Origin of the sequence: Actinokineospora terrae (assembly GCF_900111175.1) — a bacterium.
GTDB classification, from domain to species: Bacteria; Actinomycetota; Actinomycetes; order Mycobacteriales; family Pseudonocardiaceae; genus Actinokineospora; species Actinokineospora terrae.
In genome coordinates this window covers 1-57,671 of sequence record NZ_FOGI01000014.1, presented here as the reverse complement: position 1 = coordinate 57,671, position 57,671 = coordinate 1, and the positions used below count along the sequence as shown (strand labels likewise).

The window sequence follows — 57,671 nt, the reverse complement described above, 5'->3', positions numbered from 1 at the left end:
GACCCACCCTCCAGCACCACCGACCACCCCACCCGGCGGCATCGCGTGATCGCACTTTCGCGACCCCCCGCTGCCAGGGCGACTCCCACGGAGCGCGACACCTCCGCGACCGGGAAACGCCCCTACGCGCCCGCCACGGTAATCGGTCCCAGCCCGGCCCTCACGACCGTTGGCCCCCACGCCCCCGCCACGGTCGTTGGTCCCAGCGCGCCCTTCCTGGGCGTTAGTCCCAGCGCGCCCCTCGCAGACGCTGGTCTCCACCCGGCCTTGACCGACGTTGGCCCTCACGCCCTCGCCACGGTCGTTGGTCCCAGCGCGCCCTTCCTGGGCGTTAGTCCCAGCGCGCCCCTCGCAGACGCTGGTCTCCACCCGCCCTTCACCGACGTTGGCCGCCACGCCCCCGCCACAGTCGCTTGTCCGAACGTCCCCCTCACCGACGTTGGCCCACCACGCGCTCCTCGGAGTCGCTGGTGCCAAGCCGGCTCGATGGGGTGGACTTGTTTTGTGTGGGGGGACGGCACCCGTAGCGTCGTTCGCGGCAGGGCCTGCTTTTCGGCCCCTGCTTTGTGGTTCTGCCCGGGTGTCGTAGGGGCCCCGCGCAAAACGAGTTCGCCGCATCGAGCACAGCTCGAAACTCGCGTCCGGGCCAATGCCGCAGGCGAGGCGTTCCCGTCGACGGCGCAGCCGAGCACGAGAGCCGCCGCCCCTCAGCTCAAGATCAAACCGGCCAACGCAGCCCCCGATATACAGCTTACCGAGCACCACCCGCAGAGCGGCCCGAGCAATCCACAGCCCAGCATCAAGCACCCAAGGCTCCCGCGACCGCAGCACAGCCCCGTCACCACGCACAGCCCCATCACCACGCACAGCCCAGCAACCACGCACAGTCCAGGAGGACAGCAGTGAGCCGCACCGCAGAGGAGATCGGGCGCACCGAGGTGGGGCCCCGGCCGCTCCCGCCGTTGGGTGAGCAGCGGGCGGCGACCAACCTGTCGGTCGTGGACACCGTGCTGGACAACGGGTTGCGGGTCATCGCCGTGCACCAGCCGACCGTGCCGATGGTCGAGGTGCGGCTGCGGGTCCCGTTCGCCGGTGCCGAGCCCGCGCACGCGGCGACCGCCGAGGTGCTGGCCGCCGCGATCCTCACCGGCACCGAGTCGCGCGACCGGGTCGCCGTGGACACCGAGTTGGCCCTGGTCGGCGGTGAGCTGTCCGCCGCGGTCGACCCCGAGCTGCTCTCCCTCGGCGGCAACGCGCTGGCCAGCGGGTTCGACACGCTGCTCGCCGTGCTGGCCGACGCGCTCACCGGCGCCACCTACGCCGACGACGAGGTCGCGGGCGAGAAGGCGCGGCTGATCGAGCGGATCTCGGTGGCCAGGTCCAGGCCGAACGTGATCGCCCGCCAGGCGCTGCAGCGGCACCGCTACGGCGACCACCCGTTCACCCGCGAGCTGCCCGAGGCCGCCGACGTCGCGAAGGTCGAGCCCGCCGACGTGCGCGCCCTGCACCAGGCCGCCGTGCTGCCGCGGGGTTCGGTGCTGGTGCTCGTCGGCGATGTCGAGCCGGAGCGCGCCGTCGCCGGTGCCGCGGCCGCCCTCGGTGGTTGGCAGTCGGACGCCGCCGCGTCGGTGCTGCCCGCGCTGCCGCCGATCACCCCGGGTGACCTGCTGGTGGTCGACCGCCCCGGCGCCGTCCAGTCGCAGATCCGGCTCTCCGCGCAGTCGATCACCCGCACCGACCCGCGCTACCCGGCGTTGCAGCTGGCCAACCTGACCTTCGGCGGCTTCTTCTCCTCCCGCCTGGTGGAGAACATCCGCGAGGACAAGGGCTACACCTACCACGCGCGCTCGTACCCGGAGTTCACCCCGGACGGCGCGACGCTGCTCATCGACACCGACACCGCGAGCGACGTCACCGCGGCCGCGCTGCTGGAGATCCGCTACGAGCTGGGCCGGTTCGCGCTGGTGGCGCCGGACGAGGCCGAGGTGGAGATCGTCCGCCAGTACGCCATCGGGTCGCTGCTCACCAGCACCTCGTCGCAGGGCGGCCTGGCCTCCCAGATCGCCGCGCTGGCTGTGCTCGGCCTGGGCGTCGAGTGGCTGATCGGCCACCCGGACCGCCTCAAGGCGGTCACCGCGGCCGAGGTCGCCGAGGCGGCGCAGGAGTTCTTCGCCCCCACCCGGTTCACCGGCATCATCGTCGGCGACGTCGAGAAGCTCGCCCCGCTCGCCCGCATCGGCGGCGTCCGCTTCCCGTGACCGCGACCCCGCGCTGTCCACACCGGACAGCGCGGGGCCAGTACCGCTCTTCCTCCCGCCCCACCGGGAGTGTGTTGACCAAGGGGAAACGCGTGACCAGCGAACCGTTCCGGCTAGCCGCCCTGCCCACGTTGTCGCGCGCGACAGCGGCCAGGGACGAGACCGCCCGCAAGGACCCGGAGCGGCTCGACCGGCTGTGGAAGGCGGGCCGGGTGCTGCTGGTCGACAAGCAGGGCCGCACCCCCGTCCGCGACGGCGGCACCGCGCTGGCGCCCCGCCCGGCCCTCGCGGTCGCCGACGAACGCCCCGCCGAGGCCATGCTGCTCGGTGAGCAGGGCGACGAGTCGTACTGGGTGCTGTCCTCGGACGAGCAGGTGCGCCCGATCCCGGCCCCGCCCGGCGCGTGGAGCCTGTGGGCGGGCGCCGAATCGGCGGACGGCGAGCAGTGGCACGACCTGCGCGGCGTCGGCTCCCTGCTCGACGACACCGCCGCTGGCCTGTTCACCACCGCGGTCGGCCTGGTCAACTGGCACGCGCGGGCCCGGTTCTGCGCCAAGTGCGGGTCGCCGGTCGACCGCACCGCCGCCGGGTGGGCCAGCAAGTGCACCGGTTGCGGCCGCGAGGAGTACCCGCGCACCGACCCGGCCGTGATCTGCCTGGTCCACGACGGCGGCGACCAGGTCCTGCTGGCCCGCCAGCCCATCTGGCCCGCGCACCGCTACTCGGTGCTCGCGGGTTTCGTGGAGACCGGCGAGTCCCTGGAGGCCTGCGTCGAGCGCGAGATCGCCGAGGAGGTGGGCGTCCAGGTCACCGACATCCGCTACCTGGGCAGCCAGCCCTGGCCGTTCCCCCGCTCCATCATGATCGGCTTCACCGCGACCGCCGACCCCGCCGCCCCACTGGTCCCCGCCGACGGCGAGATCGAGCACGCCCACTGGGTCCACCGCGCCAAGGTCGTCGAGGCACTGGCCAACGGGGGTCAGCTCCCGGACCTGATCCTGCCGGGGGAGACGTCCATCGCTCGGCAGATGGTCGCAGGCTGGGCGGCGCATTCCTGAGAGCGTGGCTAGAGCAGCCAGCTCAGCGGCATGATGATCAGGATGCCGACCACGGAGATCAGGGTCTCCATCACCGACCAGGTCTTGATCGTCTGACCGACGCTGAGGCCGAAGTACTCCTTCACCAGCCAGAACCCGGCGTCGTTGACGTGGGAGAAGAACAGCGAGCCCGCGCCGATGGCCAGGGCGAGCAGCGCTGCGTGCGTCGGCTCCATCCCGACCGCCAGCGGGGCGATGATGCCCGCCGCCGAGATGGTGGCCACCGTGGCCGAGCCGGTCGCCAGCCGGATCGCCACCGCGATCAGCCAGCCGAGCAGCAGCGGCGAGAAGTTCGCGTCCTGCGCCAGCCCGGTGATCACGTTGCCGACGCCCGCGTCCACCAGCGTCTGCTTGAACCCGCCACCGGCACCGACGATCAGCAGGATCCCGGCGATCGGCGGCAGCGACTCGCCGATCGAGGCCGCGAGCCTGTCGCGCCCGAACCCGCGCCCGAGCGTCACCATCCCGACCAGGACCGCCAGCAGCAGCGCCACCAGCGGGGCGCCGAGGAAGTCCAGCACGTGCCGGACGGTGTTCTCCTTGGCCAGCAGGATGTCCGCGAGCGCCTTGCCCAGCATCAGCACGACCGGCAGCAGCACCGTGGCGAGCGTGGCGGCGAAGCTCGGCCGGGTCGTCGGCCGCTGCGCCTCGTCCTCGACCACCGGCGCCTCGACCGGCACCCACCTGGCCGCGAACCGGGCGAACACCGGCCCCGCAATGATCACCGTCGGGATCGCCACCAGCACGCCGAGGCCGAGCGTCAGCCCCAGGTCGGCCTTGAGCGCGTCCACCGCCACCAGCGGACCGGGGTGCGGCGGCACCAGCCCGTGCAGCACCGACAGGCCCGCCAGCGCCGGGATCCCCAGCAGCATCAACGGCTTGCCGCTGCGCCGCGCGGCCAGCAGCACCACCGGGATCAGCATGACCAGGCCGATCTCGAAGAACATCGGCAGCCCGATCAGCGCCGCCACCAGCGCCATCGCCCACGGCAACTTCCGCCCGGACGCGCGCCCCAGGATGGTGTCGACGATCTGGTCGGCGCCGCCGGAGTCGGCCAGCAGCTTGCCCAGCATGGCGCCGAGCGCGATCAGCACGCCGACACCGGCCACAGTGGACCCGACGCCCTTGGTGAAGCTCTCGATCAGCGTGCCGACCGGCATCCCGGCGACCAGCCCGAGCGCGCCGGAGCCGAGCACCAGGGCCAGGAACGGGTGGAACTTGAGCTTGGTGATCAGCACGACGATCAGCGCGATGCCGAGCACGGTCGCGCCGATGAGCCGGGTGTCGTGGCCGGTCCAGGCCGCCGCCGTGATCAGGGGCTGGGTCATGGCTGTGCTCCTTCGAACTCGGCCAACCCGCGCGCGGCGGCCGCGGCGAGCTGGTCGGGGGGATCGGTGATGTCGAGTTCGAGGCCGGGCTCGCCCTCGGCCAGCGGTTCCAGGTCGGCCAGTTGGGAGTCCAGGAGCGACACCGGCATGAAGTGCCCGCTGCGGCCGCGCATCCGGTCCGCCAGCAGTTCTCGCGAACCGTTGAGGTGGACGAAGAACACGCGTTCGTCCCTACCGAGCAGGTCGCGGTAAGAGCGCTTGAGCGCGGAGCACGTGACGACCCCGCCGCCGTTGTGGGCGCGTTCACGGATCCAGTCCGCGATCGCGTCCAGCCACGGCCAGCGGTCCTCGTCGGTAAGAGGGGTTCCGGCGCTCATCTTGGCGATGTTCGCCGCGGGGTGGAACTCGTCCGCCTCGGCCAGCGGGACCTGGAGCTGTTCAGCCAGCAGCGTGGCGACGGTTGTCTTGCCCGACCCCGCCACGCCCATCACGACCACGACGCTGTGCACCGACCCAGTGAAGCTCAAAGGTAGTACTTATTCAAGAGTTCGACACGTATTGGTCATATGAGTGAGACACTGGCGGGGTGACCTCAGGACTGCCCGGGCGCCTGCTCGACGACATCGGACCCGCCATCGTGACCGGGAAGTACCCCCCGGGGGCCGTGCTGCGCACCGAGGAGCTGGAGCGCGCGTTCCAGGTCTCGCGCACCGTCGTCCGCGAGGCGTTGCGGGTGCTGGAGGCGATGCGGCTGGTCAGCAGCCGCCGCCGGGTCGGCATCACGGTGCTGCCGCGCGTCGACTGGAACCTCTACGACCCCCGCGTCATCCGCTGGCGGCTCGACGGCTCGGACCGGGCCGACCAGCTGCGGTCGCTGACCGAGCTGCGGTCCGCGACCGAGCCGGTGGCCGCCGCGCTGGCCGCTGCCCGGGCGACCCCCGAGCAGGCAGGTCGGCTCACCGAGCTCGCCGTCCAGCTGCGCTCGACCACGCACGACCTGGACGCGTTCCTCGTGCACGACATCGCCTTCCACCGGCTGCTCCTGGCGGCCTCGGGCAACGACATGTTCTGCCAGCTGGGGGACGTGGTCGACGCGGTCCTGACCGGTCGCACACAGCACCACCTGATGCCCCCTAGGCCCAAGACCGAGGCTGTGCGGCTACATGTCGAGGTGGCCGAGGCGGTCGCGGCGGGTGACTCGGCGCGCGCGGAGGGGGCCATGCGGGCGATCGTCACCGAGGTGATGGAGGACCTCAGGAAGTGAGCAGGTCCGCGACCAAGACCTCGGCGACGGCGTCCTCCGGGACGGCCCACCCGGCGCGCATCGCCTCGGGGAGTGTGGGGTCCCACGGGGCTGTCAGGGGGTCTGGGCTCAGGGCCTGGAGGTCGCGGCCGGAGTCGAGCGCGTCGCGGTAGTCGGCGGCGGACATGCGCCACGGGGTGCCGTTGGTGATGGCCAGGGCCTGCTGGGTGATCATCAGCCCGTGCGCGTCGAAGTCGCCGTGCACGTGGGCGCTTCCCAAGCGGGACAACAGGGTCCGCGCGACCGGGTTGAGGTGACCGGACAGGCAGACCAGCGGGACCCTGGCCCTGGCGGCGATCGCGTTGTCCACAACCACCGGACTTGTGCACACCCTGGCCGCGACCCCTGCCGGGATGGCGTCGCGGATGGTCAGATGGGTGGGCAAGCCCAGTTCGGTCCGCGCCTCACACCCGGGGAAAGCCCATGTCAGCACCGTCGTCGACACCGCGTCCAGCAGCACGCCGCTGCGCTCCCACAGCCGCCGCTCGTCCGACGTGGAGCGGGGCAGGGGCGTGCCGTGCGCCGTGGCCGCCGCCCGCAACACCAGCCCGGCCAGTCGAGTTCCGCGAACCAGACCGAGATCGGCCAACACCAGCCACGCCGCGGGCGCCGACGAACCCAGGTGCAACCGCGCGATGGCGGCCGCCGCCCTCGGCGCCACCTCGGCCAACTCGACCGGCGAGATCTTGGCGTACCGCCGGGCCTGATCCACCCACGCGGGCACCCACCCGCCACCGACCCCGGCCGCCGCGACCGCCGACCCCAGGATGTCGTCCGCCTCCGCGGGCGCCACCACACTGCCCGCCGACTCCCCGAACAGAGCGGAGAGCACCTCGTCCAACCCACAACCGAACAGCGCGCGCACCCGCACATCCAGGTCGGCGACCACCACGGTCATCCCGACCCCCGCGGTCACCTCGCGCCCCAACACCCCCGCCACCGCCACCGCCGCGGCGGCATCAGGGGCCTTGAACCCCAGCTTCACCTGCCCCCGAGCCACCGCGGTCCGCGCCTGCCGCCACAACACCGCGAACTCCGGCCGCCGGTACTCCTCGTTCACAACCGCTCCACTCCACGCACGCCCCGACCACCCCCACGGTGGCCGCTCACCCCACCACAGTGGATCACGCCTTGTCGGCCTGGCCACTGCGGCCGTTCGCGACCGAGTTGGCGACCACCGCGGTCATCCTGTCGTGCGCGGCTTCCACACACTCCGACGACCCGGCCACTTCCGCTGAACCGGCACCTGGCGCCTTGACCCCCAGCTTCACCTGCCGCGATGACACGGCGAACTCGGGGTCCGCGAACTCAGGCGGTGGTGCTGACTCCTACCGGGGTTCCGACTCCTGCGGTGGTGTGGACGCGGGCGAAGGTGTGGACGCGGGCGGTGGTGCGGACTCGGGCGGGTGCTCGGTCACGGCGACTCCGCGTCGGTCACGGGCCGGCCGCTCCTGGCGCGCCTCGGTTGATCGCCGTAGATCACCCGGTGCGCCCTGGGCTCCGGTGAGGACTTCGGCGGCTCGGTCGCCGCGCGGCGACCCGGGATGGCAGGTCGCCGCGGTGGTGGGCCTGCCTGGTGGTGGCGGCCTGAGTGGTGCGGGGATCGGGGTCACGGGTCGTCGCGGTCGAGGGTGGTGCCGTCCCAGGTGGTGTGGGTGCAGGCGACGCCGTGGCCGGACTTGGGGCGTAGGACGTCGTAGATGTGCATGCGGGGGATGCGGTCGGAGACGCCCCAGCCGCTCGGCCAGGTGATGACCCAGTCCATGTCCAGGTCGACCAGCAGTTCCAGCATCCGGGCGATGGTGGGGTCGTCGAGGCGCTCGAAGGCCTCGTCGAGCAGCACCAGCCGCAGCGGGGACATGGTGCTGGCCAGGCCCGCGGAGATGGCGCCGTAGAACGCGGCCGCGGCGGCGAACAGGGTCACGTACGAGATCAGCCGGGTCTCGCCGGAGGAGAGTTGGCGCAGGCGGCGCGAGCGCGGCTTGCCGTCCGGGCCGGTGTCGCGGACGCGGACGGTGAACGCGAACCACGACCGGTAGTCCAGCGCCCGCGCCAGGATCTCGGTGTAGCCGCCGGTGGCACTGTCGCGTTCGGACTCGATGCGCTCGGTGAACACCTGCTGCAGCCGGGCGTCCTGCTCCTCGGTGCGCTGCGCGAACGGCACCCGCAGCAGCCGCAGCGCCTCCAGGGTGGACTCGTCCAGCCACGCGGCGGGCTGCCAGTCGAGCCGCACGTGCACGCCCTGGCTGGACCGGGCGGTGTCGAGCACCTCGTTCATCCGCCGGGTCAGGTCCTCGGCGACCGCGATCTGCGCCGAGAGCCGCTCGGCCAGTTCCCGCACCAGGTGCAGCGCGAAGATCCCCTGGTACTGCTCGGTCAGGAACCCGCGCCGCTCGGCCAGCCGACCCGCCACCCGCCTGGCCGCGACGGCGACCGGGGCCGGGCCTTCCTCCGCCGACACCACCACGGTGAGGATCCCGGCGTGCCGCTCCGGGAGCACGTTGTGCGTCCCGGCCAGCGACGACTGGAGGTTCTGCAGCTTGCCCAGCACGTTCTCCTCGCTGGGCAGCCGCTTCGACTCGGCAACGGCGGTCGCCAGCAGGTCCCACGCGTCCGCGTCGTCGGCAGGCCGGTCGTCCTCGACCGCCGCGGGCCACACGCCGGGGGCGGCCAACGCCTCCGCAAACGCTTGCGCCGCTGCTGAGGCCGCTGACCGCTTGCCGTCGATCTCCGCGGCCCTGGTGTCGAGCAGCGTCTGCGTCTTCACCACCTGGTTGGACAGCTCACCCGCCGCCCGCCGCGATTCCGGCAGCTCCACCCGCGCCTCGCGGCGGGACCGCTCCAGCTCGCCCAGCTGCCGCGCGACCTCTTCGGCCGCACCGCCGACCGCCGCCGTCAGCTCCGCCAGGGCCGCCGCCTCGCGGTGGAACGCGACGCACTTGTCGTCGGCCACCCGCTCCGCGGTCTCCCGGTCGTCGACCGCCGCGTTGTGGTCGTGCAACGCCTCGACCAGGTCGCGCACCGTCCCGACGCAGCGCTTGGCCAGCGCGTCCCGCAGGCTCTCCGCCGACCCGCGGGCCTGGGTCGCCGCCCGGTGCGCGTGCCGCAGCGCCTCGGTGTCGGCGGTCAGCCCCGCCGCGCCCGCGTCCTGCGCCAGCCCGGTCTCCATCGCGCGGACCCGGCCCTCGGCGGCCACGTGCTCGGACCGCCGCCGCTCCGCCTTCGTCGCCGCGTCCGCCGCCTGCCGCCCGGCCTGCTCCGCGGTGACCCGCGCGCCGATCAGCTCCCGGTCGTCGGGGAACGCGTCGAGGTGCCGATCCCACACCTCCACCGTCCGCGACCGCTCCCGCAGCTCCGACTCCGCCACCGCGAGCTCGGAGTGCAACTCCTCCAGTGCCCCGGCCAACTCCCCGATGGCCCGCTGCCGCGCCGCCTCCCGAGCCCCAGCCCCCACGAACTCCGCGTCCGGCTTGCCACCGACCCCCCGCAGCACCCCGGCCCGCCACCGCCCGTCCGCCCACACCGCGAGCCCGTCGTACTCCTCACCGAACGACACCGAGTCCAACAACCGCGCCACCACCTCGGCGGGCACCGGCCCCCCAGGCTCCACCGCAGGCACCAACACCGCACCCAACGACGACGGCGCCACCCCGGCCACAGTCGCCAGGATCCCGGCCACCAGGCCCGACGCGTCGCTGATGCCGCCGTCCGGGCGGACCCAGGCGGTCAGGAGGCCGGAGCCCTGGAGGGCGGCTTCGAGGCCCGCGCGTTCGGTGTCGGTCAGGCCCGCGAAGTCGACCAGGCGGTAGAACGGGGCTCCGGGGCCTTGTTCCACCAATCCCGGTGGGGCTGCGTCGACGCCCTTGCGCAGTTCGATCAGGCGGGTTTCGGCTGACTTCACCCGGCCGATGAGGTCGTCCACGGACTGGCGGGCCGCCACGACCCGCTGGCGCAGGCCGGTCAGGTGTGGGGCGGCCCATTTGCGTGCGGCGTCCCTGGCCTGGCGGGTCGATTCGGGGCCGGTCAGGACCGCGTCGGCGGCGGGTGGGCGTGGGGGGCGTGCAGCGTGGTCGTCGGCGAAGGGGCCCGCGGTGGTCCACGTGGTGGTCTTCTCGCGCCAGACCTCGGCGGCCACGGTGAAGCGCTGGCGGGCCTCGTTGCGCCACCCGGCCGACTCGGTCGCCTCGATCTGGGCGTCGCGGGCCTTGGCCTGGAGCTTGTCCAGCTCCTGCCGGTCCGCGTCCAGCGACATCGCGCGGTCGTGCAGCGACATCGCCAGGGCGGCCCGCTGCGCCACGACGCTCGCCAGGTCGCCCGCGCGCCCGGCCGCCTCGGCCAGCACGGCGGACAGCTCGTCCGGCGCGACCGGCGGTGGCGTGCGGCGCTCGATGACCAGCGGCTCGGCCTCCGGGTCCGGCTTGGCCCGCACCTGGCCGGTCTCGGTCCCCGGCACCGGCTCCGGCGCGGGCGGCACAGCCGGGCACAGCGCGGGATCGAGCCCCGCGGCGGCCACGGCGTCCGAAGTGGACAGCGCGAGTTCGGCAGCGTCCTCGATGTCACCGCCAAGCCTGCGCAGCACGGTTAGCACTGTCTCCACCGCGCGGTCCGCGTGGTTGCGTTGCACCCCAGCGTTATCCAGGGCCGCGCCAGCCGCCTCACGCGTGCGCTCGACCAGCTTCTCCCGGTCCTGCAAGTCGCGCAGACCCTGGTACGCGGGCAACGACTTCAGCGAGTCGATGCTGTTCTCAAGTTCGAGATCGCGTTCCTCTAGTACGCGAACCCGCTCCTCAGCCTCTGCGTGCTTCTCAGCGTCAACTACCAGCCGCTGCTCTAGCTTCCGGATCTCGCCGTGCGCACTGTCCAACGTCTTAGACGCAGCCTGCGCTCTACTGCCAGCCGCGTGCAATGCGCCGAGGGCATAACCGGAGTACGTGGCCAGGAACGCGCTCATGGCCGTATCCGCCGCGCCGAGCCTGCCGATGTTCTCCCGGATCGACTCCAGGTCCTCGAACGACGTCGCCAACTGCTCGACCACGCCCGCGTCCAACGGCGGCAAAGCGTCGGTGAGGATCTGCTCCAGCTGACCGTCCTGCACCTTCAACCCGATGTCCGGGTTGCGCAAAGTCCGCTGTAGGTGCAAGAGGTCCCCATAGCGACCACCGGGCACGCCATAAACCGTCTCGGCTACCTTCGCGCGGAACGCGGCCTCGTCGTAGACCCTGTCCGCGCCGAGAACCTCCCTCAACGCAGCTGGCCCCAACGGCACGCGGTCAGCGGAAGCGAGCTGGAAGTGCGTCCCCACCCGCGACGGCGTCACGAACCGCCAGGAGTCGCTGATCTGCTGCGACGTCGCCGACGCCTTCACCCCGATGCCGCACGTCAGGTACTCGTCGGCACCCTTGGCTGTAGTGCGGTGCAGCTCGATCCACGCGTAACCGATGCGGTTAGGCCCGCCGTCGTAGTCGTCGAGCATGAGGCGGCGGATCGACACAGTGCCCGCGCCCTTGGACCCCAGGTACCGCAGATCGCCGTCAAGACACAGCGGTAGCAACAACTCCAGGGTGCGCGACTTACCGGACCCGTTGGTGCCCTGGAAGATCGCCCGCCCACCGGAGAAGTCGAAGGTCTGCTCCCGGTACTGCCAGATGTTGACGATCCCGCCCCGGTGCAGCCGCCACCGACCCACCTCAGGCGCACGGTCGACCACGAGCCCATTGACATCGGCAGCGTCAACCCCAACGGAATCAAACCCGACAGCGCTTACCCCACCGGCGACAGCGTCAACCCCGATAGCCCTGTCCCCGATAGCGTCAACCGCGCGCGGGTCCGTCCCGTTCGCGGCCCGCTCGACCTGGTCCTGCTCGGTCACCGAACCCCCTCCTCGTCGAACAGCGACCACCCCGGCTCCGGCGGCACCTCGGACACGGCAACCGGGCGCCCCGGCGAGTCGTCCGGCTGCGGCAGCCACCGGTGCGCGGCCGGGCTGATCAGCCACCCGTCGCCGTCCGGCACCGCCAGCGTCAGGCGCGTCAACAGGTCCGTCACGTCGTCGGCGAGCGCGGCGACGTCGTCGGTCGCCTGGCGCGACCAGGCCGCCGGGTAGTCCGCGACCAGGTTGCCGCACACCTCCAGCAGCCGCGCGCGGCTGACCGGAACCCGCCCGTCCGGCCGGTACGGCACCTCGCCGTCGTCGGACACCAGGTCGCTCTGGTCGACCAGTTCCGGCAGCGCGAGCAGGGTCACCCTGGCCACGGTGCCGGTCGACGGGAACACCACGTCGGTCAGGTACTCCTCGGGGTCGGTCACCGCCACCCCCTCGGCCCGGATCTCGGTGACCAGCCCGAAGCAGCGCTCCAGCACCACCGACTCGCGCCGTTGGTGGCGCAGCAGCCACTCGGCCTGCTCCGGCGGCAGGTCCGCGTGCAGCGTCACCGGGTTCTCCACCAGCCGCCGCCGCACCGCGTGCTCGACGCCGAGCCGACCGGGCGCCGAGGCCAGCTCCACCAGGTCGTCCGCGCCGGTCGCCTCCGCCAGCGGGCCCGCCAGCAGCTGCCCGAGCAGGTCGGTGTGGATGGTGATCAGCGCCTCGGCAGGCGTCTCGGAGATCAACCCGGCCACGGTGCCGTCGGTCTCGGTGATCACGCCGAGCGCGATCAAGTGCCGCAGCGCCGCCGTCAACGCGCGCCGGTCGCCCACGTCGTCGACAACGTCGATACCGGCCTCTGACGCTGCACCCCGAACATCGGCCACCAAGCGCGAGAGCAGTACCTGACGCCCGGCACCGGTCAACGCCGCCATGGTCAGGCAGACGTATGCGTAGCCGCGAGGCGTCAGGCTTGACTCGCCCCGGGTGTGGTCGTCACCGGGGCCGCTCTTGTAGAGCCGAGCGAACCGGCGTTCCACGACGAGCCGATACCCGAGCAGGCTCGCGAACATCTCCTGGAGAGAGATCCGGTACCGGTAGACCAAAGGAAGCAGATCGCCGTCAGGGCCACCTGGGCGCAAGAGCGGGTGCCGCAGCAAGACCTTCGCGCAGCGGGCGACGTTGGACGCGTCGATGTCGGACAGGTCGCCGAGGACGTCAGGACGAGACTTAACGGCCACCGCGACCCCTCGTTTCCACCCGGGAGATCCCGACCACGGTGTCGCGCAAGGTCAGAGTGCCTGACGTACTACGGATCCGCGTGATCTGCCCTACCTGCGGAGTTAGCGTCAACGCCAACCCCCGAACCTGGTCGGTCGCGGATCCCGGATCGGACGCTCCCTCGCGCTGCGCCATGGCCAACGTCAACAGCTCGCACAACGCGCGCAGAGCCTCACCCGACAGCGTTGCCTCGTCGAGGTTCACGGCCGCCGCCGCCAGCTCGGCCGCCGCCGCTTCCCGCTGCTCGTCGGCTTCCCGGGCCTGCGCGAGCAGCCCCTGCTCGGTGATCGGGTCGTCCATGATCCGCGAGGTCCGCCCGCGCGCGCCCCGGTCGCCGCGCCCGCGCACGCTGACCGACACGTCGATCGCCGGTCCGTCGCGCCACGGGGTGTGCTCGTCGTCGCCGTCGTGCTCCGGCGCAGGCAGCAGGTTGCGCGCCGAGTGCAGCCCGAACGCCGCCGCGTACACCGCGTGCGCCCGCTTGGGCGTCGCCGCGTCCAACCAGCCCGCGAGCCGCACCAGCTCCGCGCGCCTGCTCGGCAGCAGCCCGCCGCCGGTGGTCGCGCGCCGCACCGTCGCCAGCAGGGCCCCGATCGCCCTGGTCGTGGCCTCACGCAAGGCCGTGACCTGCGACGGGTTGCCTGGCCGGTCGACGAACCAGTCGGTCAACTCCTGCCAGTCAGCCTCACCGCGGCCCCTGGTGCGCTCCACCGCCGTGCCGAGCTGGTCGGCGGGACGCAACAACCGCAGCAGTTCGGCGCGAGACCGGGCAAGTGCGGATAGCGCTGTCGCGATCGCAGGGGTGTGCCGCAGCACGTCCTCCACGACCAGCTGGATGTACTCGACCAGCAGGTTGCGGAAACCCGCGATCTCCTCCGGTGCCAAGTGGTGCCGGGTCAGGATCTGGCCGAGGTAGGCATAGAAGTCGCGGACCGTGGCCGCCAGCTCCGCGTGCTGCAGGAACAGCGTGGTGACCCGCTCGGCCAGCTGTTCGCGCGCACGGCGCGCTGGCAGGGAACCCGGGTCGCGCTGACCGCGCGTCACGGCGACGGCCAGCGCCTCGCCCAGCTCACCGAGGCCGCGCTCGATCGCGGGCAACAGCTCGCGGGACACCTCGCGGGCGCCCTCGGGGACCCGCAGCAGCTCGTCGACGTCGCGCTGCACCCGGACGGCCAGCTTCGACACCTGGTAGCGCATGGAGCCCTGCTGGAACTCCGCGATGCTGGCCGCGATCGTCTCCCGGCGGCCGTGCACGAGGTTGCCCCACTCGACCAGCTGCCGCAGCCGCGGGATCACCACATCGATGTGCGACTCGCCGATGTCGACGCGCCCGTCGCGCTCGGCACCGGCCAACGCGCTCGACACCTCGCCTGCGGACAGGTCCGCCAGCAGCGTCGAGGTGAACAGCCGCATGATCGCGAGGTAGGTGTGGTGGTGCTCACGGGGTTGCAGGTAGGCGTAGAGCTGGAGCCTGCTCGCCGCCTCCAGGCTGGCCTCCCCCTGCTCGTCCTCCACGGCGGGCCACGATAGCCCGACCGGCCGACAGCCGCGCACCCCGGCCGCCCCGGCGCGATACGGTTCGCCCGCCAGGGGGATGAACCGACCGGGAGGCAGCCAGTGTCCGCGGCACGCGCGTTCGGCCTGCTCCTGGGGGTCGCGGCCGACGCGGCGCTCGGGGATCCCCGGCGGTGGCACCCCGTGGCCGGGTTCGGCCAGCTCGCTCAGCGCTTCGAGCGGGTTCTCCACCGCGACAACCGAGCCGCAGGCGTGCTTTACACGGCCGTGCTCGCGGGTGGGTCTGTTGCTCTAGGCGCTGCCGTCGAGAGGTCACGTAATCCGATCGTGCGGATCGTGGGGACTGCCGCAGCGACATGGGTGGTCCTCGGCGGTCGGTCACTAGCGGCCGAGGGTTGGGCTATCGGGGCGCGGTTGAGCGCGGACGACATCGCAGGTGCCCGCGAACGGTTGCCCAACCTGTGCGGGCGTGACCCGTCGACCCTGGATAGCGCTGGCCTGGCTCGTGCGACCGTGGAGTCCATCGCCGAGAACACCTCTGACGCCGTGGTAGCGCCGTTGCTGTGGGGGGCTGTCGCCGGGGTGCCTGGGCTGCTCGGGTACCGCGCGGTCAACACCATGGACGCGATGGTCGGCCACAAGTCGCCTCGCTACCTGCGGTTCGGTTGGGCCTCGGCGCGGCTGGACGACGTGGCCAACCTCGTTCCCGCTCGGCTCGCGGCAGCGCTCACGGTCGTCGCTGCGCCTGCCGTCAAGGGTGATCGTCGGCGCGCGCGGGAGGCCTGGAAGCGGGACGCGGGGGCTCATCCGAGTCCTAACGCCGGGCAGGTCGAGGCAGCGTTCGCCGGTGCGCTCGGCGTCCAGCTAGGTGGTCGGACCGAGTACTCCTACGGCGTTGAAGACCGGCCGGTGTTGGGGGAGGGGCGCGCACCTGACGCCACCGACGTGGCGCGCGCGGTGACGCTGTCTCGCCTGGTCGGGCTGCTCACCGCCGGCGTGGCCGCGCTGATCACGCTGAAGCGGCGCGCTCCCGAGCCTCGTCCTCGGCGAGGATCTCGGACACCGACCGTCGCCTAGGCCTGTGTTCCTTCTCCGCGAGCGTTCCGCCGGGCTTGATCTCGCGCCAGGTGAAGTAGATGAGCCCGAGCAGGGCCATCACACCGAACGCGATCCACTGCAGTGCATAAGACAGGAACGGTCCCGCCTCTAGCTGCGGTAGCGGCAGCACACCGAGGACACCTGGCGAGCCCTCTTCGAGCTGCACGTAACCCGGGCGGATGTCGAGATTGGCCGCGCGCCCGACTACAGCGGGGTCGACCGCATAGACCTGACGGTGACCGTCTTCCTCGAACGCGGTCCTGTCGGTCGATTCGCCGAGGCGCACCCGCGCGAGCAGGTTGACCTGACCGGTCGGGGCCTCGGCGTAGTTGGGGACGCTCACGCCTTCGGCCGGACGCACATAACCCCGGTCGACGAGGACAACGCTGCCGTCGATCAGGCGGAACGGGGTCAACACCTCGAAGGCGGCATTGCCCTGAACAGTCCTGAGCCGCGCTAGAGCCTCGCCATCGGGCAGGTAGGTGCCAGCAAGGGTGACGCGTCGCCACTGGTCCGGGGGGACCGAGCCGATCGGGGCCGGGGGAGCGTCGAACGAGTCCTGCACGGCGGTGTTCGTGGCCTTGCGCTCGTCGTGCCGCTGGAACTGCCACGGGGCGAGCAAGGTGAAGCAAGTCACGGCGAACGCCACCACGACGAGGGCCAGCATCAGCCAGCCGGGACGGAGCAGCAGTTTCAACCGCACCCCACCACGGTAGGCCAGGGTCATGCCCGTAGCGCTGCCTGGGCCGCGGCCACGGCCTGCCGGGCATAGCCCGAGCCGAACAGGACAGTGTGTACGAGCAGCGGGAACAGTTGGTGCAGGGGAGTTCTCGCCTGCCAGCCGTCCGCTAGAGGCCGGTGTTCGTCGTAGGCGGCGATGACCCTGTCCAGGTGCGGACAGCCGAAGAGCGCGAGCATGGCCAGATCGGTCTCCCGGTGCCCACCGTGCGCGGCGGGATCGATCAACCACGCCTGCCGCGCCCACACAACGTTGCCGCTCCACAGGTCGCCGTGCAGTCGCGCGGGCGGCTCGTGCGGGACGTCGATCCGACCGCACAACGTTTCGATCGTGGACACACCGTCCCGATCGATGAGCTGACGGTCAGCAGCGTTGCGCAGATACGGCTCGATGCGATCGGCGACGTACCAGTGCGCCCACTCGGGACTCGGCACGCACCGCATCGGCGCCAGACCGATCCACGCCTGCTCGGGCCCGGTCGATGCGCCGAAGGTCGGTGCGCCCGCCGCGTGCAGGTCCGCGAGGCGACGACCGAGCTCCTCCGCCGCAACGGTGCTCGGCGCGGACGGCTCGATCTGCTCCATGACCAGCCACCGGTCGTCGTGCGCGCGGACGTCCGGGATTGCGACCGCGCCCGGCTCGGCCAGCCACAGCAACCCGGCGACCTCGGCGTCGACAGCGCCCTGGCGCGGGTCGTACTTGGCCACCACCAGGTCGCCATCCTCGGTGTCCACCTCGAAGACGTGGTCGGCCAGCGGGTGCACCCCGGTCGGCGTCAACCCGGTGAGCTCGGCCACGGCGGCGGCCGGGTTCAGTTCGCCAGCACCCACTGCACCAGCCCCGGGCACGCCGCCTCGACCAGGGCCAACACCTGGTCGAACCCGTCCGGGCCGCCGTAGTAGGGGTCCGGAATGTCAAGATCCGTCTCGGCGGCGGGGTCGAAAACGCGGAACAATGTCACGCGTTCGGGGTCAGCCACCCGGGCGCGCAACGCCCGCGCGTGCCCGGTGTCCATCGCGACGAGCAGGTCGGCGTCGAGGTGGTCGGCACCAACCTGCGCCGCCACGTGCGCCGTCGGGTAACCGTGCCTGGCCAGCACCCGCGCGGTCCTCGGGTCGGCGGCGTCACCGACGTGCCAGCCGTCCGTGCCCGCGCTGGTCACCCGCACCCGGTCGGCCAACCCGGCCCGGCGCAGGTGCTCGCCGAACACGAGCGCGGCCATCGGGGACCGGCAGATGTTCCCGGTACAGACGAAGCAGATGTGCACGCGGCCAGGGTAAGAGGAAGGGGACCGCCCGTGGACACCCCGTGGTGGACCGTCGACCCGACCACCGCCCCACCCCACACCGTCGACCGCCTCCTCCTCGCGGTCGAGCACCACATCACCCTCCGCACCTCCCCCAACGACCTGGCCCGCCGCCGAGCCCACCGCTGGCTCCACGCGAACGGCCTCTCCACCCTCATCGACCCACCCCACTGACCGACTTCCCCACCACCCCACGCCGAGCCCCAGCCTTGTCCCATTCCCGCAGGTAGAGGCGTTCCGCGGACCGTCGATTTCACCCGGTTCAGCGACAAAAGTTATCCACATCCGGATCTTCGGCGACCTGTTTCAAGATCTTCTGTCGGGGGGTGCCGATAGACTGGCACAGGGACGCCCCCCGGAGTGGGTGGGGGCTGGGCAGGGTCGGGACCGCGCGCGCGAAGCGGTTGCGGTGGGGGTAGCGGCGTCCGGTGGGGTCGCCTGGGCGCGGTGGGACGAACCGATGCTCGTGGGGGCGGGCGACTCGAGCTTGGGTGGGGCAGGCGGGCCGGTCGCTGGGGTGCGGTGCGCGTATCGGCTCGGTGGGTGGCGGCGCGTCGTGGGGGTGCATTGCGTGGTGGGGTGTCCGGTTGCCGGCGGGGATGGGGGGAGCGGGTGGGCGGGGTGTGGGCGGGGGTGGGTGGGCGGCTTAGGATTGGGGGGATGACCAGGGATGACTTGCTTCGGCACCACGGTGATGTGGATGCCGTTCCCGGGTTGGTGGACTTCGCGGTCAATGTGCGTGGGGGGCGGCCCCCTGAGTGGTTGCGGGAGCGGTTGGTCCAGGCGTTGGACCGGGTGGGGGTGTACCCGTCGGCGGCTGAGGACCGCAGGGCCAGGGAGGCCGTCGCGGCGCGGCACGGGTGCGATGCCGACGCGGTGATGGTGCTCAACGGGTCCGCGGAGGGGTTCTCGCTGGTTCCGCGGGTTGTCCACAACCTCGCCGCGGTTGTGCATCCGTCGTTCACCGAGCCCGAGGTAGCGCTCCGCAGCGCCGGGGTGCCGGTGCACCGCGTGCTGCTCGACCAGTCCGACGGCTTCCTGCTGCACCCCGACCGCGTCCCGAAGGACGCCGACCTCGTCGTCGTCGGCAACCCCACCAACCCCACCTCGACCCTGCACCCCGCCGACACCATCCGGGAACTCGCCCAGGACCGCACCGTCCTGGTCGACGAGGCCTTCATGGACGCCGTCCCCGGTGAGCCCGAGACCCTCGCCGGTGAGCCGAACACGCTGGTCTTCCGCAGCCTCACCAAGACCTGGGCGCTGCCCGGCCTGCGCGCGGGCTACGTCATCGGCCACCCCGACCTGCTCGCCGAGCTCGCCAGGAACCGTCCACAGTGGCCGGTCGGTACCCTCACCCTGGAAGCCGTCACCGCCTGCTGCGAGGCGCCCGCGCTGGCCGAGTCCGAGGTCGCCGCCCTCGACGCGACCGCGCACCGGGAAGCGCTCCAGGCCGAGCTGGGAGACTTCGTGCTCGGCGACCCCCGGGCCCCGTTCCTGCTGGTCGAGGTGCCCGGCGGCGAGCGGATCCGGTGCGCGTTGCGCGAGCGGGGGATCGCGGTCCGCCGGGGCGACACCTTCCCCGGGCTCGGGCCGGACCACCTGCGCCTCGCCGTCCGGTCGCCGCGGGAGTGCGCGCCGCTGGTGGCCGCGCTCAAGGCCGAGTTGGAGGTTCGATCATGAGCACCGTCGCCGACGTGGTCCGGGTCCTGGAGGCCGCGTACCCGCCAGGGCTCGCCGAGAGCTGGGACGCGGTCGGGCTCGTCTGCGGCGACCCGGCCGACACCGTCGAGAAGGTGCTCGTCTGCGTCGACCCCACCGAGTCCACAGTGGACGAGGCGATCGAGACCGGCGCGAAGGTCGTCGTCGCCCACCACCCGCTGCTGCTGCGCGGCGTCCACGGCGTCCCCGCCGACACCCCCAAGGGCGCGCTCGTGCACCGGCTCATCCGCGCGGGCATCGCCCTGTTCTGCGCGCACACCAACGCCGATTCCGCCGACCCCGGTGTCTCCGACGCGCTCGCCGCGGCGCTGGGCATCACCGTCACCGGCCCGCTCGCCCCGAACCCCGATGGCCGCACCGGCATCGGCAGGCTCGGCGAACTCGCGGAACCGGAACCGTTCGCCCAGTTCGTCGACCGCGTCTCCCGAGCGCTGCCGCACACCGAGGGCGGCGTCCGGGCCGCGGGCGACCCGCACCGGTGGATCAAGCGCGTCGCCGTGTCCGGTGGCGCGGGCGACTCCTACCTGTCGACCGCGACCGCCGCCGGGGTCGACGCCTTCGTGACCGCCGACCTGCGCCACCACCCCGCCGCCGAGCACCTCGCCGTCCCCGGCGCCCCCGCGCTGGTCGACGTGGCGCACTGGGCCAGCGAGTGGCCGTGGTGCGGCCAGGCGGCGGGGATCTTGCGCACCGGCCTCGGCGGTACGGTCACCGTCGACGTCTCCGTCCGCCGCACCGACCCCTGGACCACCCAGGCCGCATGCGCGCCGAACCGAACCGGGAGGTTCACCGGGTGAAAGCCGATCCCGCTGTCCAGCGCCGCCTGCTCGACCTCGCCGAGGTCGACGCCGAACTCTCGCGGGTGCGCCACCGGCGCACCTCCATGCCGGAGCTGGCCGAGATCACCGCGGCCGAGACCGCCGTCCGCGCCCGCCGCGACGCCGGGGTGGCCGTGCGCACCCAGCTCGACGACCTCGACCGCGAGGCGGCCAGGCAGGAGAAGGAGATCGACGCGGTCCGCGCCCGCGAGGACCGCGACCGCAAGCTGCTGCAGGGCGGCACCATCGGCGCCAAGCAGCTGGCCGACCTCGAGCACGAGCTGCACTCCCTGGAGCGCAGGCAGAGCGTCCTCGAGGACGACCTGCTGGAGCTGATGGAGCGCCGCGAGGCCGTCGAGCTCGACGTCAAGCACGCCGAGGTCGAGCTGGCCAAGGCCGAGCACGTGCTGGCCGAGGCCACCCACCGCCGCGACGAGAACCTGGCCGACCTCGACACCGTCGACGCCCGCCGCACCGCGGAGCGGGCCAAGATCCTGCCCGGCCTGCCCGCGGACCTGCTCGCCTTCTACGAGCGCCGGGTCGCCCAGGGCCGCATCGGGGCCGCGCTGCTGCGGGCCCGCCGCTGCGGCGCGTGCAGGCTCGAGCTCGACAGCCGGGAGATCTCCCGCATCCGCGAGACCGCCGCCGACGACGTGGTCGAGTGCGAGGAGTGCGGCGCGATCATGGTGCGCACCGCGGAGTCCGGCCTGTGAGGGTGCGGGTCGAGGCCGATGGCGGGTCGCGGGGCAACCCGGGACCGGCGGGCTTCGGCGCGGTGGTCCGGGACGCGGCCACCGGCGAGGTGCTGGCCGAGCGGGCCGAGGCGATCGGGGTGGCGACCAACAACGTCGCCGAGTACCGGGGGCTCATCGCGGGCCTGGCCGCCGCGGCCGAGGTGGGCGCGGACGCCGTCGAGGTCGCGATGGACTCGAAGCTGGTCGTCGAGCAGATGTCGGGCCGCTGGCAGGTCAAGCACCCGTCGATGAAGCCGCTGGCGCGCGAGGCGGGGGAGTTGGCCGCCCGGTTCGACCACGTGACGTACACGTGGATCCCGCGCGAGCGCAACCAGTACGCCGACCGGCTGGCCAACCAGGCCATGGACGAGCAGGCGGGCGCGGGCAGCGCCAAGCCGGAACCGGCCCGGCCGGTCGGCTCGGAGAACCGGACGCCGCCGACCTCGTGGTCGGGTGCCACCGGCGCGCCGACCAAGATCCTGTTGTTGCGGCACGGGCAGACCCCGATGTCGGTGGACCGCCGCTACTCCGGTCGCGGCGACGTCGACCTGACCGAGCTGGGCGCCACCCAGGCCCAGGCGGCCGGTCGCCGGATCGCCAAGCTGGACGGCGTCGACGCGGACACCCCCATCCTCGCCTCGCCGCTGGCCCGCACCGCCGCCACGGCCGCAGTGGTCGCCGCCGAGACCGGTGGCCGGGTGCGCACGCACAGCGGGTTGCTGGAGACCGACTTCGGCCGTTGGGAGGGCCTGACCTTCACCGAGGCCGCCGAGCGCGACCAGGACCTGCACCGCCGCTGGCTGTCCGACACCTCGGTCACCGCGCCCGGCGGGGAGAGCTTCGACGCCGTGCACCGCAGGGTCACCGAGGTGCGCGACGAGCTGGTGGAGGAGTTCGCAGGCCGCACCGTGCTGGTGGTCAGCCACGTCACGCCCATCAAGTCGTTGCTGCGACTGGGCTTGGACGTGGGGCCGTCGCTGCTGTTCCGGCTGCACCTGGACCTGGCGTCGCTCTCGATCGTCGAGTTCTACCCCGACGGCAACGCCTCAGTGCGCCTGGTCAACGACATCTCGCATTTGGCCTGACCGGACTCAGCCGGTCAGCGGGACCAGCGGGACCACGGCGGGTCGCCTGCGCCGCACGGTCTCGGAGAAGCCGGTGAGCACCTCGCCGAGCGCGGCCGCCGCGAGCGGGCGCACGTGGGAGCCCTCGTGCTCGTCGGCGATCATCTGGTCGAGCACGAAGTGCCCGGCGAGCACCTTGGTGGCGCCCATGGCGAACAGCAGCGGCCGCAGCACGCCGTCGATGGCCACCAGGTGCCCCTGGGTGCCGCCGGTGGCCAGCGGCAGGATCGCCTTGCCCGCCAGCGTCCCGGACGGCAGCAGGTCGAGCAGCGACTTCACCAGCCCGCTGTAGGCGGCGCGGTAGACCGGGCTGGCCACCACGATGCCGTCCGCGGCGGCGACCTCGTCGATGGCCGCGGCGATGGCCGGGTCGGCGGTGTCCTCGGCCAGCAGGGCCACCGTGGGCAGGTCGCGCACGCTCAGCAGCCGCGTCTGGTCGCCGAGGCCGCGCAGCTCGTCGGACACGTGCCGCACGAGCACGCCCGCGCGCGCGGACGGCGACGGGCTGCCGGAGATGATCAGGATGGTGCCCACGGGATCCCCCTGTGGTCGGCGGGTCGGTGACGGGGTGTGTCAGCGACGACAACCGCCGCCCGCGAGGAGCAGGAAGTCCACGTGCCTGCGCCGGGTGAGAACTCGGTCACCGGACATGCCAGCAGTAGATCAGTCCAGGTCGGGAGGGCTCAACGGCGTCCACGCCATGGGACGTGCGGACCGCTGGGTGGACCCCTCTATCCTTGTGCCGCGGGCGAGTCGACCGGGCGGCCGCGGCGGTGCGCAGCACCGACGAGGAAAGTCCGGACTCCGCAGGGCAGGGTGGTTGCTAACGGCAACCCGAGGTGACTCGCGGGACAGTGCCACAGAGAAGAGACCGCCCGGCCTCACGGCCGGGTAAGGGTGAAACGGTGGTGTAAGAGACCACCAGCACCCCGGGTGACCGGGGTGGCTAGGTAAACCCCACCCGGAGCAAGGCCAAGAAGGGGTCGCGAGACCCTTGCGCAGACGTTCGAGGGCTGCCCGCCCGAGTCTGCGGGTAGGCCGCACGAGCCTGCCGGCAACGGTAGGCCTAGATGGATGGTCGCCGCCCGAGACGCGGGTCTCGGGATACAGGATCCGGCTTAAACGTCGGCTCGCCCGCCCCTGTAGACCAAATGGCCGCCTACACCGATTGGAGTAGTTCCGCACGCGCCGCGCCGGGAAATTTGCTGTGAATTGTGTCACTCTCGGTGGTCGATGATCGCGCGTGCGGGTGAACCGGCCCCCGGACTAGGAAAATCGGGTGGTCGTGGGTCCTGACCGGCCCCGCCAGGATGATGATGGTGTGGTCAGATGGCAGCCGGACGGGACAGAGGAGGGCCACCGGCCTCTACGGAACGCATCCTGCTAGCTACCGTTAGTAATGACAATGATGTGTCAGTCGTGCTGTACTCGACTGGCACCGCACAGACCTGTCGCGCGGCAGCACGGCGCCCCGACGCTTTCCGCGCACTTGGGAGATCGAGATGACTAGCCCGACCATCGCCGCCCTCTTCGACCTCGCCCAGCAGCAGCAGCCACCGCAGACCGACATCGACACCGGCAACCTGCGCACCTGGATCCTCGACAACATCATCCCGCTGCTGCTGCTGGTGGTCGCGCTCCTGCTGCTCTGGCTCGGCGGCGGCAAGGGGGACAACGCGGGCGTGATGCGCAGGCTCGGCGGTGTGATCGTCGCGCTCGCCATCGTCGGCCTCGCGGTGACCAACGCCGGTGAGGGCATCGGCCGCTGGCTCGCCGGTCTGTTCACCGGCTGACCAGGCGCGGGGAACTCACGTGCGGATACGCACCGACGACGAGGTCTACCGGGTCGACGCCGTGTGGCTCGGCCCGCCCAAGGCCACCTTCCCGTTCCGCGCGCGGTACGTGGCCTGGGGGGTCGGCACTGTCGTCTTCCTGCTGGCGCTGACCGTGCTGCGCAACCTCGGGGTGGGCCTGTTCTGGTCGTTCGCCTGGGGGCTGGTCGCCACCATCGGGCTGACCATGGTCATCTGCTCCAGGATCAGCCACGAGCGCCCGCTCGGTGCGGTGCTCACCATGTGGGTCCGCGAGCTCAACAGCCCGCGCGAGACCACCTCCGGCAACGGGGGCGCGGTCAGCGCGGCAGGCGTGCGCGTGCGCGCCGAGTTACCCCGCCGGGACCGACGCGGCCCCGACCGCCGTCGCGCCAAGACCGCCCGTAGGGCCGAGGAAGCCCGTCGCCGCGCCAGGGTCGCGCGCACGGCCAACCCGCCCGCGGCACCCAGCAAGGCCGGTTACGCCAGGAACACGAGGAACAGGGAGGGCAGCGGTGTTCGGACGCCGTAAGCGCGAGCGGGACACCCTCGCGCCCTATCCGGCGGGCCAGCCGCACGACCGCGTGCCCCAACCGGGGCGCACCCGGCACAGCGCGCGCTACGAACAGGCCCAGGCACCGCGCAAGGCGGGCAAACGGCTGCCCGGCGAGGCAGCCATGCCCAGCTACACCCCCGAGATCGCGGCCAGGACCATCGACGGCCACTTGCTGCGCACCGGCACCGACGTCTACGCCTGGTACCGGCTCGCCCCGCAGCGCTGGTCGTTCCGCTCCGACTCGCAGCGCCAGGACCTCGTCGCCGCCATCGCGGGCCAGTACGCCGAGCTGGCGGGCCGGTGGCTGCACCTGCGGGTCACCACCCGGCCGTACCCGATCCGGATGTGGGCCGAGGCGCACGTGCACAACGCGGTCAACCGGCTGCCGGACGTGCCGGGCGCGCTGAGCTTCGACGACTACCTCATCGGCGAGCAGCAGCAGCTCCTCGGCCGCTCCATGGCCGAGAAGGAGGTCTACCTCGGCGTCCAGGTGCAGACCCGCAACGTGGTCGACCGGGCCGTCGAGCGTGCGGCCCCGTTGCTGCGCAAGGTGTTCCCCGACGCGGTGGACGCCGAGCTGCTGGCCATCGAGAGCGAGGTCGAGCACCTCGACCAGGTGATCGGCTCGGCTGGCCTGGAGGGCCGCCCGGCCACCGCCGAGGAGATGTCCTGGCTGATGCACCGGTCGTGCTCGCTCGGGCTCCCCGCGCCGCGCAACATGCCCGCCGTGCCCGGCGCCGCCTGGGAACCGGAGGACCTGGCGAGCTTCACCGACGCCGCCGACTTCCACCAGGACCCGTACTCCCCGACGGTGACCGTCCGCGGCCGCACCGGCTCCAACGCGGGCGTCACCCGGCACGTGACCGTGCTGACCGTCGGCATGATGCACGGCCTGCAGATCCCCGAGATCGACGACCCGTGGGTGCAGCGCAGCGACCGGCTGCCCGCCTCCGTCGAGTGGTCGGCGCGGCTGTACGTGCGCAAGCCGGAGGAGGTCTCCGGCGAGCTGCAGCGGCAGATGAACAAGGTCCGCTCGCAGGTCAAGCACTACACCGACGAGCACGAGCTGGAGCCGCCGCAGTCGCTGGCCCGGCAGGCGAGCCGGGTGCTGGAGATCGACGACGAGATGACGTCGGGCTTCACCGCGCTGGCCACCCGGGTGCGCTCGTGGTGGCGGCTCGCGGTGTCCGGCCCGACCGAGCGCGACGCGCTGCGCCTGGCCCAGCAGCTGCTGGACCTCTACAAGCCGAAGGTCGCCATCGAGCACCCCGAGGCGCAGTACGCGATGGCGCGCGAGTTCATCCCCGGTGAGCCGCTGGCCTCTAGCGCCTACCTGCGCCGTGGTTCCGTTGTGTGGGCGGCTTCCGCTGTGCCTACCGCGACCGCGGAGGTCGGTGACCGCCGCGGCATCCTGCTCGGCGAGACCTGCACCGCGACCCGGCGCCCGGTGGCGTGGGACCCGTGGATGGCCCAGGAGATCCGCGACGGCTCCGGCCTGACCGCGATGGTCGCGGGCCTCGGTGGCGGCAAGTCCTTCCTCGGCGGCGGCATCGTCTACAAGACGCTGCGGGCCGGGGCGCACTGGACGATCCTCGACCCGTCCGGCCCGCTGGCCCGGCTCTGCGACCTGCCGGAGCTGCGCCCCTACGCGCGGCCGATCAACCTGCTCAACGCCCAGGCGGGCATCCTCAACCCGTACCGGGTGGTGGCCGAGCCCAAGATCGACCACTTCCTGGACGAGGAGGACCCGGAGCGCGCGTGGCGCCGGGAGAAGGCGCTGGCCGCCGCGACCCGCCGCCGCCTGGTGCTCGACGTGCTCACCGGCCTGCTGCCCTACGAGGTGGCCAGGCTGCCGCAGAGCCGGATCGTGCTGCTGCGCGCGGTGCGCACCGTCGGCGGCCGGGTCGACGCCGACCCGAGCCTGGTGTTCGAGGCGCTGCGCCGCGACGCCAGCGAGCACCACGAGCACGCCGTCGTGGTCGCCGACTTCCTCGACGAGATGAAGGAGCGGATGTCGCTGCTCATCCCCGAGCGCGGCGCCGACCCCTACGACGAGCAGCGCGACGACCGGATGACCGTGCTGACCATGGCGGGCCTGACCCTGCCCAAGGACGGCGTCGGCCGCGAGCACTGGACCGACGCCGAGGCGCTGGGCGTGGAGATGCTCAACCTGGCCGCCTGGCTCACCCAGCGCTCGATCTACGACAAGCCCAAGGACATGCGCAAGGGCGTCTGGATCGACGAGGCGTTCTTCCTCTCCGAGGTGCCCACCGGCCGGGTGCTGATGAACCGCTTCGCCCGCGACTCCCGCAAGTGGAACGTCCGGGTCCTGCTGTCCTCGCAGATCCCGGCCGACTTCCTCAAGATCCAGGGCTTCGTGACGCTGCTGGACTCGGTGTTCATCGGCCGCCTCGACGACGACGCCGCGCAGGCGGACGCGTTGCGGCTGCTCAAGGTCCCGGTCGGCGCGGGCTACGAGCAGGTGGTCGCCAGCCTCGGCCGCAGGCCGGGCGCGCACCGCGGCATGACCGAGCGCGACACCTCGCCGCGGCAGTTCATCTTCGGCGACGGCGCGGGCGGGGTGGAGCGCATCCGGGTCGACCTGTCCGGCGAGCACCTCAACCACCTGCGGACGGTCATGGACACCACCCCGGACGCGCAGCGCGAGGTCCGCCCGGCCGTCGAGCCGCAGCAGATCCCGGCGCCGACCCCGCCGAGCGAGTACGAGTTCGAGCCGCTGGACGGGTCGGCGACCGACGAGGAGTTCGAGCGGGCCGCGGAGTTCGAACTCGGTCTCACCGAGGAGGACTTCGTCGGCGAGCCGGTGCCCGGCGGTGGCGGGGATGAGCCAGGGGGCGGTAAGAAGCGCGGTCGTGAGGACGCGGCATGAGTACCGGTGCGGACCCTGTCCGCGGCGTTGTCCGGTTGGCTAAGTTGATCAAGCTAGTGGTCGGTTACCCGAGCCCGGCGAGGTTGGTGGACGTCACATGATCACGCTCCTGGTGGTGGCCGCCGCCACGCTGCTGTTCGCGGCGCGGCGGCGGAGGAGACAACGCGGCACGGCGATGTCGCGCCGGTCCTGGTCGATGGTGGCCGTGATCGGCGTGGTGGCGCTGCAGGCGGTCATCGGCAGCCCGGCGCTGGCGCAGGCCAACGACTCCTGCGTGCCCAACCCGGAGCGGCCGGGCGCGGGGATGGTCGGTGCGATCGACCCGCCCCAGGGCAACGGCGAGGCCGACAGCCCGTACCTGGTCTACGGGTTCGCGGGCATGGTCTGGCACGTCTACGACGAGTCCTGCGGTGGTCTCGTGCCCGCCGGGGTCAGCGACCCGGGCGCCACGATCGACAACTGGGCCGGCAACGAGCTGTTCAACATGGCGAAGAACATCGTCGGCGCCACGAACTCGTTGCACTACACGCTGATGACCGGCGGCGTCCTGGGCGGGCTCAACGAGCAGATCGGCAAGGCGGCCGACTCCGTCTTCGACAACATCTACACCCAGCTGTTCAGCATCTTCATGCTGCTGCTGGCCATCCTGCTGTTCCGCCAGATCTGGAAGGGCGACCTGGCCACGGTCAGCAAACGCGCGCTGTTCGCGTTCGCGGGCATGTGGCTGGCGGCGTCATCGATGGTCCTGGTGGCCAACTACGACCGGGTCGACGACCTGATCGTGCGCACCACCACCGGCATCCAGGGCGGCTTCGTCGACCCGGAGGAAGACCGGGTGGTGCGCCACATCCTGCCGACCGACCTGCACAACAAGGTCATCTACGAGAACTGGCTGCGCGGCGAGTTCGGCAGCCCCGACTCCCCGCAGGCCCGCGACTTCGGCCGCAAGCTGCTCGACGCGCAGGCCTGGACCCGCGACGACCTGGTGACCGGCCGCGACGCCGACAACGCCGCCGAGCAGGCCAAGAAGAACGAGTACAAGACGATCGCCACCCAGCTCGGCCCGGCGACCGGCTACTTCAAGGGCACCGACGGCTCCAGGACCGGCGCCGGCGTGCTCGCCCTTTTCCAGTCGATCGTCTACTCGCTGTTCCAGCTCTTCGCCAAGCTCGCCGTGCTGCTGGCCCAGCTGCTGCTGCGGCTGCTGGCACTGGCCGCGCCGGTGATCGGCCTGGTCGCGCTGATCCACCACGACATCCTGCGCAAGGTCGGCCGCGCGGTCGGCGCCGTGGTGCTCAACGTGCTGGTGCTGGCGATGCTGGCGGGCATCCACTTCAAGTTCCTCGAGCTGATCTTCTCCCCGGAGGCCAAGCTCTCGCTGCTGACCCAGATGCTGCTCGCGGCCATCGTCACACTGGTGTTCTTCCTGGTCGGCCGCCCCGCGCGGCGGATGTGGCAGATGCTGGAGCTGTCGGTGGGCGCCGCGGGCGCGTCGATGCCGGGGGCGGGCGCGGGGATCTTCTCCCGGTTCCGCCGCAACAAGCACGAGGGTCCGACCCCGCAGGACAACTTCTGGGAGCAGGTCCGCGACGGCGAGGCGGGCGAGACCGCCGAGGCGGGCGCGCTGGCCCGCACCAGCGGCCGCAGGCCCCGCCCCGAGGCCAGCAACCCGGTCACCGTGCACGCCGAGCGGATGGACCTGCGCCGCGCCAAGGCCGCCATCGACCGGTCCCGGCCCGGCCTGGAGTCCGGCCGCTCGGGCAGCGAGGTCCAGGGCGAGGTCGTGCCCAACAACCTGCCCGGTGCCTCCGGTGCGGGCAGGCTCGCCCTGGGCGCGGGCCGCTCCAGCCGCACGGTCGACACCGCGCCGGTCGCCGACCGCGGTTGGGACCGCGGTGAGGATGCCGTGGTGATCCCGTCGATGGTGTCGAGCAGGCGCGGCGAGTTCGAGGCGCCGGTGGAGGCCCAGCCGAACCCGACCCCGCGGGTCGCCGACGTCGAGATGGTGGCGGGCAGGCCGGTGCACGTGGTCTACCGGCCCTCGCGCGGCCTCGAGGTCGCCGACAACCAGCCACCGCGCCGGATGCCGCTCAACAGCGGGCCGCGCGAGACCGACGCCGTGGTGAGGTGACCCGTGCCGATCCGCACCAACCGCGGCCGGGCCGCGGTGTACCGCAAGCTGTGGGGCTGGCCGCTGCGCTCGCCCCGGCACTTAGCGGTGGCGGTGTTCATCGCCGCGCTCGTGCTCACCGCCGCCGGGATCGTGGTCCCGAAGGTCGTCGGCACCAAGGGCACCACCCAGGCAGGCGCGGCGGGCTCGTCGACCACCACGACCACCACCCGTCCCGGCCAGGTCCCTGACCGCGGCATCTCCACCCAGGTCACCACCAGCCCGCTGCCGACCAGGATCACCTCCGCGCCCAGCCCCACGACCCGCGAGTCGGCGCCGCCGCAGGCGCTGGAGGCGGTCACCAAGTGGGCCGAGCGGTGGGTCGACCACCCGTCCGGCATCTCCGGCAAGGACTGGCTGGAGCGGCTGCGCCCGTACACGACCGAGGAGTACCTGGGCGTCATGGGCTCGATCGACCCGGCCAACATCAAGGCCACCCGGGTCACCGGCACGGTGCGCGCCGAGACCTCGTACGCCAAGTCCGTCGAGGCCGAGGTGCCGACCGACGCCGGGCCCGTGCACGTGACGGTCATCGACACCGGGCAGGGCTGGAAGGTCGCCGACTACCAGCAGGGGTCCGGGTGAAGACCGCGCTGATCGTCGGGACCATCGTGGTCGCCGTGGTCACCACCGTGATCAGCACCGCGGCGGTGAGCCAGGTCGTGCAGCAGGGCCAGGCCGAGGAGGCCAGGGCGGCCGGGCTGGGCAACTGCAACGCCGCACTCGGCCCGTCCAGCACCGGCCCGGCCGGTTCCGGCGCCGCCGACGCGGCCAGGCTCTCCGACGAGCAGCGCGGCATCGTCGCCATGATCATCACCATCGGCAAGCAGCGCGAACTGGGCTCCCGGGCCTGGCAGATCGCCATCCAGGCGGGCATGACCGAGTCCGGCCTGCGCAGCCTCAACTTCGGCGACCGCGACTCCCTGGGCATCTTCCAGATGCGGCCCTCGATGGGCTGGGGCACCCCGGAGCAGGTCACCAACCCGACCTACGCGATCAACAAGTTCTACGACGTGCTGCTCAACGTCCCCAACTGGGACAGCCAGCGCCCGGGGGAGTCCGCGCAGGACGTGGAGCGCTCCGCGTTCCCGGACCGCTACCACCGCTGGGAGTCGATGGCCGCCCACCTGATCGGCGAGCTGGCGCACATCGAGAACTTCACCGGCTGCGGCACCGGCTTCGGCAACCTGCTGCCCGCCCCGACCGTGGCCGCGGGCTCCGCCATCCAGTTCGCGCTGGGCCAGCAGGGCAAGCCCTACGTGTGGGGCGCCCCCACCAACCAGCAGAACTCCTACGACTGCTCCAGCCTGATGGTCCAGTCCTACCGCTCCGGCGGCATCAGCCTGCCCCGCACCTCGCGCGAGCAGTACTGGTCGGGCGCGCTGCTGCCGGTCGAGCAGGCCCAGCCGGGTGACCTGCTGTTCTGGGCCTACGACGAGTCCAACCCCAGGACCATCCACCACGTGGCGATGTACCTGGGCGATGGCAAGATCGTGGAGGCCCAGCAGAGCGGCGTGCCGGTGCACATCCGGCCCGTCGCTTGGACCGAGGGCGAACTGATGAACCAGGCCGTCCGGCCGGGGGTCTGAGGAAGGGCACCACCGTGAACATGTACCCACCCGGGCCGATCCCCCGCCACCCAGGACCCCCCGCCTCCGGCGCGCCCGTCCGGGACTTCCTCAACACCGCCCCCCGCCCTGGCGTCAGCGAGGGCTACGTCGTGCTGCCCCGCTCGCTCGCCGAGGCCATGCCCCTGCCCTGGCAGCAGCACATGGCCCACCTGCTGCACGAGTTCCACCAGGTCTACGCCCACCTCGACTGGCCCGAGTACCGAGTCGTCCCCTCCCGCCGCGAACGCCTCGTCGACCTCGACGAGGACCAACTCGCCGAGGTCGGCTGCATGGTCGAGATCGACACCGACGGCGAACTCGTCTACCGCGAACGCAACGGCCGCCGCATCGAGAACCCCGAGGTCCAGGAAGTCCTGGTCTCCTGCCTAGACCCCATCCCCAGCCAGCACCACAACGCCAACCAGGACACACCCCCGCGCGGCTTCCCGGTGCAGCAGTCCCCCAACTGGGGTTAGCTGATCACCATGGCAGAAGACCCCAACCCCGACCCCGGCTGGTACTACAACACCAAGACCAACCAGGTGGAACACGGCACCCGCGGCCGCTCGGTGGACCTGCTCGGGCCGTACCCGGACCGAGCCACCGCTGAGCGGGCCCTGGACATCGCGCGGGAACGCACCAAGGCTGCTGACAAGGCAGACCAGACATGGGACAACGAGGACGACTAGAGGTGGATGCGCGGCTCCGGGCACGGCTTTGGCCGTGCCCGGTTGCGTTGCGGAGAGCTTACGGACGCCGCCACCCCACACAGAACAAGTCCGCCCCATCGAGCCGGGTTGGCACCAGCGACTCCGAGGAGCGTTGTTCGGCCAACGCCTGTGAGGGGCGCATTGGGGCCATCGATTGTTCAGAACAAGGACCTGTCCACATCCCCTTCATCTATCCCCAGTCGCCCGCCAAGGCCTAGTGACAAAACCGCGGGGTCGATATGTTCAGAGATGGGGGCCCCGGGAGCGGAGTTGATCTTGACGGGCTGGAGTTCGGGCGGGGCTCGGGTGGGCTGGAATGCGGGGCGGGGGGCTGTGAGGTCGGTCCCAGGGGGTCGCCTGCGGGCGGGGGTGGTGCGACGCTGGGGTGGTAAGCCATCCGCTGACCCGGGGACCTGCGATGACGTGGGCCTCGAGGGAAGGACGGTCGACAGTGATGCCTGCCGAGTCCGGTTCGGAAGTTGCTCCCTACGGTTCCGGGAGTCCCGCCCGCAAGCCCGTGAAGCGCGTCCGGGTGCACCACCTGCAGGAGCTCAAGGACCGCGGTGAGCCGTGGCCCATGCTCACCGCCTACGACATGTACACCGCTGAGTTGTTCGACGAGGCCGGGATCCCGGTGCTGCTGGTCGGCGACTCCGCGGCCAACAACGTGTTCGGGTACGAGACCTCGCTCCCGGTCACCGTTGACGAGTTGATCCCGCTCGTCCGCGCCGTCGCCGGGGCTGTGAGTCGGGCGCTGGTGGTGGCTGACCTGCCGTTCGGGTCGTACCAGGTGTCGGTCGAGCAGGCCGTTGCCACGGCGGTGCGGTTCATGAAGGAGGGGCGCGCGCACGCGGTGAAGCTGGAGGGTGGCCAGGCCTTCGCGCCGCACGTGCGGGCCATCACCAGCGCGGGTATCCCCGTCATGGGGCACGTCGGGTTCACTCCGCAGAGTGAGCACAACCTCGGCGGCTACCGGGTCCAGGGCCGCGGCGAGACCGGTGACTCGGTGGTCGCCGACGCCGTCGCTGTCCAAGAGGCCGGGGCGTTCGCCGTGGTGATGGAGATGGTGCCCGCGGAGGTCGCCAAGCGGGTCACGCACGAGCTGCGGGTGCCGACCGTCGGCATCGGCGCGGGCCCGGACTGCGACGCGCAGGTGTTGGTGTGGCAGGACATGGCCGGGTTGCGCCGGGCCAAGCCGCCGCGGTTCGTGAAGCGGTACGCGAACGTGGCCGACACGCTGCTGACCGCGGCCAAGGCGTTCGCCGATGACGTGCGGGGCAAGGAGTTCCCGGCGCCGGAGCACGCGTTCCACTGAGGACCCTGGCTGTGGTCGACCGCAGCCCGAGTCCAACTGGGACGGTCCCGGGGCACGAACGCTGACGGTGGGGGGTAGGGCAGCATGGACGTCATGCAGTCCCTGTACCCGCCGGTCGAGCCGCACGACCGGGGCATGCTCGAGGTCGGCGACGGGCACCGGGTCTACTGGGAGGTCAGCGGCAACCCGCGCGGCAAGCCGTCGTCGTCCTGCACGGTGGCCCCGGCGCGGGCACGCACCCGGTGCAGCGCAGGCACTTCGACCCGTCGGCGTACCGGATCGTGCTGGTCGACCAGCGCGGGTCGGGCCGCAGTTGGCCACCGGTCGACGGGTCCGGCGCGAGCCTGGCGACCAACACGACCTGGCACCTCGTCGCCGACCTGGAACGGCTCCGCGAGCACCTGCGGATCGACCGCTGGCAGCTCTTCGGCGGCTCGTGGGGCGCGACCCTGGCCCTCGCGTACGCGCAACGCCACCCCGACCGGGTCACCGAGGTCATCCTGCGCGGCGTCTTCCTGCTGCGGCCCGCGGAACTGGACTGGCTCTACCGCGGCGGCGCGGGCGCGATCTTCCCCGAGGCATGGGCGGACTTCCTGCGCCTGGTGCCGCCCGGCCACGACCCGCTGGCGGTCTACCAGGAGCTGATCTCCAGCCCGGACCCCGACGTCCGGGCCGGAGCGGCGACGGCGTGGAGCAACTGGGAGGGCGCCACGGTGTCGCTCGTGCCCAACCCGGCCCTGATCGCCCAGTACGCGGACCCGGCGTTCGCCGTCCCGTTCGCCCGGCTCGCCCTGCACTACTTCGCCAACGGCGGCTGGCTGGCCGAGGACCAACTGCTGCGCGACGCCCACCTGCTCGCGGGCATCCCCGGCCGCATCGTCCAGGGCCGCTACGACGCCGTCTGCCCGCCCGCCTCCGCCTGGCTCCTGGCCGCCGCGTGGCCGTCCGCGCGGCTGACCATCCTCCCCCGGGCGGGTCATTCCACCGCGGACCCCGGCGTGCTCGACGCCCTGCGCGCCGCGACCGACGAGTTCCGCTGATTCCCAGGTCAGCACCCCAGGACCTATGGTGTTCCTCACCCGGGACCCGTATTTTCGCCTCTCAGGCGAAAACATGGTGGAGGATGAGGACATGCCGCAGCTCCGTATCGCACTGGCCCAGGTCAACCCCACCGTGGGCGATCTCGGCGGCAACGCCGCCACCGTCGTGGCCTGGGCGCGCCGGGCCGCGGAGGCCGGGGCGCACCTGGTCGTCTTCCCGGAGATGGTGCTGACCGGGTACCCCGTGGAGGACCTGGCGCTGCGCGAGTCGTTCGCCGCGGCCGCCAAGGACGCGCTGACCCGCCTCGCGGCCGATCTCGCCGACGCGGGCTGCGGCGACCTGCCCGCCTACGTCGGCTACCTGGAGCAGGACGCGGAGGGACCGCGCAACGGTGCGGCCGTGCTGCACGGGGGCCAGGTCGTCGCGCGGCAGTTCAAGCACCACCTGCCCAACTACGGCGTCTTCGACGAGCGCCGCTACTTCAAGCCCGGGCACACCCTCGACATCGTGCGCGTCCGAGGCCTCGAGGTCGGCATGGTCATCTGCGAGGACATCTGGCAGGAAGGCGGCCCCATCGCCGCGCTGGGTCGGGCCGGGGTCGACCTGGTCGTCGCCCCGAACGCCTCGCCGTACGAGCGCCACAAGGACGACGCCAGGCTGCCGCTGGTGGCCCGCCGCGCCGCGGAGGCCGGGGCGCCGCTGGTGTACGTCAACCAGGTCGGCGGCCAGGACGACCTGGTCTTCGACGGCGACTCGATGGTCGTCGGCGCGGACGGCGCGCTGCTGGCCAGGGCGCCGCAGTTCGTCGAGCACCTGGCCGTGGTCGACCTCGACCTGCCCGGGGGCGCCGCGCGGACCGACGCCGAGGCCGACGACGAGTTCGCCGTCCGCCGCACCACCATCTCCAACCAGCCCGTGCCCGGCTACGAGGCCATCCCGTCGACCATCGCCGAGGCTTTGCCCGAAGAGGCTGAGGTGTGGGCCGCGCTGGTGACCGGTCTGCGCGACTACGTCACCAAGAACGGCTTCCGCTCGGTAGTACTGGGCCTGTCCGGTGGCATTGACTCCGCCGTTGTCGCTGCCCTCGCAGTGGACGCTCTCGGCGCTGACGCGGTGCACGGCGTCTCGCTGCCTTCGGGCTACTCCTCGGAGCACTCGAAGTCCGACGCCAAGGACCTGGCCGACCGCACCGGTCTGCACTACAGCGTCCAGCCGATCGCGCGGATGGTCGACGTGTTCGTCGGCGACCTGGGGCTGACCGGGCTCGCCGAGGAGAACGTGCAGGCCCGCTGCCGCGGCGTCACGCTGATGGGGCTGTCCAACCAGCACGGCCACCTGGTGCTGGCGACCGGCAACAAGACCGAGCTCGCGGTCGGCTACTCCACGATCTACGGCGACGCGGTCGGCGGCTTCGCCCCGATCAAGGACGTGCCCAAGACGCTGGTCTGGGAGCTGGCCCGCTGGCGCAACGCCGAGGCCGACAAGCGCGGCGAGGTGCCGCCGATCCCCGAGGGCTCGATCACCAAGCCGCCGTCGGCCGAGCTGCGCCCCGGCCAGCTCGACAGCGACTCGCTGCCCGACTACGCGCTGCTCGACGCCGTGCTCGACGACTACGTCGAGGGCGACCGCGGCTACCAGGACCTGCTCGCGGCCGGGTTCGCCGCCGAGGTGGTGGACCGGGTGCTGCGCATGGTCGACCGCGCCGAGTACAAGCGGCGCCAGTACCCGCCGGGCACCAAGATCAGCTTCCGGGCGTTCGGCCGGGACCGCAGGCTGCCGATCACCAACGCGTGGCGCGAGGGCAGCTGACCGATCGCCGCCGGTCCCGGTCACCGGTTAGGGTTCCCCCGTGGACTCCGCGGCGATCGGGACCGACTTCGCGCGGGTCCGCGCGGATTTCGACCTCCCCACCCAGTTCCCCCCGGCCGCGCTGACCGAGGCGGAGCAGGCGGTGTCGGACGGTCCGCGCGGCTCGCGGGTGGACGCGACCGACATCCCGTTCGTCACCATCGACCCACCCGGCGCCAAGGACCTCGACCAGGCGTTGTGCCTGACTCGTCTCGACAAGGGCTACCGGCTGCACTACGCGATCGCTGACCTCGGCGCGTTCTTGGTGCCAGGGGGCGCGCTCGACAAGGTCGCCCGTGAGCGCGGTCAGACGATGTACCTGCCGGACGGCAACGTCCCCTTGCACCCGACCGTGCTGTCGGAGGGCGCGGCAAGCCTGCTGCCGGACGAGCGCCGCCCGGCCGCGCTGTGGACGATCGACCTCGACGGGGAGGGGCAGCCGGTCGCCGCGGACGTGCGTCGGGCGTGGATCCGGTCGGTCGCCCAGTTCGACTACGAGACCGTGCAGGCCGACATCGACGCGGGCCGGGCTCACCCGTCCGTGCAGTTGCTGCCCGAGGTGGGGTCGCTGCGACGCGCGTTGGCGATCAAGCGGGGCGCGGTCGAGCTGCAACTGCCCGAGCAGGACGTCGACGAGGTGGGCGACTCCTGGGGGCTGGTGCTGCGCACGCGGACCGCGGTCGACGCGTGGAACGCCGAGCTGTCGCTGCTCACCGGCATGTGCGCGGCACAGATCATGCTGCGCGCGAAGGTCGGGGTCCTGCGAACCCTGCCGTCCGCCGACGACAACGCCACCGAGTGGCTCCACCGCTCAGCCGAGGCGCTGGGCATCGACTGGCCCGCTGGGACCAGCACGGCCGAACTCCTCGCGGGCCTCGACCCGGCCGACCCCGCCGCCCTGGCCCTGTTCATGGACGCCACCCGCCTGCTGCGCGGCGCGGGCTACACGGTGTTCGACGGCGACCTGCCGGAACTGACCACCCACGCGGGCATCGCCGCCGCGTACGCCCACGTCACGGCCCCGCTGCGGCGCCTGGTCGACCGCTTCGCGACCGAGATCTGCCTGGCGGTCTGCGCGGGCGACCCGATCCCCACCTGGGTGCACGACGCCCTGCCGTCGCTGCCCGGCCTCATGGAGACCTCCGACTCGCTCGCCGCCAAGGTCGACCGCGCGTGCCTGGACCAGGTCGAGGCCTGGGTCCTCGCCAACTCCATCGGCACCGAGTTCGACGCCGTCGTCCTGCGCGCCGAAGCCACCGTCGCCGAGATCTTCATCCCCACCCCACCCGTCCTGGCCAAAGCCACAGCCGAGAACCTCCGCGAAGGCCAACCGGTCCGAGTCCGCCTCACCGCCGTGAACCCCGAAACCCGCCGCCTCACCTTCGAACGCGCCTGACTCTCGGCACTTGTTTGTCCACTGTGGACGCTCAAACCCTCTTTGCCGCCCCACTGGACCTCTCTCGAACCGACTTGGACCGCGCAGCAGGCCTTCGCAGGTGCCTGGCGCTCTGACCAGCAGGTTCTCTCTTCCCCTCACCCAAATCTTCACCCTGTCCAGCGACAAAAGTTATCCACATCTGGATCTTCGCCCGCCCGTTCCAAGATCCTCTGTCGGCGGCTCCCGGTAGGCTGGGACCTGGGACGCCCCCCGGAGAGGGTGGGGGCTGGGGCAGGACTGGCGTGCGCGCGCGAGGCGGCTGGTGCGGGGTAAGGGTTTGGTGCGGGGCAAGAGAAGTGGGTCGGGCTAGGGGGCTTGCCGGAGGTAAGAGGGATCGCGGTGGGGGGTCCACACTGGACCGGGGGCGGTGAGGTGAGGTTGGCCGCTGAGTCGGGGGTGGGGGCGGGTTGGTCGCTACGGTTGGGGGAGTGTTCACGGGAAGGGGTCGCGGGTGACGGAGTTGGGGCAGGTCAAGGTCGGGGTGCTCGGGGGGACCGGGCCGCAGGGGCGTGGGTTGGCGTTGCGGTGGGCCAAGGCGGGGATCCCGGTCGTCCTGGGGTCGCGTGCGGCCGAGCGGGCCGAGGCGGCGGCGGCGGAGTTGCGGGAGGCGGCTGGGGTCGAGCACGTCACCGGGCTCGACAACGCCGGGTGTGCGGCGGACGCGGATGTCGTGCTGGTCGCCGTGCCGTGGGACGGGCACCGGGAGCTGCTGGAGGGTCTGCGCGGGCAGCTCGCAGGCAAGATCGTCATCGACTGCGTGAACCCGCTGGGCTTCGACAAGCAGGGACCGTTCGCGCTGCCGGTGGACGAGGGCAGCGCGGCGCAGCAGGCGGAGCTGACCTTGCCGGACTCGCGGGTCACGGCGGCGTTCCACCACGTGTCGGCCGTGCTGCTCGGGGACCTGTCGGTGGCCGAGGTCGACATCGACGTCCTCGTCCTGGGTGACGACCGCGAGGCCACCGACACCGTGCGCGCCCTCGCCGACGCCATCCCCGGCATGCGCGGCGTCTACGGCGGCCGGTTGCGCAACGCCCACCAGGTCGAGGCGTTCACCGCCAACCTGATCGCCATCAACCGCCGGTACAAGTCGCACGCGGGTCTGCGGATCACCGATGTCTGACGCGGTCGACGACCACGGCACCGCGCTGGGGTCGGTCGGCTCGTTCCGCCGCGTGGTCAGCCTGGTGCCGTCGCTGACCGAGGCCGTCGCGGTGTCGGCCCCCGGCCTGCTGGTCGGCGCCACCGACTACTGCACCCACCCGCCGACCCTGGACGTCCCGAGGGTCGGCGGGTCGAAGTACCCGGACCTGGCGGCGCTGCGCGACCTCGCCCCGGACCTGGTCATCACCAACACCGAGGAGAACCGCCTCGCCGACGCGACCGCACTGCGCGACGCGGGCATCCCGGTCTGGGTGACCGACGCGCCCACCACCGTCCTCGCGGGCCTCGCCTCCACCCGGCGCCTTGTTGAGGCCCTGGGCGCCTCCCCGGCCTGGCTCGCCGAGGCCGACGAGATCTGGGCCCCCACGACCCCGGCCTGGGCCACCGCGATCATCCCGGTCTGGCGCAAACCCTGGGTCGTGGTCGGCCGGGACACCTTCGCCGGAGACGTCCTCCTACGCCTAGGCGTAAGAAACGCCTACGCCACCGACCCCGAGCGCTACCCCAGACCCACCCTCGAAGCCCTCAACGCAACCCCCGCAAACCTGGCCATCCTCCCCGACGAACCCTACGAGTTCACCCCCGAAGACGGCCCCAACTGGTTCCCCACCAAACGCTCCGTCCTGATAACCGGCCGCTACCTAACCTGGTACGGCCCATCCCTCACCACTGCCCGAGCGGCTCTCACCACAGCCCTAACCAACGCGGCCCCCGCATAGCCCCGCATTCGCGCACCCTCTTACGTCGCCAGCCCGCCGCCAGCTCCTATCCTTCACCGCCGCGCCACCCTGACGCCCACCAAGCACTCCATCTCCCCTGCCCTCTTAGACCAAGCCGACCCCTCGCCCGACCACCTCACTCACGCCCCGCTGACCCGACTCCGCCCCACTTGCGCCACGCCGACCGATGCCCCCATACCGCGTCGCTCACACCGTGTCGAGCTCCCACCCGATACCGCGCCGCTTACACCGCGCCGACCCCTCACCCGACACCGCGTCGTATATGCCGCGTCGAGCCGCCCACCCAGCTCGGCTTCGCCTACGCCACACCGACTCCTGACCCGGCACCGCTTTGCCTACGCCACGCCGAGGCCCCCACCCAGCTCGGCTTCGCCTACGCCACATCGGCCTCTGACCCGAGTCCGCGTCGCCACGCCCTGCCGACGCCGACCCGATACCCGTCGCTTACACCGCGCCGTCCTCTACCCGACCCCGCGTCGCATTTGCCGCGTCGAGCCGCCCACCCAGCGCGGCTTCGCCCACGCCACACCGACTCCTGACCCGGCACCGCTTTGCCTACGCCACGCCGAGGCCCCCACCCAGCTCGGCTTCGCCTACGCCACATCGGCCTCTGACCCGAGTCCGCGTCGCCACGCCCTGCCGACGCCGACCCGATACCCGTCGCTTACACCGCGCCGTCCTCTACCCGACCCCGCGTCGCATTTGCCGCGTCGAGCCGCCCACCCAGCGCGGCTTCGCCCACGCCACACCGACTCCTGACCCGGCACCGCTTTGCCTACGCCACGCCGAGGCCCCCACCCAGCTCGGCTTCGCCTACGCCACACCGACCCCCGACCCGACTCCGCGTCGCCACGCCCTGCCGACGCCGACCCGATACCGCGTCGCTTACACCGCGCCGGGCCCCCACCCGACACCGCGCCACATACGCCGCATCGAGCCCCACTCGGTACCTCTTCCCTTGCCCCACACCGAAACTCTTACCCCGCCCCAACCGCCTCGCGCGCGCACGCCAGTCCTGCCCCAGCCCCCACCCTCTCCGGGGGGCGTCCCAGTGCCAGTCTATCGGCACCCCCCGACAGTCGATCTTCAAACAGGGCCCCGAAGATCCACATGTGGACAACTTCTGTCGCTGGACCGGGTGAAGATTATGGTGCTGCCCAACGGAAATCGCCTGGTCGAACCACCCGCCAAGCACCGCAAAGCCCCACGGTGGACAAAGTCCCAGGCAGCCCGAAGGCCCCCAGCGCAGCGAACCTCAGCTCTTCGCGGCCTTGACCTTCTTCAACGAAGCCCGCACCCGTTGCAGCGCCTGCTCAGCATCAGAGTCGAACGGGTTGTCATGCACCATGTAAGTCCAAGTGGACGTAGGCCGCCGCAACCCCGCCTGATCCAGGTCCACCCCGTCGGCAGTCACCTCAGCCGTCTCGAAGGTTTCCGCCGCCAAGTCGCCGACTTCCTTCAGCAGCCCCCGGAATTCGCCGATCGCCGCCCGGTGGAACTCGTCGATCGGTGTTTCCCTGGCCAGGGCGCGCAGGTGGATCGTCTCCCGCACGTCCGACAGGTACGCCAGGTGCTGCGACCACCGACTGTCCAAGTGGAACAGCAGCACGTGCCGCGCCGCCCGTTCCAGCACCGCGTCGTCGAGGTCCGACCACTTCTCCGGGACGCGTTCCTTCAGCTGTCGCGCCGCCAGGTCCGAGTTCAGGACGTCGTCGCGGTAGGCCAGCACGATTCCGCGCTGGTGCTCGATCAGCCGCGTGTAGCGCCACGTGTTGCGGTGGATGTCGATGTTGACGCCCTCGGCGACGCGTTGGGCGTGTTCGATGAACCGCCGCGCGGTCGGGTCGTCGTCGTACTTGCCGTCGTCGTCCGGGTCCGTGCCCGCTGCCGCGTCCGGGGCGTACTGGTTGACCAGGTCGTCGGTGAGGCTCGCGAACACCACCGACCCGCCGGGGTCGCCTTGGCGCCCGGAGCGGCCGCGCAGCTGGTTGTCCAGGCGGCTCGACGGGTAGTGGCCGCAGCCGATCACGTACAGGCCGCCCAGGTCGGCCACCTTGTCGTGGTCGTCGGTGTCGCCCTCGGCGCCGCCGAGGCGGATGTCGGTGCCGCGCCCGGCCATCTGCGTCGACACCGTCACCGCGGCCAGCGCGCCCGCCTCGGCCACGATCGCGGCCTCCTCGGCGTCGTTCTTCGCGTTGAGCACGACGCTGGACACGCCCGCCTCGGTGAGCTTGTCGGCGATGCGCTCGGACTCGGCGACGTCCATGGTGCCGACCAGGATCGGCCGCCCGGTCTTGTGCTGCTCGACGATCTCGGCGACCAGCGCGGCTTCCTTGGCCTCGACCGTCTCGTAGACCCGGTCCGGCTCGTCCTCGCGCACGCACGGCTTGTTCGGCGGGATCACCGACACCTTCAGCTCGTAGAACTCCCGCAGCTGCTCGGCGACGGCCTGCGCGGTGCCGGTCATCCCGCACACCCGCTTGTACCGGCCGACCAGGCCCTGCACGGAGATCGAGTCGAGCACCTCGCCGCTCTCGGTCGGCTTGAGCCGCTCCTTGGCCTCCACCGCCGCCTGCAACCCGTCCGGCCAGCGCTGCAGCAGTGCGATCCGGCCGCGCGAGGTGTTGATCAGGTGGACCTTGCCGTCCCGGACGATGTAGTCGACGTCGCGTTGCAGCAGGGCGTGCGCGTGCAGGGCGGCGTTGACGGCCGCGAGCCGGTCGGAGTGGTCGCCGGAGTACAGGTCGATGTCGCCGAGGGCCTTCTCCACGACCTTCGCGCCGCGGCTGGTCAGCCACGCGTTGCGATTGTCCTCGTCGCGCTCGTAGTGCTGCCCGGGGCGCAGCGCCCGCACGACCTGCGCCACCTCCGGGTCGCCCTGGCTGTCGTCGGTCGACCCGGCCATCACCAGCGGCACCCGCGCCTCGTCGACCAGCACCGAGTCGGCCTCGTCGATCAGCGCCACGTCCGGCGTGCGCTGCACCAGCTCCTCCGGGTCGACGCACAGCCGGTCGCGCAGCACGTCGAAGCCGATCTCGCTGACCGCGCCGTAGGTCACGTCGGCGGCGTAGGCGTCGCGCCGGTGCTCCGGGCTGGACTCCTGGTCGACCCAGCCGACGGACACGCCGAGCAGCTCGTAGACCGGCCGCATCCACTCCGCGTCGCGGCGTGCCAGGTAGTCGTTGACCGACATGACGTGCACCGACCGGCCCTGCAGCGCGTACCCGGCGGCGGCCAGCGCGCCCGCGAGGGTCTTGCCCTCACCGGTGCCCATCTCCACGATCCGCCCGTGCAGCAGCTCCATCGCGCCGACCAGCTGCATGTCGTACGGCCGCTGCTCCAGCGCCCGCCGGGCCGCCTCGCGACCGAGGGCGCACAGCTCGACCATGGCCTGGCTGTCCATGTCCTTCGCGGTGCCCGCCAGCTTCTCGCGCAGCGCGGTGGCGGCCTCGGTCAGCTCGCCGTCGTCGAGCTTGGCGACCCGCTCCTCGCGCCACTCGATCGAGGTCAACACCTCGGCGTACTTCTTGAGGTCGACGGTCGACGGGCGCTCCAACAGGCGTTGGAACCCGCTCTTGACCCGTGTCAGAAACGCAGCCACGTCTCCGGCCACCTCTTCCCTCGTCGACCACGTGACGCAATTCTCGCCCTGCCACCTAACGGTGCAGCACGGCAGGTGAGTTCCGCATCCGGGTGGCAGGATCACTTCGGTGCGGAGGTCGGTCGCGAGTGCTCTGGTTGCCGTGCTCGCCCTGGCCGCGAGCACGCTCGCGGCCTGTTCGGCTGACGAACCCCCCGCGCCGGTGACCGAACAGCGCGGGCCTCGCGGTGCCGTGCCCGTCGGGCTTGAACGGTACTACGGCCAACCGTTGACCTGGGAGGACTGTGCTCCCTACGCGCGAACCGACGCCGACAGGCAGACCCTACGCGCCCCTGGCCTGCGGTGCGCGCGGCTGACCGTGCCGCTCGACTACACCGCGCCCGGCGGCGACACGATCACACTCGGCCTGTCGCGAAAACCGGCAACTGATGATGGCAACAGGATCGGTTCACTGGTCATCAACCCCGGCGGCCCCGGTGTGTCCGGATTGTCCACCGCAGCCCGTCTGTCCGGTGTCGGCGGGCTCAACAAGCGGTTCGACTTCGTCGGCTTCGACCCGCGCGGGACCGGGTCGAGCGAACCGGTGGTGCGCTGCCTGACCGATGCCGAGCGCGACGCCGAGCGCGCCGACGACGACGAGCTGGACACCTCGCCCCGAGGCGTGGCCAAGGCCGAGGCCGACCAGCGCGACTACGCGACCAAGTGCGCCGAGCGCACCGGCAAGGGCGCGGCGATGCTGGCCAACATCGGCACCCGCGACGTCGCCCGCGACCTGGACGTGCTGCGCTCCGCGCTCGGCGACGAGAAGTTGACCTACCTGGGGTACTCCTACGGCACCCGGATCGGCAGCACCTACGCGGAGGCGTTCCCCGGCAGTGTCCGCGCCATGGTCCTCGACGGCGCCGTCGACCCGACGCAGGACGCGGTGGCCGAGCTGGTCGCGCAGGCCACCGGGTTCCAGTCGGCGTTCACCGACTTCGTCGCCTGGTGCGTCCAGCGGCAGGACTGCGCGCTCGGCCGCGACGCCACCCGGGCACTGCGCGCCTTCCACACCCTCGTCCGCCCGCTCGCGGAGCGCCCGATCGAGACCGGCGACGGGCGGCGGCTGTCGTACTCGGACGCCACTACCGGCGTCACCCAGGCGTTGTACTCAGAGCAGCTGTGGGAGCTGCTCAACACCGGTCTGAACGAACTGAAGCAGAACCGGTCACACACGCTCATGGCTCTAGCCGACGCCTACCTTGAACGGGACAAGAACGGCCGGTACACGACCACCCAGGACGCGTTCGTAGCCGTCCGCTGCGTCGATGACACCCGTGTCACCGACCGCGCGGCAGTGTTAGAGGCCCAGCAGCGCTACAAGCAGGCCGCTCCGTTCCTAGACGACGGTAAGCCCGCCTCGGACGCTCTCGACGCCTGCGCTTTCTGGCCTGTGCCTACGACCAGCACCCCGCACCTACCGTCCGTGGAAGGCCTCCCGTCGGTGCTGGTCATCTCCACAACCGGTGACCCGGCCACGCCCTACGAAGCCGGTGTTGCGCTGGCCAAGGCGCTAGGCGGCAGGTTGCTCACCTACGAGGCCACTCAGCACACCGCGTTCTTGCAGGGTGTTCGCTGTGTAGATGACGCGGGCTCCGCTTACCTCACCGAGCTCCGGTTGCCACAAGAGGGCGTCCGCTGCTCGGCCTGACAGTATGGGGACGTGCGTACATCTCGCGTGATCGTGTTGGCGGCGGCCGCACTCGTGGTGAGCGGCTGCACCACCACCATCACCGGTACCCCGACCGCGGGCGTGTCCGAGCAGCTCGGCCCCAAGGGCCCCGTGCCCGCGGGCCTGGAGCGCTTCTACGGCCAACCCCTGACCTGGCGCGACTGCCGGTCGATGATCCACGACGACGAGAGCAAGAGCGCCTTCACCGCCAAGGGCGCGGAGTGTTCGCTGCTGAGCGTCCCGTTGGACTACGCGAAGCCGGACGGCCGCACCATCGCGGTCGGCGTCCTGCGCCTGCGCGCGAGCGGGGAGAAGGTCGGCTCCCTGATCATCAACCCCGGCGGGCCGGGCGGGTCCGGCATGTCGGCGGCGTCCTACATCGCGGGCAAGGCCAAGAAGACCGCCCTGGTGCGGCGCTTCGACATCGTCGGGTTCGACCCGCGCGGCGTCGGGGCCAGCGAGCCGAGGATCGAGTGCCTCGACGACGCGGAGATGGACGCCGAGCGCGTCGCTCCCTCGCTCGACACCGTCCCCGAGGTGGAGGCGGAGAACAAGCAGTTCGCCGACAAGTGCGTCCAGCGCAGCGGCGGCGCCGAGGTGCTCGCCAACGTGGGCACCCGCGACGTGGTGCGCGACATGGACGTGCTGCGCTCGGCGCTGGGCGAGGAGAAGCTCGACTACCTGGGCTACTCCTACGGCACCCGGATCGGCACCGCCTACGCCGAGGCGTTCCCCGGCAACATCCGCTCGATGGTCCTCGACGGCGCCGTCGACCCGACCGAGGACCCGGTGCGGCAGGGCATCAACCAGGTCAAGGGCTTCGAGCAGGCCCTCGACGCCTACTTCGGCCAGTGCGGGCGCTGCAAGGTCACCGGCAAGCCGCAGCTCGAATCGCTGATCCGGCCGCTGGAGGACAAGCCGCTGCGGGTCGGCGACCGGTCGCTGTCGCTCAGCGACGCCTCGACCGGCATCGCCGCCGCCCTCTACAACGACGAGTACTGGCCGGTCCTCACCCAGGCGCTGGAGGAGCTGGCGGAGGGCAAGGGCGACACCCTGCTGCTGCTCGCCGACGCCTACCTCGGGCGCGACGACAAGGGCGAGTACACGAACCTGATGGCCGCCCTCACCGCCATCCGCTGCGTCGACGAGCCCAGGATCACCGACCGCGGCCAGCTCGCCGCGACTGCCCAGCAGATCGCCGAGGGCACCAAGGGCACCTTCATGGCCGACACCGACCCGCCGCTGCCCGCCCTGGACACCTGCGCGTTCTGGCCGGTGCCCAACACCAGCGAGCCGCACCAGCCGAAGGTGGCGGGCATCCCCACCCTGCTGGTCATCTCCACCACCGGCGACCCGGCGACCCCGTACGAGGCGGGCGTGAACCTGGCCAAGGACCTCAACGGGCGGCTCATCACCTACCGGGCCACCCAGCACACGGCCTTCCTCGAAGGCTCGTCCTGTGTCGACAACGCCGGAGTGGACTACCTGGTGGAGTTGAAGCTCCCTGCCAAGGACCTCATCTGCTAGGCATCCGCTGGTAGACGTGCACCACCGGCCCTGAGCGATAGCCCAACCGCTCGTACCACCCACGCGGCCAGTCCTCGGCCTGCGCGATTAAGAACCACACGTCAGCCCCAGCGGCCGCGGACCGGTGCAGCGCCTCTAAGACGAGTTGCCGACCCAGCCCCTTCTCCCGGTGCTCCGGCCGCACGATCACGTTCTCGAACTGCGCGACCCCATCGGCGATGTACAGCTCACCGCGCGCGATGACGTCACCCTCGTCGTCCCGCACACCGAGGAACGTGACGTCGGCTCCGCGCTCGTACAGCGTGATCCGCTCAGCCAGCTCCCGGATCTGCTCCGCGGTGTCGTCCGGGTAGTCCGCCCGCCAGTCCGCGATGAGCGACGGGACCAACTCGGCCACCGACAACGCCTCGACCCCGGTGCTCGTGCGGGGCGGCAACTCCCCGGAGTGCGCCATCGTCACGATCCGCTCGTGGACCTGGTAGCAGGCGAACGCCCGCACCGCCGCGGCCCCCTGCTCGTCCCGGTCGAACTGCACCAACCGGTGGCCGAGCCCTCGGCCGCCCAACACCTCGTCCGCGGTCGCCGCCACCGCACCCGGGTCGACGTCCCCGGTGACGATCACCCGGTTGTGGTGCCACGACGCCGTGAACTCGCTCTGCAGCACCGCGTACCCCCACCCCAGCTCCACTACCTCGGAGGCCTGGGCTCGGGCGAACCGTTCCTCAAACCCCCGAATCCGCTGCCACACCCCGTCGCCCAACTGGGCCTCCCCCTTCCGGAACACTGACCCGCAGCAGCAAGGCCACCCCGGCGCCCACCGCGCACAACACCGCGGTGATCAAGAAGATATCCGTGAACTGGGTCAGCAACGCCGACTGCAACGCGTCCAGGTACTCGCGCTGCTCCCGTTGAGCTACCTCCGCTGTCTTCCCCCACGGCAGCGGTACCACCAACGACGCCGTCAGCGTGTGGAACCTGTGCAGCCCCCACGCCGACAGCGCGGCGACACCCACCAACATCCCCGTCATCCGCGCGACCACCACGCCCGCCGAGGCCACCCCGTGCCGTTCCGCCGGGACCACCCGCAGCACCACCGACGACAGCGGCGCGATCACCAGCCCCAACCCGAGCCCGGCGACCACCAGATCGATGTCCACTCGCGACAGCCCGAGCAGCGATGTCGACGCGACCGGGTTCACCGGCCACTGCGACATCAGCAGGTACCCCACTGCGGCGATGCCCATGCCCACCGCCGTCACAACGCGCTCGCCGAACCGCCCAGCCAAGACACCACCGACGACCGCGCCGACAGGTAGCGCTATCAGGAACCGCAGCAGGAGAAGGACACCGCCCTCGTCGTCCTTACCGAGAAGCGCCTGCGCGAACAGATCCACGTCCACCAGCGTCACCATCAACGCCGACCCAGCGAGCGCGGATACCGCTAGAGCAGCCAAGAACACGCGCATGTCCACGCCGGCAGGGTCGATCAGCTTGGACCTAGAGCGCCGCTCCCACAGCAGGAACGCGACCAACGCCACTGCTGCCCCGATCAGCACCGGTAGCCCCCACGGCGGCAACACGGCATTGCGCGGGTCCGGGTTGTAGAGACCGACCACGGCCAGGCCGAGCGTGACGGCGAGCAGCAACCCACCGACCACGTCGACCCGGATCGGGTCGGCCGCCTTGCGGTGCGCGGGCACGGTGAACTGGATCGCCACCATCGCGATCACGGCCAACGGGACGTTCACCCAGAACACGCCCCGCCAGCCCGTGATGCCGAACGCGTCGGACCACAGGGGGAGCGCGGCCAGCGCCACCCCGTAGAGCGGGCCGATGACGCTGCCCAACTCCTGCGCGGCGCCCACGGTGCCCAGCACGGTCGAGCGGCGGCGCTCGTCCCACAGGTCGGCCGCCAAGGCCATGGTCACCGGCAGCAGGGCGCCGCTGGCGATGCCCTGGACGACCCGACCCGCGACCAGCGTCGGCAGGTCCTCGGCCATCGCGGTGACCACCGAGCCCGCCAGGAACCCGACCAGGCACAGCTGCAGCACCAGCTTGCGGCCGAACCGGTCCGACGCCTGCCCGAGCAGCGGCATCGCCGCGATGTAGCCGAGCAGGTAGCCGGTGATGATGGGGGTGAGGAGTTCGAGGCGGTTCACCGCGATCTCCAGGTCACCCATGATCTGCCGCAGCACGCTGACCACCACGTAGGTGTCCAGCGCGCCCAGCAGCACGGCGAGCGCGCCCGCGCTGATCGCTACCGTGCGTCCCCTGCTCATGGCGCGGTGATCGTCACCGGCTTGTCCACGTCGGACAGCGTCAGGTCGACCGTCGCGGTCTGCCCCTCACCGCCCGGCAGCTTGACCGACGCCTTGACCGGCTGCTTGTTGTCCTCGCGCACCCACACGCTGATGTCCACATCGCTGTTGACGCCGGGCACCAGCGCGCTCGCGACGTCCTTGGTGACCTTGCCGGACACCTTGTAGGCGGAGACGCCGTCGACCGACTCCTTGGCGTCGGTGCGCGGGTTCTGGATCTTGGCGAGCACGTTGGCGATGCCCTTGTCCGGGTCGAGGATCGCCGACGGGTCGTAGATGTTCGAGCTCAGCGACGCCGGGTACTTCTGGAAGCCCCCGGTCGGGCCCTTGATGTAGAGCGAGTCGTCGACCAGCACGAACTCGCCCTCGATGAGCTGGCCGAGCAGCGTCAGCTTCACCGTGCCCTTGGCGGCGCCGGACGGCCCGCCCTCCCTGGTGAGGTCGCCCTCGGCGTTCTGCACCGGGATGGCCGACACCGACCCGTTGACCTTCAGCGCGAAGTGCGCGCTCTTGATCCCCTTCGTCACCGCCGCGGCGTCGCGCACCAGCGCCGCCCCGTCCGGCAGGGTGCCGCCGCCCCCGCTCGGCTCGTCCGACGTGCACCCCGCGACCAGCAGCCCGACCACTGCCAGGACCGCTCCGACCCACCCACGCTTGACCATGGCCCAGATCGTAGGCGGACCGGCCTGAGGGCCGCGGGAGTTGTCCACAGGGCCGCCGCACCGACACCTGTTACAAGTTTCAACCTTTCGAGTGTTCGTCGCTGAGAGTGCTTGAGTTCCCCCAAATGGGGAGTCAAGGTAGGTCGTGCAGGCGACAAGGCGGAGTGGTAGGTGTTCATTGAGTGACGTAGCTCTCGACCAGGCCCGGGCCATCGTGTGGGCCGACCTCGTCCCCTACGCGTCCGTGGTGTTCCTCGAGGTCACCGACCAGGTCGGACCGCTGGCCGGGCGGATGGTCGGCTACCTGGCCGCCCCGTTCGCCTGCAGGCCGCTGGCCCAGGGCCAGCTGACGGCGGCCGAGATGACCTCGGTGCCGGGGATGGGCTCGATCGTGGAGGAGGGCTTCGAGGAGATCGCGGCCGTCGTCCGCCGCGCCGACCACGCGACCCGGTTCGCCGGCACCGACCTCACCCTCGCCCTGCGCAGGCGCCGCCTGGTCGCGGTGCACTGCGCCGACCCGGCGATGCGCGACCAGCTGCTCGCCTGGGTCGACCAGACCCCGTCGCTCGGGCTGCGGCGCGTCTCGTCCCGGTTCATCGAGCAGGCGGTGGGCGCCACCGAGGCGCTGGTGTGCCCCGACCACAGCCGCGACTTCGAGGACTTCCTCTACCGGCTGTCGGAGCGCATGGACCTGATCGAGTGGAACCTCGACCGCGCACTCATCCCTGCGATGAGCTAGGCCGGAACATCTTTCGATAGACCAGCGGAGACACGCCTATCGCGGTCCGCAGGTGCTGCCGCAATGAGGTGGCGCTACCAAGCCCGGCACGCTCGGCAACCTGGTCGACCGGTAGGTCTGTCGTCTCCAGCAATTGCCGGGCCAGCCGAATGCGCTGCTGGATCAACCACGCCCCGGGCGATAGCCCTGTCTCGGCCCGGAAGTGCCGAGAGAACGTGCGCACGCTCATCGCGGCGTGTTCGGCCATCGCCGCCAACTCCAACGGCTCGTCCAACCTCGCCAGCGCCCACGCGCGGGTGGGTGCGACACCGTCGGAGCCGCCCTCGGGCAAAGGGCGATCGATGAACTGCGACTGGCCGCCCTCCCGCCACGGGGGCACCACGCAGTACCGGGCGGCCCGGTTCGCGACCTCGCTGCCGAAGTCCGTGCGGATGACGTGCAGGCACAGGTCCACGCCCGCCCCCAGCCCCGCCGAGGTCAGCACGTCACCGTCGTCGACGAACAGCACGTCCGGGTCCAGCCGCACCGACGGGTAGAGCGCACGGAACTCGTCGACGAACTTCCAGTGCGTCGTCGCGGGCCGCCCGTCGAGCAGGCCGGCCGCGCCGAGCACGAACGCCCCGGTGCAGATCGACATCACCCGCGCGCCCGGCCGCACCCGCGCGAACGCGTCCGCGATGTCACCCGGCAGGGTGCCCAGGTGCCGCGGCCCGGGGGAGCGGGTGCCGGGCACGATCACCGTGTCCGCGGTCTCCAGCGCCTCCGGCCCGTGGTCGAGCAGCGCGGTGAACCCGGTCGTCATCCGCACCGGCTTCGCGTCGACCCCGCACACCACCACCTCGTAGAGCGGGGTGCCGCCCGCGTCGACCGCGGCCCGCATCACCTGCGGCGGGATCGTCAGGTCGTAGCCGACCGCCTCGTCGATCGCCAGCACTGCCACCCGGTGCACCATGGCCAGATCCTTGCACATATTGGCAATCAGGCCACTAGGCCGCGACGGCGCTGACACCGCACCCTGGACGCCGTGACACAGACACAGATCCGGGTCCGGCGGCCGCACTGGGCCTGGTTCGTCGCGGGCGTCGCGTTCGTCGCCCTGGTCGGCGCCGCGGGGTTCCGCGCGGCACCCAGCGTGCTGATCGACCCCCTGCACCGCGAGTTCGGTTGGTCCACAGCGACCATCTCCACCGCCGTCAGCATCAACCTGCTCCTCTATGGACTGATCTCGCCGTTCGCCGCCGCGCTCATGGAGCGCCTGGGAATGCGCAGAGTCGTCTCCGGAGCACTTGTCCTGGTCGCCGCCGGTAGTGGACTCACCATCTTCATGAACTCCAGCTGGCAGCTCCTACTCCTGTGGGGCGTCCTCGTGGGAGTCGGCACCGGCGCCATGGCGCTGACCTTCGTCGCCACCGTCACCTCCCGGTGGTTCGTCAGGCACCAGGGCCTCGTCAGCGGTGTCCTCACCGCGGCGGGCGCGGCCGGACAGCTCGTGTTCCTGCCGGTGGTGGCCCAGCTCGCCACCCACAGTGGATGGCGCACGGCGTCGCTCGCCATCTCCTTCACCGCGCTCGCGGTCGTCCCACTTGTCCTCATCGCGCTCCGGGACAAGCCCAGCGACGTCGGCACCACCGCCTACGGCGCCACCGGCAACGAGGACCCGATCCCCGCCACCAGCGGGCGGACCGCGACCCGCGCCCTCCAGGTGCTCGGCCAGGCATCCCGCACCGGGACCTTCTGGCTCCTCGCGGGCGGCTTCGCCATCTGTGGCGCCTCGACCAACGGGCTCATCGGCACCCACTTCGTGCCCGCCGCCCACGACCACGGAATGCCCACAACGACCGCGGCAGGCCTCTTGGCCCTAGTTGGTCTCTTTGACGTCATCGGCACCATCGCGTCAGGTTGGCTCACCGACAAGATCGACCCGCGCTACCTGCTCGGCGCCTACTACACCCTGCGCGGCGCGTCCCTGTTGATCCTGCCGCAGCTGTTCGCCGCCACGACCGAACCACCCATGTGGGCGTTCATCGTCTTCTACGGCCTCGACTGGGTCGCCACAGTTCCGCCCACGGTGGCCCTATGCAGGAGGGTCTACGGCCACGACGGACCCATCGTGTTCGGTTGGGTCTTCGCCTCCCACCAGGTCGGCGCCGCGCTCGCGGCAGTCGGCGCCGGACTCACCCGCGACCACCACGGCAGCTACGACCCCGCCTGGTACGTCGCGGGCGGACTGTGCGCGATCGCGGCCTTCATGTCACTGCGCATCACCTCACAGCGGCTCGATAAGGCGCGCACCACCAGTTGATGTCTACGCTGCGCACATGGATCGCCAGCAAGAGTTCGTCCTGCGCACGCTCGAAGAACGCGACATCCGCTTCGTCCGGTTGTGGTTCACCGACGTGCTCGGCTTCCTGAAGTCCGTCGCGGTAGCGCCAGCCGAGCTGGAGGGCGCGTTCGCCGAGGGCATCGGGTTCGACGGTTCGGCGATCGAGGGTTTCTCCCGGGTGTACGAGTCGGACATGATCGCCAAGCCCGACCCGGCGACCTTCCAGGTGCTGCCCTGGGAGACCCCGGATGGCGAGCCGTACTCGGCGCGGATGTTCTGCGACATCGCCATGCCGGACGGCTCACCGTCCTGGGCGGACCCCCGGCACGTGCTGCGCCGCACGCTGTCGAAGGCCAGCGAGGCCGGGTTCACCTGCTACGTGCACCCCGAGATCGAGTTCTTCCTGCTCAACGACCTGCCGCACGACGGGAGCGAGCCGACCCCCGCCGACAACGGCGGCTACTTCGACCAGGCCAGCCACGCCACCGCCACGCACTTCCGCAGGCACGCCATCGAGACCCTCGAGGCGATGGGCATCTCGGTCGAGTTCAGCCACCACGAGGGCGCCCCCGGCCAGCAGGAGATCGACCTGCGCTACGCCGACGCCCTCACCATGGCCGACAACGTCATGACCTTCCGGTACGTGGTCAAAGAGGTCGCGCTCACCCAGGGCGTCTTCGCGTCCTTCATGCCCAAGCCGTTCTCCGAGCAGCCCGGCTCTGGCATGCACACCCACGTGAGCCTGTTCGAAGGCGACCGCAACGCCTTCTACGACAACGAAGACCCGTATCAGCTATCGGCAACCGGTAAGGCGTTCGTCGCGGGCCTGCTCAAGCACGCACGCGAGATCTCAGCCGTAACGAACCAGTGGGTGAACTCGTACAAGAGGCTCATCGTCGGTGGTGAGGCCCCTACAGCTGTCTGCTGGGGACACGCCAACCGGTCCGCCCTGGTCCGCGTGCCCATGTACTCGCCGACCAAGGCCTCGTCGCGTCGAGTCGAGATCCGGTCCCTCGACTCCGCCTGCAACCCGTACCTGGCGTTCTCGGTCATCCTCGCCGCGGGCCTCAAGGGCGTCGCAGAGGGCTACCCGCTGCCCCCCGCCGCGGAGGACGACGTGTGGTCGCTGTCCGACGCCGAGCGCCGCGCCGCAGGCTACGCGAACCTGCCGCAGAACCTCGGCGAGGCACTGGCCGAGATGGAGAACTCCGAGCTGCTGGCCGAGACGCTCGGCGAGCACGTCTTCGACTACTTCCTGCGCAACAAGCGAACCGAATGGGACACATACCGCCGCAGCGTCACCCCTTATGAGCTGCGAACTCTCCTCCCGATGCTCTAGGCGGATCACCCTTTCGCTCGACTGGTAGGCCCACGGGCGGCCGTTGAGCCACTAGGTTGACCGGGTGCCCGACGTGCCCCCCGACGCCGTGACCGTGATCGCCTGTACCGCGGTGGCCGCGCAGGACCTGCCTGCCGCGCGGTTGGCGGCCAGGACGTTCCTCGACCACCACCCCGGTGCCCGGTTCGTGACCCTGCTGGTCGACGGCGAGCGATCCGACGGGGTGCTGGTGCCCGAGGACATCGGCGTCCACCCGGCCGAGCTGGCTGACCTGGCCACCGGCCACACCGCGGTGGAGGCCTGCGCCGCGCTGCGCCCCCGGCTGCTGGAGTCGCTGCTGGTCGACCACACCTGCCCGGTGGTCTACCTGGCGCCCTGGACCAGGGTCTACGCGCCGTTCGCGGCCGCGATGACGGCACCGCTCGACCAAGCGGCCGTCGTCCTGGTGCCCAGGGTGCTGCGGCCACTGCCCGCGGACGGCCTGCGCCCCACCCAGCAGGAACTGCTCACCGCCGGGATCTACGACGACGGCCTCATCGCCGTCAGCCACGGCGCGGAACCGTTCCTGCACGCGTGGGCGGAAGCCTGCCTGAACGATCCAGCGCGCGCGGGGGCGTTCCTCGACGGTGCCCCCGCCATGGCCGACCACCACGTTCTCCGTGATCCGGGCCTAGGGCTATCCGGGTGGAACGCCGCACAACGCGCTCTAGCCCGTGACGCCGCCGGTAACCTCACCGCCGGCGCGACGACGTTGCGCACGGCTACATTCCAAGGCTTCGACCCCGCCAAACCGTGGCTTCTTACCGCTGACATCACTGACCACCCGAGAGTTCTCCTCTCAGAGCATCCGCTGTTGGCCGCGGTCGTCACCGACTATGCCACCGAGCTCGATGACGTGTACGAGCTGCCGCAATCGACGGTCCGATTCGGCAGACTCGCGGATGGCACGCTCTTCCCCGCGCCACTGCGAGCCGCGTACCGCGCGGCTAGAGCGACCCAAGACCCGCCTCCCGCCGCGGGTGTCGAGCCCGCTGGATTCCTTCGGTGGGCGTGCGCGCCAGAGCCCGGTATCGCGGACGCCACCAGGTGGGCACTCGCGCTCTGGCAAGACGACCCTGAACTGCGCGAACGCTTCCCCGAGCCGTTCGGGGTCGACGCCGCGGGCTACCGCGACTGGTGCGCGACCGACGCCGTGCTCGCCGGGCGCCTCCACCAGCGCGCGGTACCAGGTCAGCACTCGGTCGACGTCACCCTGATCGACCAGATCGGCGTGTCCGTGGTCGGTTCCGGCCCGCTCGCCGACCGCGTCCGCCTGGCAGCCGAGGCGTCAGGCCTACCCATCTCCGATGAGCCCGTCTACCCGGTGGTCCTTGCCTGCGGAGGACCAGGCGGACTCCCACGACAGCGCCACATCATCGCGATTCGCGACGACCTAGCCCCGATCCCGTTCCGTGCCGACGAACGATGGCTGGTCTGGCCCACCGTCGCACCCGCACCAGACGGCATCGCCACACACACGGTTCCGTTGCCGCTACCCGACCCTGGCGCGCGCGACGAGGTCGCGCGTGAACACGCGAGACACCGACTCGGGTTGGGTGACGAGTCCGTCTTCGTGGCCTTCGCCGATCGCGGCGACGACCTGCTCGCCGCATTCGCGGCAGCCTTCCCAGGCCGGGAAGACGTGCGCCTCGTGCTCCTGCTGCCTACGGCGCTCGCCCGTTCCGAAGGCGCCGAACGTCTCCGCCTGTCCGCGGCAGCCGACTCCCGCGTGCGACTCGTCTCCGACGAATCGACGTTCACCGCCGTGGCCGACGCCGCGAACTGGGTCATCTCGCTCGACCAACCCGACAGCTCCGACTCGGCACGGGTCAACCGCTGGCTGGCAGAGGTGTCCCTGCGCGCCGTCCCGACCATCACCCTCGCCGGGGGAACAGCCGCTGACCTGCTCGGACCCGACAGCTGCGTCCCGCTGCCGACCGACGAGTTCGCCGCGGACACCATGGTCGCCGGTGCCATCCGCGACCTGGTCGACGATCCCGCGACCGCCGACAAGATCGGCTCAGCCGCCCGCACCCACGTACTCGAACGGTTGGCACCCGCCGCCGCTGGCGCCGCCGTGCGTAGGCGAGTCGAACTCGCCTACCGCAGTTGGCGAGCGGGGCGCGCCCTAGCCGCTGCCACCGAGGACGACCCACTGCGCGCACTACGCGCTGCCCGGCATGCCCTGCACAGGCGACCGGACACCGACGTCGGGCACAAGATCCCGATGGCCCCGCAACTGCGCCGCGCCGTCCTTCGCGTGCTCAACCACTACGACGCGCACCTGACCTCGGTACTCGCGTCACTCATCGACGGCATAGAGCGCACAGCCGTTGAACTCGTCGAACGCCAAGACAGGCTCTCCAGCGCGGGAGCGGGCTTGGACGCGGATCTCCTCCGCGCCGACCTCGACCTCGTCGTCGAGCGGATGGGTCAACTCGGCAAGCAGGTCTCCGCCACCGGCGACGAGGTAGTCCGCCTTCGGGGAGAGACCGCGACAGGTGCGCGCGTCGTCGACGACCTCAGCTCGCAAGTCCGCGAGTTGTCCACACGCGAACAGCACGACAGCGCCGTCGAGGTACGCGCGTTGACCGACGCCCTAGCCGCGAGCAACGCCAGGTTGGACGCACTGGAGGCGCGCCTGGCCGCTCAGCAACTCGAGGCCGAGACTCGGTTGACGATGGGCTCTTGGTCCGCTGACCAGGCTCTTCGCGCTACCGACGCACTTCGCCGTGTCGTCGTCCGGCAGCACGAACGCGGAGTCTCCGTCGATGTCCCCAGCTCACCGGTTCTGTGTGACGCGGGCCTGTTGCGACTACCTGCGCAGGACAGCGTCATGTCGGCCGTTCTGTCGAGCAACGGGGTGTGGGAGCCAGATGTCGCGGAGCTGGTCGACTCGCTCATCGAGCCCGACACGGTGTTCCTCGACGTGGGTGCCTACGTCGGCTACCACGCGATCCGGGTCCTCAGCCGACTCGGCACGAGTGGAACGGTCGTCGTGGTCGAGCCCGACCCGGAGGCGGTGAAACTGTTGCGCCACAACGTCTCCGAGAACGTCGCCGATGTCGTCGCCGACCGGCTCGTCGTCCTGCAGGCCGCGGCGTGGGACAGCGCGGTCCCGCTGGTGGGGACACCCGCGTCGGGCGGTGGCTACGGGGTCCGTCCACTCGAACCGCAGGAAGTGACCACGGACACACAAAGTGGATCACCGGTCGCCGCGGTGCGGCTCGACCGCGAGCTCGACGCCATCGAGGCCACCAAGGGGCAGCGGTTGGCGGTCGTCAAAGTGGACATTCCGGGCCGCGGCCACCGCGCCCTGGGGGGTCTGGTGCGCAGGCTGCGCAAGGACCGGCCGAACGTCATCCTCGCCTTCGACGGCGCGATGACCAGCGGTTTCGGTGACGACCCGGCTACCGTGCTCAGCGAGTTCGAGGCGTGGGGTTACGAGCTCGTGCGGGTCGGCGAGGACAACCCCGCCGCTATCGCCGACGTCGTCTCCGATGTGCTCGCCGGGCGGGTGCGCTCGCTGTGGCTGCGACCCCCCGCAAGCCGCTGACCAGGCGATTTGACTTTGGAATTCGACCTGGGTAACTTTCTCCATGTCGCACGGAGCGCCGGACGGAACAGGACGCAAGAGCCTGGCGGGGACGGACTCGAGAGACAGACGGGTCGAGCGGTTGACACCGCGAATCGAACCGGGTAGTGTTCTGCGACGTCACCACGATCGACTCCTCCCGGAAAAGGGTCCTCGGATCCAGCGCGGGACGGGTACGGTCGGGTAAACAAACTTGCTAGGCAATACCAGCCTCGGATGAGGTCGCCCTTCGGTGGCGGTTGATTCGGATGTGCGTGTGTTGTTTGAGAACTCAACAGTGTGCCGATTTAAGCCAGTAGAGCTTGAATGATTGAACCCCATTTGTGGGTTCCTTTGAGATG

43 protein-coding genes, 1 other RNA gene and 1 pseudogene are annotated in these 57,671 nt (G+C 71.4%); 30 read left to right on the top strand and 15 right to left on the bottom strand.

Translation table 11 applies throughout. The features are described from left to right. Nucleotides 1–902: 902 nt before the first annotated feature. The gene (locus BMY07_RS28050; protein WP_092785305.1) at nt 903–2,258 is read left to right on the top strand and encodes a M16 family metallopeptidase; all 1,356 of its coding nucleotides are present in this window, start codon (nt 903–905) and stop codon (nt 2,256–2,258) included. A gap of 92 nt (nt 2,259–2,350) precedes the next feature. Further along, nucleotides 2,351–3,316: an NAD(+) diphosphatase gene (nudC, locus tag BMY07_RS28045; RefSeq protein ID WP_092785303.1), complete on the top strand. Its 966-nt coding sequence runs from the start codon at nt 2,351–2,353 to the stop codon at nt 3,314–3,316. An 8-nt stretch (nt 3,317–3,324) separates the two neighbouring features. Here the strand turns inward: nudC and BMY07_RS28040 are convergent, their stop codons facing one another. Both BMY07_RS28040 and BMY07_RS28035 read right to left on the bottom strand, forming a co-directional pair. Further along, nucleotides 3,325–4,683, bottom strand: coding sequence for a GntT/GntP/DsdX family permease (locus tag BMY07_RS28040; protein WP_092785301.1), 1,359 nt, complete (start codon nt 4,681–4,683; stop codon nt 3,325–3,327). Next, a complete protein-coding gene (locus tag BMY07_RS28035; RefSeq protein WP_092785579.1) occupies nt 4,680–5,171 on the bottom strand; it encodes a gluconokinase in 492 nt (163 codons plus the stop codon). Before BMY07_RS28035 ends, BMY07_RS28040 begins: the two co-directional genes overlap by 4 nt. A 98-nt stretch (nt 5,172–5,269) precedes the next feature. On the opposite strand from BMY07_RS28035, the gene BMY07_RS28030 reads away from it, so the two are divergent. Beyond that, nucleotides 5,270–5,947 carry a FadR/GntR family transcriptional regulator gene (locus BMY07_RS28030; protein WP_092785299.1) on the top strand — a complete coding sequence of 226 codons (678 nt, stop codon included), beginning with the start codon at nt 5,270–5,272 and terminating at the stop codon, nt 5,945–5,947. Here the strand turns inward: BMY07_RS28030 and BMY07_RS28025 are convergent. The 4 genes from BMY07_RS28025 to BMY07_RS28010 form a co-directional block, all read right to left on the bottom strand. Beyond that, on the bottom strand, nt 5,937–7,046 hold the full coding sequence (locus BMY07_RS28025) for a DUF2399 domain-containing protein (RefSeq protein ID WP_177215830.1): 1,110 nt from the start codon (nt 7,044–7,046) through the stop codon (nt 5,937–5,939). The genes BMY07_RS28030 and BMY07_RS28025 overlap by 11 nt on opposite strands. Nucleotides 7,047–7,595: 549 nt before the next feature. Further along, entirely contained in the window at nt 7,596–11,855 is a 4,260-nt protein-coding gene (locus tag BMY07_RS28020) for a TIGR02680 family protein (protein ID WP_245782708.1), read from the bottom strand. Beyond that, nucleotides 11,852–13,090, bottom strand: coding sequence for a TIGR02678 family protein (locus BMY07_RS28015; protein ID WP_092785295.1), 1,239 nt, complete (start codon nt 13,088–13,090; stop codon nt 11,852–11,854). Before BMY07_RS28015 ends, BMY07_RS28020 begins: the two co-directional genes overlap by 4 nt. Then, the gene (locus tag BMY07_RS28010) at nt 13,080–14,645 is read right to left on the bottom strand and encodes a DUF2397 domain-containing protein (RefSeq protein WP_245782707.1); all 1,566 of its coding nucleotides are present in this window, start codon (nt 14,643–14,645) and stop codon (nt 13,080–13,082) included. The genes BMY07_RS28015 and BMY07_RS28010 overlap by 11 nt, the downstream gene beginning before the upstream one ends. Before the next feature lie 102 nt (nt 14,646–14,747). Here BMY07_RS28010 and BMY07_RS28005 point away from each other — a divergent pair, with 102 nt between their 5' ends. Continuing rightward, nucleotides 14,748–15,722, top strand: coding sequence for a cobalamin biosynthesis protein (locus BMY07_RS28005; RefSeq protein ID WP_092785293.1), 975 nt, complete (start codon nt 14,748–14,750; stop codon nt 15,720–15,722). Here BMY07_RS28005 and BMY07_RS28000 read toward each other — a convergent pair. Genes BMY07_RS28000 through BMY07_RS27990 form a run of 3 tightly spaced genes read right to left on the bottom strand, consistent with a single transcriptional unit; the run spans nt 15,655 to nt 17,749 of the window. Then, a complete protein-coding gene (locus BMY07_RS28000) occupies nt 15,655–16,446 on the bottom strand; it encodes an SURF1 family cytochrome oxidase biogenesis protein (protein WP_092785573.1) in 792 nt (263 codons plus the stop codon). The genes BMY07_RS28005 and BMY07_RS28000 overlap by 68 nt on opposite strands. 20 nt (nt 16,447–16,466) lie before the next feature. Then, the gene (locus BMY07_RS27995; protein WP_092785291.1) at nt 16,467–17,312 is read right to left on the bottom strand and encodes a fructosamine kinase family protein; all 846 of its coding nucleotides are present in this window, start codon (nt 17,310–17,312) and stop codon (nt 16,467–16,469) included. Then, nucleotides 17,294–17,749, bottom strand: a complete 456-nt coding sequence (locus tag BMY07_RS27990) for a low molecular weight protein-tyrosine-phosphatase (RefSeq protein WP_092785289.1) — start codon at nt 17,747–17,749, stop codon at nt 17,294–17,296. Before BMY07_RS27990 ends, BMY07_RS27995 begins: the two co-directional genes overlap by 19 nt. A 30-nt stretch (nt 17,750–17,779) precedes the next feature. Here BMY07_RS27990 and BMY07_RS27985 point away from each other — a divergent pair, with 30 nt between their 5' ends. From BMY07_RS27985 to BMY07_RS27965, 5 genes are all read left to right on the top strand, one after another. Beyond that, nucleotides 17,780–17,962, top strand: coding sequence for a hypothetical protein (locus tag BMY07_RS27985; protein WP_092785287.1), 183 nt, complete (start codon nt 17,780–17,782; stop codon nt 17,960–17,962). Between the two features lie 486 nt (nt 17,963–18,448). Continuing rightward, nucleotides 18,449–19,471, top strand: a complete 1,023-nt coding sequence (cobC, locus tag BMY07_RS27980; RefSeq protein ID WP_092785285.1) for an Rv2231c family histidinol phosphate aminotransferase CobC — start codon at nt 18,449–18,451, stop codon at nt 19,469–19,471. Continuing rightward, nucleotides 19,468–20,307 (top strand): Nif3-like dinuclear metal center hexameric protein, encoded by an 840-nt coding sequence (locus tag BMY07_RS27975; RefSeq protein WP_092785283.1) that lies wholly within the window; start codon nt 19,468–19,470, stop codon nt 20,305–20,307. The genes cobC and BMY07_RS27975 overlap by 4 nt, the downstream gene beginning before the upstream one ends. Beyond that, nucleotides 20,304–21,041, top strand: a complete 738-nt coding sequence (locus tag BMY07_RS27970; protein WP_092785571.1) for a zinc ribbon domain-containing protein — start codon at nt 20,304–20,306, stop codon at nt 21,039–21,041. The genes BMY07_RS27975 and BMY07_RS27970 overlap by 4 nt, the downstream gene beginning before the upstream one ends. A gap of 2 nt (nt 21,042–21,043) precedes the next feature. Next, nucleotides 21,044–22,147, top strand: coding sequence for a bifunctional RNase H/acid phosphatase (locus BMY07_RS27965; RefSeq protein WP_092785281.1), 1,104 nt, complete (start codon nt 21,044–21,046; stop codon nt 22,145–22,147). Between the two features lie 6 nt (nt 22,148–22,153). Here the strand turns inward: BMY07_RS27965 and ssuE are convergent, their stop codons facing one another. Next, nucleotides 22,154–22,720, bottom strand: a complete 567-nt coding sequence (gene ssuE, locus BMY07_RS27960; protein WP_092785279.1) for an NADPH-dependent FMN reductase — start codon at nt 22,718–22,720, stop codon at nt 22,154–22,156. Nucleotides 22,721–22,935: 215 nt separating this feature from the next. Here ssuE and rnpB point away from each other — a divergent pair. From rnpB to BMY07_RS27885, 15 genes and pseudogenes are all read left to right on the top strand, one after another. After that, an RNA gene (gene rnpB / locus BMY07_RS27955) (RNase P RNA component class A) lies at nt 22,936–23,323 on the top strand. A 365-nt stretch (nt 23,324–23,688) separates the two neighbouring features. Then, entirely contained in the window at nt 23,689–23,979 is a 291-nt protein-coding gene (locus BMY07_RS27950; protein ID WP_245782706.1) for a hypothetical protein, read from the top strand. A gap of 19 nt (nt 23,980–23,998) precedes the next feature. Then, complete coding sequence (locus tag BMY07_RS27945; protein ID WP_092785277.1) at nt 23,999–24,529, top strand: hypothetical protein; 531 nt, start codon at nt 23,999–24,001, stop codon at nt 24,527–24,529. Nucleotides 24,530–24,656: 127 nt separating this feature from the next. Next, a complete protein-coding gene (locus BMY07_RS27940) occupies nt 24,657–27,443 on the top strand; it encodes an ATP-binding protein (protein WP_425426365.1) in 2,787 nt (928 codons plus the stop codon). A 97-nt stretch (nt 27,444–27,540) separates the two neighbouring features. After that, the gene (locus BMY07_RS27935; protein WP_245782705.1) at nt 27,541–29,574 is read left to right on the top strand and encodes a magnesium transporter; all 2,034 of its coding nucleotides are present in this window, start codon (nt 27,541–27,543) and stop codon (nt 29,572–29,574) included. 3 nt (nt 29,575–29,577) lie between these two features. Next, the gene (locus tag BMY07_RS27930) at nt 29,578–30,198 is read left to right on the top strand and encodes a hypothetical protein (RefSeq protein ID WP_092785272.1); all 621 of its coding nucleotides are present in this window, start codon (nt 29,578–29,580) and stop codon (nt 30,196–30,198) included. Next, on the top strand, nt 30,195–31,202 hold the full coding sequence (locus BMY07_RS27925) for a C40 family peptidase (RefSeq protein ID WP_092785269.1): 1,008 nt from the start codon (nt 30,195–30,197) through the stop codon (nt 31,200–31,202). Before BMY07_RS27930 ends, BMY07_RS27925 begins: the two co-directional genes overlap by 4 nt. Nucleotides 31,203–31,222: 20 nt before the next feature. Further along, the gene (locus BMY07_RS27920) at nt 31,223–31,699 is read left to right on the top strand and encodes a hypothetical protein (RefSeq protein WP_092785567.1); all 477 of its coding nucleotides are present in this window, start codon (nt 31,223–31,225) and stop codon (nt 31,697–31,699) included. A 9-nt stretch (nt 31,700–31,708) separates the two neighbouring features. Next, nucleotides 31,709–31,912, top strand: a complete 204-nt coding sequence (locus BMY07_RS27915) for a hypothetical protein (RefSeq protein ID WP_092785266.1) — start codon at nt 31,709–31,711, stop codon at nt 31,910–31,912. 475 nt (nt 31,913–32,387) lie between these two features. Then, complete coding sequence (gene panB / locus BMY07_RS27910) at nt 32,388–33,248, top strand: 3-methyl-2-oxobutanoate hydroxymethyltransferase (protein ID WP_092785262.1); 861 nt, start codon at nt 32,388–32,390, stop codon at nt 33,246–33,248. 93 nt (nt 33,249–33,341) lie between these two features. Continuing rightward, nucleotides 33,342–34,288, top strand: a pseudogene (gene pip, locus BMY07_RS27905) (prolyl aminopeptidase). A gap of 91 nt (nt 34,289–34,379) precedes the next feature. Continuing rightward, nucleotides 34,380–36,098, top strand: coding sequence for an NAD+ synthase (locus tag BMY07_RS27900; RefSeq protein ID WP_092785259.1), 1,719 nt, complete (start codon nt 34,380–34,382; stop codon nt 36,096–36,098). Between the two features lie 40 nt (nt 36,099–36,138). After that, on the top strand, nt 36,139–37,533 hold the full coding sequence (locus BMY07_RS27895) for an RNB domain-containing ribonuclease (protein ID WP_092785256.1): 1,395 nt from the start codon (nt 36,139–36,141) through the stop codon (nt 37,531–37,533). A 493-nt stretch (nt 37,534–38,026) separates the two neighbouring features. Further along, entirely contained in the window at nt 38,027–38,695 is a 669-nt protein-coding gene (npdG, locus tag BMY07_RS27890; protein ID WP_092785253.1) for an NADPH-dependent F420 reductase, read from the top strand. Further along, on the top strand, nt 38,688–39,455 hold the full coding sequence (locus BMY07_RS27885) for a helical backbone metal receptor (protein WP_092785251.1): 768 nt from the start codon (nt 38,688–38,690) through the stop codon (nt 39,453–39,455). The genes npdG and BMY07_RS27885 overlap by 8 nt, the downstream gene beginning before the upstream one ends. A gap of 1,276 nt (nt 39,456–40,731) precedes the next feature. Here BMY07_RS27885 and secA2 read toward each other — a convergent pair. Next, nucleotides 40,732–43,077 carry an accessory Sec system translocase SecA2 gene (gene secA2 / locus BMY07_RS27880; RefSeq protein WP_092785248.1) on the bottom strand — a complete coding sequence of 782 codons (2,346 nt, stop codon included), beginning with the start codon at nt 43,075–43,077 and terminating at the stop codon, nt 40,732–40,734. 109 nt (nt 43,078–43,186) lie between these two features. On the opposite strand from secA2, the gene BMY07_RS27875 reads away from it, so the two are divergent. Both BMY07_RS27875 and BMY07_RS27870 read left to right on the top strand, forming a co-directional pair. Then, nucleotides 43,187–44,767: an alpha/beta hydrolase gene (locus BMY07_RS27875; RefSeq protein WP_092785245.1), complete on the top strand. Its 1,581-nt coding sequence runs from the start codon at nt 43,187–43,189 to the stop codon at nt 44,765–44,767. Nucleotides 44,768–44,779: 12 nt separating this feature from the next. After that, complete coding sequence (locus tag BMY07_RS27870) at nt 44,780–46,315, top strand: alpha/beta hydrolase (protein ID WP_245782704.1); 1,536 nt, start codon at nt 44,780–44,782, stop codon at nt 46,313–46,315. On the opposite strand, the gene BMY07_RS27865 is transcribed toward BMY07_RS27870, so the two are convergent. From BMY07_RS27865 to BMY07_RS27855, 3 genes are read right to left on the bottom strand one after another with little or no spacing between them, the layout of a single operon-like run. Next, nucleotides 46,305–47,075 (bottom strand): GNAT family N-acetyltransferase, encoded by a 771-nt coding sequence (locus tag BMY07_RS27865; protein ID WP_143073679.1) that lies wholly within the window; start codon nt 47,073–47,075, stop codon nt 46,305–46,307. The genes BMY07_RS27870 and BMY07_RS27865 overlap by 11 nt on opposite strands. Beyond that, nucleotides 47,038–48,594, bottom strand: coding sequence for an MFS transporter (locus BMY07_RS27860; RefSeq protein WP_092785239.1), 1,557 nt, complete (start codon nt 48,592–48,594; stop codon nt 47,038–47,040). Before BMY07_RS27860 ends, BMY07_RS27865 begins: the two co-directional genes overlap by 38 nt. Continuing rightward, nucleotides 48,591–49,295 (bottom strand): LppX_LprAFG lipoprotein, encoded by a 705-nt coding sequence (locus BMY07_RS27855; RefSeq protein WP_092785236.1) that lies wholly within the window; start codon nt 49,293–49,295, stop codon nt 48,591–48,593. The genes BMY07_RS27860 and BMY07_RS27855 overlap by 4 nt, the downstream gene beginning before the upstream one ends. Before the next feature lie 178 nt (nt 49,296–49,473). Between BMY07_RS27855 and BMY07_RS27850 the strand changes: the two genes are divergently transcribed. Continuing rightward, complete coding sequence (locus BMY07_RS27850) at nt 49,474–50,034, top strand: hypothetical protein (protein ID WP_092785233.1); 561 nt, start codon at nt 49,474–49,476, stop codon at nt 50,032–50,034. Here the strand turns inward: BMY07_RS27850 and BMY07_RS27845 are convergent. Beyond that, nucleotides 50,015–51,004, bottom strand: a complete 990-nt coding sequence (locus BMY07_RS27845; protein ID WP_245782703.1) for a GlxA family transcriptional regulator — start codon at nt 51,002–51,004, stop codon at nt 50,015–50,017. The genes BMY07_RS27850 and BMY07_RS27845 overlap by 20 nt on opposite strands. A 54-nt stretch (nt 51,005–51,058) precedes the next feature. Between BMY07_RS27845 and BMY07_RS27840 the strand changes: the two genes are divergently transcribed. From BMY07_RS27840 to BMY07_RS27830, 3 genes are all read left to right on the top strand, one after another. Beyond that, on the top strand, nt 51,059–52,336 hold the full coding sequence (locus BMY07_RS27840) for an MFS transporter (RefSeq protein ID WP_092785228.1): 1,278 nt from the start codon (nt 51,059–51,061) through the stop codon (nt 52,334–52,336). Between the two features lie 16 nt (nt 52,337–52,352). Beyond that, a complete protein-coding gene (gene glnA / locus BMY07_RS27835) occupies nt 52,353–53,696 on the top strand; it encodes a type I glutamate--ammonia ligase (RefSeq protein WP_092785225.1) in 1,344 nt (447 codons plus the stop codon). A 64-nt stretch (nt 53,697–53,760) separates the two neighbouring features. Then, nucleotides 53,761–57,291 (top strand): FkbM family methyltransferase, encoded by a 3,531-nt coding sequence (locus tag BMY07_RS27830; RefSeq protein WP_092785222.1) that lies wholly within the window; start codon nt 53,761–53,763, stop codon nt 57,289–57,291. Nucleotides 57,292–57,671 lie beyond the last annotated feature (380 nt).

Coding starts and splice junctions, on each gene's coding strand:
- BMY07_RS27885 (WP_092785251.1), top strand. CDS start 38,688: ATGTCTGACGCGGTCGACGACCACGGCACCGCGCTGGGGTCGGTCGGC.
- glnA (WP_092785225.1), top strand. CDS start 52,353: ATGGATCGCCAGCAAGAGTTCGTCCTGCGCACGCTCGAAGAACGCGAC.
- BMY07_RS27855 (WP_092785236.1), bottom strand. CDS start 49,295: ATGGTCAAGCGTGGGTGGGTCGGAGCGGTCCTGGCAGTGGTCGGGCTG.
- panB (WP_092785262.1), top strand. CDS start 32,388: ATGCCTGCCGAGTCCGGTTCGGAAGTTGCTCCCTACGGTTCCGGGAGT.
- BMY07_RS27935 (WP_245782705.1), top strand. CDS start 27,541: ATGATCACGCTCCTGGTGGTGGCCGCCGCCACGCTGCTGTTCGCGGCG.
- cobC (WP_092785285.1), top strand. CDS start 18,449: ATGACCAGGGATGACTTGCTTCGGCACCACGGTGATGTGGATGCCGTT.
- BMY07_RS27915 (WP_092785266.1), top strand. CDS start 31,709: ATGGCAGAAGACCCCAACCCCGACCCCGGCTGGTACTACAACACCAAG.
- BMY07_RS27845 (WP_245782703.1), bottom strand. CDS start 51,004: ATGTGCAAGGATCTGGCCATGGTGCACCGGGTGGCAGTGCTGGCGATC.
- BMY07_RS27900 (WP_092785259.1), top strand. CDS start 34,380: ATGCCGCAGCTCCGTATCGCACTGGCCCAGGTCAACCCCACCGTGGGC.
- BMY07_RS27920 (WP_092785567.1), top strand. CDS start 31,223: ATGTACCCACCCGGGCCGATCCCCCGCCACCCAGGACCCCCCGCCTCC.
- BMY07_RS27950 (WP_245782706.1), top strand. CDS start 23,689: ATGACTAGCCCGACCATCGCCGCCCTCTTCGACCTCGCCCAGCAGCAG.
- BMY07_RS28040 (WP_092785301.1), bottom strand. CDS start 4,683: ATGACCCAGCCCCTGATCACGGCGGCGGCCTGGACCGGCCACGACACC.
- BMY07_RS28035 (WP_092785579.1), bottom strand. CDS start 5,171: ATGGGCGTGGCGGGGTCGGGCAAGACAACCGTCGCCACGCTGCTGGCT.
- BMY07_RS27860 (WP_092785239.1), bottom strand. CDS start 48,594: ATGAGCAGGGGACGCACGGTAGCGATCAGCGCGGGCGCGCTCGCCGTG.
- BMY07_RS27975 (WP_092785283.1), top strand. CDS start 19,468: ATGAGCACCGTCGCCGACGTGGTCCGGGTCCTGGAGGCCGCGTACCCG.